Origin of the sequence: Microbispora sp. CL1-1 (genome assembly GCF_012034195.1) — a bacterium.
Lineage (GTDB): Bacteria > Actinomycetota > Actinomycetes > Streptosporangiales > Streptosporangiaceae > Microbispora.
In genome coordinates, this window is sequence record NZ_JAATEK010000004.1 from 1 (window position 1) to 57,671 (window position 57,671).

Annotated in this window: 48 protein-coding genes, 1 tRNA gene and 2 pseudogenes (1 of these 51 running past the window's edge); 17 read left to right on the forward strand and 34 right to left on the reverse strand. The window is 71.7% G+C overall.

Features of this window, described 5'->3' with window-relative positions:
- A pseudogene (locus tag HCK04_RS06005) lies at positions 1–934 on the forward strand (pectate lyase); the annotation flags it as partial.
- Between the two features lie 56 nt (positions 935–990).
- Here HCK04_RS06005 and HCK04_RS06010 read toward each other — a convergent pair.
- From HCK04_RS06010 to adh, 3 genes are all read right to left on the reverse strand, one after another.
- On the reverse strand, positions 991–1,698 hold the full coding sequence (locus tag HCK04_RS06010; RefSeq protein ID WP_142645886.1) for a hypothetical protein: 708 nt from the start codon (positions 1,696–1,698) through the stop codon (positions 991–993).
- A 129-nt stretch (positions 1,699–1,827) separates the two neighbouring features.
- The gene (locus HCK04_RS06015; RefSeq protein ID WP_142645887.1) at positions 1,828–2,208 is read right to left on the reverse strand and encodes a DUF779 domain-containing protein; all 381 of its coding nucleotides are present in this window, start codon (positions 2,206–2,208) and stop codon (positions 1,828–1,830) included.
- A complete protein-coding gene (gene adh / locus HCK04_RS06020; protein ID WP_142645888.1) occupies positions 2,208–3,731 on the reverse strand; it encodes an aldehyde dehydrogenase in 1,524 nt (507 codons plus the stop codon). Before adh ends, HCK04_RS06015 begins: the two co-directional genes overlap by 1 nt.
- Before the next feature lie 186 nt (positions 3,732–3,917).
- On the opposite strand from adh, the gene HCK04_RS06025 reads away from it, so the two are divergent.
- Entirely contained in the window at positions 3,918–5,183 is a 1,266-nt protein-coding gene (locus tag HCK04_RS06025; RefSeq protein ID WP_142645889.1) for a serine hydrolase domain-containing protein, read from the forward strand.
- 2 nt (positions 5,184–5,185) lie between these two features.
- Positions 5,186–6,343 (forward strand): geranylgeranyl reductase family protein, encoded by a 1,158-nt coding sequence (locus HCK04_RS06030; RefSeq protein ID WP_260617134.1) that lies wholly within the window; start codon positions 5,186–5,188, stop codon positions 6,341–6,343.
- 4 nt (positions 6,344–6,347) lie between these two features.
- Here HCK04_RS06030 and HCK04_RS06035 read toward each other — a convergent pair whose 3' ends face one another.
- The 5 genes and pseudogenes from HCK04_RS06035 to HCK04_RS06060 form a co-directional block, all read right to left on the reverse strand.
- Complete coding sequence (locus HCK04_RS06035) at positions 6,348–7,622, reverse strand: helix-turn-helix domain-containing protein (RefSeq protein WP_142645890.1); 1,275 nt, start codon at positions 7,620–7,622, stop codon at positions 6,348–6,350.
- A 253-nt stretch (positions 7,623–7,875) separates the two neighbouring features.
- Positions 7,876–8,016, reverse strand: a pseudogene (locus tag HCK04_RS43410) (FAD-dependent monooxygenase); the annotation flags it as partial.
- Between the two features lie 382 nt (positions 8,017–8,398).
- A complete protein-coding gene (locus HCK04_RS06050; RefSeq protein WP_142645892.1) occupies positions 8,399–9,685 on the reverse strand; it encodes a glycosyltransferase in 1,287 nt (428 codons plus the stop codon).
- 5 nt (positions 9,686–9,690) lie between these two features.
- Entirely contained in the window at positions 9,691–11,775 is a 2,085-nt protein-coding gene (locus tag HCK04_RS06055; protein WP_142645893.1) for an HAD-IIIC family phosphatase, read from the reverse strand.
- 27 nt (positions 11,776–11,802) lie between these two features.
- Positions 11,803–12,729: a TauD/TfdA family dioxygenase gene (locus tag HCK04_RS06060; RefSeq protein WP_142645894.1), complete on the reverse strand. Its 927-nt coding sequence runs from the start codon at positions 12,727–12,729 to the stop codon at positions 11,803–11,805.
- A 505-nt stretch (positions 12,730–13,234) separates the two neighbouring features.
- On the opposite strand from HCK04_RS06060, the gene HCK04_RS06065 reads away from it, so the two are divergent.
- Positions 13,235–18,733: a non-ribosomal peptide synthetase/MFS transporter gene (locus HCK04_RS06065; protein ID WP_142645895.1), complete on the forward strand. Its 5,499-nt coding sequence runs from the start codon at positions 13,235–13,237 to the stop codon at positions 18,731–18,733.
- Between the two features lie 17 nt (positions 18,734–18,750).
- Here the strand turns inward: HCK04_RS06065 and HCK04_RS06070 are convergent, their stop codons facing one another.
- The 4 genes from HCK04_RS06070 to HCK04_RS06085 form a co-directional block, all read right to left on the reverse strand.
- Positions 18,751–19,026: a hypothetical protein gene (locus HCK04_RS06070; protein ID WP_142645896.1), complete on the reverse strand. Its 276-nt coding sequence runs from the start codon at positions 19,024–19,026 to the stop codon at positions 18,751–18,753.
- 18 nt (positions 19,027–19,044) lie between these two features.
- The gene (locus HCK04_RS06075) at positions 19,045–19,629 is read right to left on the reverse strand and encodes a hypothetical protein (RefSeq protein ID WP_142645897.1); all 585 of its coding nucleotides are present in this window, start codon (positions 19,627–19,629) and stop codon (positions 19,045–19,047) included.
- Positions 19,630–19,790: 161 nt separating this feature from the next.
- Positions 19,791–20,162 (reverse strand): hypothetical protein, encoded by a 372-nt coding sequence (locus tag HCK04_RS06080; RefSeq protein ID WP_142645898.1) that lies wholly within the window; start codon positions 20,160–20,162, stop codon positions 19,791–19,793.
- Positions 20,163–20,280: 118 nt separating this feature from the next.
- Positions 20,281–21,252, reverse strand: a complete 972-nt coding sequence (locus tag HCK04_RS06085; RefSeq protein WP_142645899.1) for a DUF2332 domain-containing protein — start codon at positions 21,250–21,252, stop codon at positions 20,281–20,283.
- A 244-nt stretch (positions 21,253–21,496) separates the two neighbouring features.
- Here HCK04_RS06085 and HCK04_RS06090 point away from each other — a divergent pair, with 244 nt between their 5' ends.
- Entirely contained in the window at positions 21,497–22,960 is a 1,464-nt protein-coding gene (locus HCK04_RS06090) for an endonuclease/exonuclease/phosphatase family protein (RefSeq protein WP_142645900.1), read from the forward strand.
- A gap of 150 nt (positions 22,961–23,110) precedes the next feature.
- On the opposite strand, the gene HCK04_RS06095 is transcribed toward HCK04_RS06090, so the two are convergent.
- The 3 genes from HCK04_RS06095 to HCK04_RS06105 all read right to left on the reverse strand — a co-directional run bounded on the left by HCK04_RS06095 (position 23,111) and on the right by HCK04_RS06105 (position 25,638).
- Positions 23,111–23,611, reverse strand: a complete 501-nt coding sequence (locus HCK04_RS06095; protein ID WP_142645901.1) for a GNAT family N-acetyltransferase — start codon at positions 23,609–23,611, stop codon at positions 23,111–23,113.
- Positions 23,612–23,690: 79 nt separating this feature from the next.
- Positions 23,691–24,317 carry an RloB family protein gene (locus HCK04_RS06100; protein ID WP_240971070.1) on the reverse strand — a complete coding sequence of 209 codons (627 nt, stop codon included), beginning with the start codon at positions 24,315–24,317 and terminating at the stop codon, positions 23,691–23,693.
- A 10-nt stretch (positions 24,318–24,327) separates the two neighbouring features.
- Positions 24,328–25,638: an ATP-binding protein gene (locus HCK04_RS06105; protein ID WP_142645903.1), complete on the reverse strand. Its 1,311-nt coding sequence runs from the start codon at positions 25,636–25,638 to the stop codon at positions 24,328–24,330.
- Positions 25,639–25,790: 152 nt separating this feature from the next.
- Here HCK04_RS06105 and HCK04_RS06110 point away from each other — a divergent pair, with 152 nt between their 5' ends.
- Positions 25,791–26,669 carry an SMI1/KNR4 family protein gene (locus HCK04_RS06110; RefSeq protein WP_142645904.1) on the forward strand — a complete coding sequence of 293 codons (879 nt, stop codon included), beginning with the start codon at positions 25,791–25,793 and terminating at the stop codon, positions 26,667–26,669.
- 189 nt (positions 26,670–26,858) lie between these two features.
- Here HCK04_RS06110 and HCK04_RS06120 read toward each other — a convergent pair whose 3' ends face one another.
- On the reverse strand, positions 26,859–27,566 hold the full coding sequence (locus tag HCK04_RS06120; protein ID WP_142645906.1) for a TetR/AcrR family transcriptional regulator: 708 nt from the start codon (positions 27,564–27,566) through the stop codon (positions 26,859–26,861).
- Between the two features lie 56 nt (positions 27,567–27,622).
- On the opposite strand from HCK04_RS06120, the gene HCK04_RS06125 reads away from it, so the two are divergent.
- Complete coding sequence (locus tag HCK04_RS06125; protein ID WP_142645907.1) at positions 27,623–29,158, forward strand: hypothetical protein; 1,536 nt, start codon at positions 27,623–27,625, stop codon at positions 29,156–29,158.
- 127 nt (positions 29,159–29,285) lie between these two features.
- Positions 29,286–31,211, forward strand: coding sequence for a Xaa-Pro dipeptidyl-peptidase (locus HCK04_RS06130; RefSeq protein ID WP_260617135.1), 1,926 nt, complete (start codon positions 29,286–29,288; stop codon positions 31,209–31,211).
- A 109-nt stretch (positions 31,212–31,320) separates the two neighbouring features.
- Here HCK04_RS06130 and HCK04_RS06135 read toward each other — a convergent pair whose 3' ends face one another.
- A complete protein-coding gene (locus HCK04_RS06135) occupies positions 31,321–32,241 on the reverse strand; it encodes an oxidoreductase (RefSeq protein ID WP_142645909.1) in 921 nt (306 codons plus the stop codon).
- A gap of 101 nt (positions 32,242–32,342) precedes the next feature.
- On the opposite strand from HCK04_RS06135, the gene HCK04_RS06140 reads away from it, so the two are divergent.
- Positions 32,343–33,245: a helix-turn-helix transcriptional regulator gene (locus HCK04_RS06140; RefSeq protein WP_142645910.1), complete on the forward strand. Its 903-nt coding sequence runs from the start codon at positions 32,343–32,345 to the stop codon at positions 33,243–33,245.
- A gap of 106 nt (positions 33,246–33,351) precedes the next feature.
- Here HCK04_RS06140 and HCK04_RS06145 read toward each other — a convergent pair.
- Positions 33,352–33,428: transfer RNA gene (locus tag HCK04_RS06145), tRNA-Lys, on the reverse strand.
- A gap of 88 nt (positions 33,429–33,516) precedes the next feature.
- On the opposite strand from HCK04_RS06145, the gene HCK04_RS06150 reads away from it, so the two are divergent.
- Together HCK04_RS06150 and HCK04_RS06155 are read left to right on the forward strand one after the other, a co-directional pair.
- Positions 33,517–34,365: a MoxR family ATPase gene (locus tag HCK04_RS06150; protein WP_142645911.1), complete on the forward strand. Its 849-nt coding sequence runs from the start codon at positions 33,517–33,519 to the stop codon at positions 34,363–34,365.
- Complete coding sequence (locus tag HCK04_RS06155) at positions 34,362–35,717, forward strand: VWA domain-containing protein (protein WP_142645912.1); 1,356 nt, start codon at positions 34,362–34,364, stop codon at positions 35,715–35,717. Before HCK04_RS06150 ends, HCK04_RS06155 begins: the two co-directional genes overlap by 4 nt.
- Positions 35,718–35,835: 118 nt before the next feature.
- Here the strand turns inward: HCK04_RS06155 and HCK04_RS06160 are convergent, their stop codons facing one another.
- A complete protein-coding gene (locus HCK04_RS06160; RefSeq protein WP_142645913.1) occupies positions 35,836–36,603 on the reverse strand; it encodes a nuclease-related domain-containing protein in 768 nt (255 codons plus the stop codon).
- 277 nt (positions 36,604–36,880) lie between these two features.
- Here HCK04_RS06160 and HCK04_RS06165 point away from each other — a divergent pair, with 277 nt between their 5' ends.
- The gene (locus tag HCK04_RS06165; RefSeq protein WP_260617136.1) at positions 36,881–37,441 is read left to right on the forward strand and encodes a TetR/AcrR family transcriptional regulator; all 561 of its coding nucleotides are present in this window, start codon (positions 36,881–36,883) and stop codon (positions 37,439–37,441) included.
- A gap of 19 nt (positions 37,442–37,460) precedes the next feature.
- Here the strand turns inward: HCK04_RS06165 and HCK04_RS06170 are convergent, their stop codons facing one another.
- Genes HCK04_RS06170 through HCK04_RS06185 form a run of 4 tightly spaced genes read right to left on the reverse strand, consistent with a single transcriptional unit; the run spans position 37,461 to position 41,976 of the window.
- Positions 37,461–38,630: an acyl-CoA dehydrogenase family protein gene (locus HCK04_RS06170; RefSeq protein WP_142645915.1), complete on the reverse strand. Its 1,170-nt coding sequence runs from the start codon at positions 38,628–38,630 to the stop codon at positions 37,461–37,463.
- Positions 38,627–39,799: an acyl-CoA dehydrogenase family protein gene (locus HCK04_RS06175; protein WP_142645916.1), complete on the reverse strand. Its 1,173-nt coding sequence runs from the start codon at positions 39,797–39,799 to the stop codon at positions 38,627–38,629. Before HCK04_RS06175 ends, HCK04_RS06170 begins: the two co-directional genes overlap by 4 nt.
- A 6-nt stretch (positions 39,800–39,805) precedes the next feature.
- Positions 39,806–41,026 carry an acyl-CoA dehydrogenase family protein gene (locus HCK04_RS06180; RefSeq protein WP_142645917.1) on the reverse strand — a complete coding sequence of 407 codons (1,221 nt, stop codon included), beginning with the start codon at positions 41,024–41,026 and terminating at the stop codon, positions 39,806–39,808.
- On the reverse strand, positions 41,026–41,976 hold the full coding sequence (locus tag HCK04_RS06185) for a phosphotransferase family protein (RefSeq protein ID WP_142645918.1): 951 nt from the start codon (positions 41,974–41,976) through the stop codon (positions 41,026–41,028). Before HCK04_RS06185 ends, HCK04_RS06180 begins: the two co-directional genes overlap by 1 nt.
- A 119-nt stretch (positions 41,977–42,095) precedes the next feature.
- Here HCK04_RS06185 and HCK04_RS06190 point away from each other — a divergent pair, with 119 nt between their 5' ends.
- Together HCK04_RS06190 and HCK04_RS06195 are read left to right on the forward strand one after the other, a co-directional pair.
- Positions 42,096–42,677, forward strand: coding sequence for a GNAT family protein (locus tag HCK04_RS06190; protein WP_142645919.1), 582 nt, complete (start codon positions 42,096–42,098; stop codon positions 42,675–42,677).
- Positions 42,640–43,158: a dihydrofolate reductase family protein gene (locus HCK04_RS06195; RefSeq protein WP_205829955.1), complete on the forward strand. Its 519-nt coding sequence runs from the start codon at positions 42,640–42,642 to the stop codon at positions 43,156–43,158. The genes HCK04_RS06190 and HCK04_RS06195 overlap by 38 nt, the downstream gene beginning before the upstream one ends.
- A gap of 34 nt (positions 43,159–43,192) precedes the next feature.
- Here HCK04_RS06195 and HCK04_RS06200 read toward each other — a convergent pair whose 3' ends face one another.
- Positions 43,193–43,777, reverse strand: coding sequence for a TetR/AcrR family transcriptional regulator (locus HCK04_RS06200; RefSeq protein WP_142645921.1), 585 nt, complete (start codon positions 43,775–43,777; stop codon positions 43,193–43,195).
- A 68-nt stretch (positions 43,778–43,845) separates the two neighbouring features.
- Between HCK04_RS06200 and HCK04_RS06205 the strand changes: the two genes are divergently transcribed.
- On the forward strand, positions 43,846–45,057 hold the full coding sequence (locus HCK04_RS06205) for an FAD-dependent monooxygenase (protein ID WP_142645922.1): 1,212 nt from the start codon (positions 43,846–43,848) through the stop codon (positions 45,055–45,057).
- A gap of 107 nt (positions 45,058–45,164) precedes the next feature.
- Here HCK04_RS06205 and HCK04_RS06210 read toward each other — a convergent pair whose 3' ends face one another.
- Positions 45,165–46,052, reverse strand: a complete 888-nt coding sequence (locus HCK04_RS06210) for a DMT family transporter (RefSeq protein WP_142645923.1) — start codon at positions 46,050–46,052, stop codon at positions 45,165–45,167.
- A gap of 289 nt (positions 46,053–46,341) precedes the next feature.
- Positions 46,342–46,698, reverse strand: a complete 357-nt coding sequence (locus HCK04_RS06215; protein WP_142645924.1) for a VOC family protein — start codon at positions 46,696–46,698, stop codon at positions 46,342–46,344.
- Positions 46,699–46,826: 128 nt separating this feature from the next.
- On the opposite strand from HCK04_RS06215, the gene secA2 reads away from it, so the two are divergent.
- Complete coding sequence (gene secA2, locus HCK04_RS06220; RefSeq protein WP_260617137.1) at positions 46,827–49,094, forward strand: accessory Sec system translocase SecA2; 2,268 nt, start codon at positions 46,827–46,829, stop codon at positions 49,092–49,094.
- A 36-nt stretch (positions 49,095–49,130) separates the two neighbouring features.
- On the opposite strand, the gene HCK04_RS42030 is transcribed toward secA2, so the two are convergent.
- From HCK04_RS42030 to HCK04_RS06260, 8 genes are all read right to left on the reverse strand, one after another.
- Entirely contained in the window at positions 49,131–50,318 is a 1,188-nt protein-coding gene (locus HCK04_RS42030) for a hypothetical protein (protein WP_240971072.1), read from the reverse strand.
- Between the two features lie 205 nt (positions 50,319–50,523).
- Positions 50,524–52,104: a cellulose binding domain-containing protein gene (locus HCK04_RS06230; RefSeq protein ID WP_142645926.1), complete on the reverse strand. Its 1,581-nt coding sequence runs from the start codon at positions 52,102–52,104 to the stop codon at positions 50,524–50,526.
- A gap of 177 nt (positions 52,105–52,281) precedes the next feature.
- Positions 52,282–52,905, reverse strand: a complete 624-nt coding sequence (locus tag HCK04_RS06235; protein WP_142645927.1) for a YHS domain protein — start codon at positions 52,903–52,905, stop codon at positions 52,282–52,284.
- 226 nt (positions 52,906–53,131) lie between these two features.
- On the reverse strand, positions 53,132–54,457 hold the full coding sequence (locus tag HCK04_RS06240; RefSeq protein WP_142645928.1) for a lanthionine synthetase LanC family protein: 1,326 nt from the start codon (positions 54,455–54,457) through the stop codon (positions 53,132–53,134).
- 81 nt (positions 54,458–54,538) lie between these two features.
- Complete coding sequence (locus tag HCK04_RS06245) at positions 54,539–56,260, reverse strand: SulP family inorganic anion transporter (RefSeq protein ID WP_260617138.1); 1,722 nt, start codon at positions 56,258–56,260, stop codon at positions 54,539–54,541.
- The gene (locus HCK04_RS06250) at positions 56,257–56,592 is read right to left on the reverse strand and encodes a metalloregulator ArsR/SmtB family transcription factor (RefSeq protein ID WP_142645929.1); all 336 of its coding nucleotides are present in this window, start codon (positions 56,590–56,592) and stop codon (positions 56,257–56,259) included. Before HCK04_RS06250 ends, HCK04_RS06245 begins: the two co-directional genes overlap by 4 nt.
- Before the next feature lie 5 nt (positions 56,593–56,597).
- Positions 56,598–56,777, reverse strand: a complete 180-nt coding sequence (locus tag HCK04_RS06255) for a hypothetical protein (protein ID WP_142645930.1) — start codon at positions 56,775–56,777, stop codon at positions 56,598–56,600.
- 93 nt (positions 56,778–56,870) lie between these two features.
- Entirely contained in the window at positions 56,871–57,278 is a 408-nt protein-coding gene (locus HCK04_RS06260) for a VOC family protein (protein ID WP_142645931.1), read from the reverse strand.
- Between the two features lie 173 nt (positions 57,279–57,451).
- Here HCK04_RS06260 and HCK04_RS06265 point away from each other — a divergent pair, with 173 nt between their 5' ends.
- On the forward strand, positions 57,452–57,671 hold the 5' portion of the coding sequence (locus tag HCK04_RS06265; RefSeq protein ID WP_142645932.1) for a pyridoxamine 5'-phosphate oxidase family protein. Its footprint extends 209 nt past the window's final position; only the first 220 of its 429 coding nucleotides appear in the window; it begins with the start codon at positions 57,452–57,454; its stop codon lies beyond the right edge, outside the window.

Consider the following 57,671-nt stretch of genomic DNA (forward strand, 5'->3'; position numbering starts at 1 on the left):
CCCGCCCACCGGTGGCCCGACCACTCCGCCCACCACCGGGTTGATCGGCTGGGCGACCCAGGGCGGCGGCACCACCGGCGGCGCGGGCGGCGGCACGACGACGGTCACCTCCCTGACCGCGCTCACCGCCGCCGTCAAGGACAGCGCCGCGAAGATCGTCCAGGTGAACGGCAACTTCACCTGCTCGAAGGACGTGCGCGTGGGCGGCAACACCACCATCGTCGGCGTGGGCGCCGACTCCGGGCTGACCGGCTGCGGCCTGAACATCCGTGACGTCGACAACGTCATCGTGCGCAACATGAAGATCTCGAAGGTCCGGGCCGGGAACGGCAACGGCGACGCGATCCACCTCGACAACGCCAAGCGCGTGTGGCTCGACCACAACGACCTGTCGAGCGACACCAGCCACGGCACCGACTACTACGACGGCCTGCTGGACATCACGCACGGCTCCGACTACGTCACCGTCTCCTGGAACAAGCTGCACGACCACGTCAAGTGCTCGCTCGTCGGCCACAGCGACAACAACAGCTCCGAGGACACCGGGCACCTGCGCGTGACGTACCACCACAACGCGTTCCAGACCTGTGCCCAGCGCAACCCGCGGGTGCGCTTCGCCAACCCGGTGCACGTGTTCAACAACTACTACTACAAGGACCCGTCCTACACCGGCTACAGCTACGGCATCGCCTCCACCTGCGGCGCCGGGGTGCTCGTCGAGGGCAACTACTTCGAGAACATCGCCGAGCCCACCCACACCGCCGAAGGCTCGTCGCCGGGCGGGTCGATCGTCGCCCGCGACAACTACTTCGTGAACTCCGGCACGCCGCAGACCGCCGGCAGCGTCGCCTCCATCCCGTACTCGTACACGGTGGACAACCCGAGTGGCGTCAAGGCCAACGTCCTCGCCAACGCGGGCACCGGCAAGATCTGAGCCCAGGGAAGACCCCAGAGGCCGCGGCTCCCCACGCCGCGGCCTCCGCTCGCCCGTCAGTCGACCAGGCCGAGACACGCGAGCAGGTTGTCCTCGATCAGGGCTACCACCTGCGGCGGAAGCCGCCCCAGGTAGTCGCCGAGCTCTTCCTTGAGAAAGGGCTGCGCGCAAACGGTGCGCACCCAGCACTTGCTGGGCAGATTGGCGGTTCCCTGCGCGAGCTTGACGCAATACTCCGTTTTGAGCGTCGTCCTCGCTCGCGCGAGCAGCGCCTCGGCCTGCCTGCGCCGCCGCGCCCGGCTGAGGTCGAGCAGAACGCCGGACTCTCCGCCCGCCTGCGCCTCGATGACGGGCACGGTGGCGTCCACCACGCTCCGAAGAGCGGCTGTGTCCTTGCCGCCATGCAGAGCCACGACCGTACGGACGAAGTCCATGGCCTCACGATCGAGAGGATCGTCCACAACCAGGGTTAGGGACAGAACGCCCGCCCCCGCGTCGGCCGACTCGTCGTCGCCACGCTCCGCGAGTTCGCTTTCCACCACATAGTCCTGGGCCCGCGTCAGGGCGGGGTCGTAGGGGCCACGGCGCCCGAGGCGCCAGGTGGCCCCACTGATCGGCGCGTGTCCCGCCTCGACGGCGGCGACGTCGGTGAGATAAAGGAGCCCCACCAGGTGGGTCTCGGTCACCGACAGGTCCAGCTCCCGTGCCGCCAGGAGTATGGACAGCACGGACCCCGCCAGAGGATTCGGCATATCGATGGGCATGCTGATCACCGCTCCTCCCCGGATCAGCCGCATGCTCACCGTGCCCCTCCCGCTCCGTCCACCACCGCGCCCAACTACAGCGAAGTCATTACTTACCGTCACATTGCGACGTCAACGCGTAATCGACATTCAGCTGTCGAGGGCGGCGCGTTCGGCGTCGGTGAGCAGGCGGGAGCGGATCAGGAAGCGCACGCCCTCGGGCGCCTCCAGGGAGAAGCCGCTGCCCCGGCCGGGGACGACGTCCACGGTGAGATGGGTGTGCCGCCAGCGCTCGAACTGGCTTGCCGACATCCAGAACGTGACCGGCTCGTCGACGCCCTCGACGGCGAGTGAGGCGAGTAGCACGTCGGAGGAGCCGGTGCGGAACTCGCCCTCCAGGTAGCACATCGGCGCGCTGCCGTCGCAGCAGCCGCCGGACTGGTGGAACATCAGCGGGCCGTGGGCCGCCCGCAGCCGCCGGATGAGGTCGGCGGCCGCGGGGGTGAGGTCCACGCGGGACACCTCGGGCATCAGAAGAAGCCGAGCTTCGCGGGCGAGTAGCTGACCAGCAGGTTCTTGGTCTGCTGGTAGTGGTCGAGCATCATCTTGTGGGTCTCCCTGCCGATGCCCGACTGCTTGTAGCCGCCGAAGGCGGCGTGGGCGGGATAGGCGTGGTAGCAGTTCGTCCAGACCCGCCCGGCCTGGATGGCCCGGCCGGCCCGGTACGCCTTGTTGACGTCCCTGGTCCACACACCGGCCCCGAGGCCGTACAACGTGTCGTTGGCGATCTTGATGGCGTCGTCGAAGTCGGTGAACGAGGTCACCGAGACGACCGGTCCGAAGATCTCCTCCTGGAACACTCGCATGTGGTTGGCGCCCTCGAAGATCGTCGGCTCGACGTAGTAGCCGCCAGACAGCTCGCCACCGAGGTCGGCGCGCTGCCCGCCGGTGAGCACCTTGGCGCCCTCCTGCCGGCCGATGTCGAGGTAGGACAGGATCTTCTCCAGCTGGTCGTTGGACGCCTGGGCGCCGACCATCGTGGCCAGGTCCAGCGGGTGCCCGCGCACGATCTTCTCCGTACGCTCGACCGCGGCCTCCAGGAACCGCTGGTAGTGGCCCTGCTGGATGAGCGCCCGGGAGGGACAGGTGCACACCTCTCCTTGGTTGAGCGCGAACATCGTGAAGCCCTCCAGCGCCTTGTCGAAGAACTCGTCGTCGGCGGAGGACACGTCGTCGAAGAAGATGTTGGGGCTCTTGCCGCCGAGCTCCAGCGTGACCGGCTTGATGTTCTCGCTGGCGTACTGCATGATCAGCCGCCCGGTGGTGGTCTCCCCGGTGAAGGCCACCTTCGCGACCCGCGCGCTGGAGGCCAGCGGCTTGCCCGCCTCGACGCCGAACCCGTTGACGATGTTGAGGACACCCGGCGGGAGGAGGTCGGCGACCAGGCTCATCCAGTAGTGGATCGACGCGGGGGTCTGCTCGGCCGGCTTGAGGACCACGGCGTTGCCGGCGGCCAGCGCGGGCGCGAGCTTCCAGGCGGCCATCAGGATCGGGAAGTTCCAGGGGATGATCTGCGCGACGACGCCGAGCGGCTCGTGGAAGTGGTAGGCGACGGTGTCCGCGTCGATCTCCGACAGGCTGCCCTCCTGGGCCCTGATCGCCCCCGCGAAGTAGCGGAAGTGGTCGATGGCCAGCGGGATGTCGGCGGCCAGCGTCTCCCGGATCGGCTTGCCGTTCTCCCAGGTCTCGGCGACGGCGAGCCGCTCCAGGTTCTGCTCCATGCGGTCGGCGATCCGGTTGAGGATGTTCGCCCGCTCGGCCGCGGACGTGCGTCCCCAGGCGGGGGCGGCGCCGTGCGCGGCGTCCAGGGCGCGCTCGACGTCCTCGGCCGTGCCGCGCGCGATCTCGGTGAAGGTCTGACCGGTCACCGGCGTGGGGTTCTCGAAGTACCGCCCGCGCTGCGGCGGGACGTACTCCCCGCCGATCCAGTGGTCGTAACGCTGCTCGTACGCCATGAGGGCGTCCGGCTGTCCCGGCGCGGCGTAACGGGTCATGGGATGGACCTCCCGGACAGGGTGTGGGTCTGACGCCCCGGACCTTAGTCACGGGCACGTTGCCGACACGTTGCGTCCATGTTCCCGGCGCCTTTCCGGAAACAGCCTCTCACCGAGCCGAGCCTCCGATCCGGATCGTCACAAATAACGTTACGGCCGGTCAAGTCTGTCCTAAAATCACGCGTCATGATTTCGGAATCGTTTTCCGCCTCCCGTCGGGACGCGCTGCGCCTGCTGGCGGGCGGCGCCGCGGCCGGGCTCGCCGCCGGGCTGCCCGCGTCGCCCGCGAGCGCGGCGGCCCGCACGTGGCGTGTGACCGGCAGCGGCGCGACGTCGCTCAAGCCCTTCGACGACACGCTCAAGAGCTTCATGCAGGCGCGGACGATCCCGCACGCCTCCCTGGCCGTGGCCCGCAAGGGCAAGCTGGTGCTCGCCCGGGGCTACAACTGGACGGCGGACACCTCGTTCTCGGCCGGGCCCACCTCGTTGTTCCGCATCGCGAGCCTGAGCAAGCCGATCACCGCCGCGGCGGTGCTGAAGCTGGTGCAGGACGGCAAGCTCAGCCTCACGGCCAAGGTCGCGCCGCTGCTGGGGCTGAGCACGGCCGCCGACCCGCGCCTCGCCTCCGTCACCGTGACCCACCTGCTGCAGCACCTGGGCGGCTGGGACTCCGAGGTGTCGGGCGATCCGATGTTCAGCGACCGGACGATCGCGGCCAAGTTCGGCGTCCCGCTGCCGGTCACCCAGGCGCACATCATCCAGTACGTCACCGGCCGCAAGCTCGACCACGCGCCCGGGACGACGTACGCGTACTCGAACTACGAATACCTCCTCCTGCAGAAGGTCATCGAGAAGGCGAGCGGGGTCTCGTACGCGAGCTACGTTCAGAGCAAGATCCTGACGCCGCTCAAGATCAAGCGGATGACGCTCGGCAGGACGGCGAAGAGTCTCCGCAAATCGGGCGAGGTGCCGTACTTCTCGAAGTACACCGGCACGAGCGTGATCGACACCTCCGGCTCCGTGCTGCCCTACCCGTACGGCGGGTTCAACCTGGAGAACATGGCCGCCCACGGCGGCTGGCTCGCCACGGCCGTCGATCTGGCGAAGTTCACCACCCTCTTCGACGCGGCCGGCGTGCTGACCTCGGCGTCGATCTCCAAGGCGTTCGCCAAGCCGTCGATCGGGATCAACTCCAACGGCTGGTACTACGGCCCCGGCTGGCAGGTCCGCCCGGTCACCGGGGGCCGCAACACCTGGCACACGGGTTCCCTGGCCGGCACCTCCACCCTCATGGTGCGGCGCTACGACGGGCTGAGCTGGGTGGTGCTGTTCGACCAGCGCGACGACGCCTCGGGGCTCGGCTACGGGGACATCGACTCCCTTCTCCACACCGCCGCCAACTCGGTGAAGTCCTGGCCCACCACCGACCTCTTCTCCACGTACGGTCTGTAAATGTGGACGACGTCTGGGATCTGGTGGTCGTCGGCGCCGGGCCGGCGGGCTCTGCCGCCGCGCTGCGGGCCCGGCAGCTCGACCCCGGCTGCCGGGTGCTGCTGCTCGACCGGGCGGCCTTCCCGCGGGACAAGCCTTGCGGCGACGGCATCGCGGCGCACGCGCGGCAGGAGCTCGCGCTGCTCGGGCTGCCCGGCCTGCTCGACGACCACCGGCCGACGCCGCGCCTGTCGGTGACGTCGCCCGGCGGCGCCCACGTCTCGGCCGTCGTCGCGCGGCCCAACCACGTGGTGCCCCGCCGGGTCTTCGACGCCCGGCTGGTCGAGGCGGCGCGGGCGCGCGGCGTGGAGGTGCGCCGCCACCGGGTGCGCACGCTGACCGCCCGCGGCGGGCACGTCGTGGTCGACGGTCACCTGGTCGCCCGGACGGTCGTCGCCGCCGACGGCGCCAACTCGGCCGTACGGCGGCTGATCGGGGTGCCGCCGAGCCCGGAGCGGCACACCGCCATCGCGGTGCGCGGGTACGCCGACGTGCCCCCGGACGACGATGTGCAGGTCATCGTCATGCAGAGCGAGGCGTGGCCGGCCTACGGCTGGTCGTTCCCCGTGGGCGACGGCACGGCCAACGTCGGCTACGGCCTGCTGCTGCCCCGCATGCGGGAGACCGGGCTGCCGGGCCGCGAGGTGCTGCACGGCCGGCTGGCCCGGCTGCTTCCCGAGATGATGGAGAGCCCGCCCGGCGAGGTGCGCGACCTGCGGGCCCACCACCTGCCGCTGTCGAGCGGGCGGCCGGTGCCGGGCGCGGGCCGGGTGCTGCTGGCCGGTGACGCGGCGAGCCTGATCAACCCGCTGACCGGCGAGGGCATCTACTACGCGCTGGTGTCGGGACGGCTCGCCGCCGAGGCGGCGATCGGGTCACCGGACGCCCCGCTGCGGGCCTACCGGCGCGGGCTGCGCCGGGCGCTCGGACGGCACCTGCGCACCACCGACACGCTCGCCCTGGCCGCCCGCTCCCCCGGGTTCATCGACGCGGCGATCGACGTCGCCGCCCGCCGCACCGAGGTGTTCGACCTGCTCGTCGACGTCGGGCTCGGAGCGGGCACCGTGCCGCCCCGCCTGGCCGCGGCGGTCGCCGTCCGATGGCTCAGGAACCTCGCCTGAGCCTTCACAGCGACGGCAGGCCGTACTCCGCGTCGAGGTCCCGCACCCGCCGGGCGGCCCGCGCCCGCGCCGGGGATCCGGCGGGCAGCGCGGCCAGCAGCGCCTGCCAGGCGACGATGTCGTCCCTCCCCCACGGCGCGCGCGTCCACCGTTCGAGCAGCGCGGGGTCGCGCCGGGCCACCAGCAGGTCGCGTACGCCGTCGTCGAGCAGGCGGCGCTGCCAGACGACGCCGGGCGCGTCCGAGCCGGGCAGGAGCGGCCCGCGATAGGCCCGCAGCGCGGCGTCGGCGTCCGCGGCGGCCAGGTGCTCGGCCAGTTCCTGGAAGTCGGCCCGCACCGGCACCCGCAGCCGGTACGGACGGGAGTCGAGCAGCGGGCCGAGCCGGTGGCGCAGCCGGGACAGCTCCGCGCGGAGCGTGACGGGGTTCAGCGCGCGATCGCCGTACAGCTCCATGCTGAGCTGGTCGCTGCCCAGTCCCTCGGGGTGGCAGGCCAGCAGCACGACGATCTCGCTGTGCCGGGGGCCGAGCCTGATGCGGCGCGGGCCCTCGCCGAGCACGGCGTCGTCCCGGCCCAGGGCGGTGAGCGTCACGGCGGGCGCGAGATCCGGTGCCGGGAGGGTCGCCAGATGGGCCTCCGCCGCGCGGGCCGCCGCCTGCACGAGGGCCAGGCTGTACGGGCTGGCCAGGTTGTCGCCGCCGGTCACGTCGACCGCGCCGAGCAGGTGGCCGGTGTGCGGGTCGTGGATCGGCGCGGCGGCGCAGGTCCACGGCTGCACCGGCACGGCGAAGTGCTCGGCCGCGAAGATCTGCACTGGATGGTCGACCGTGATCGCGACGCCGGGGGCGTTGGTGCCCGCGTGGGACTCGTCCCACCGGGCCCCGGCGACGAAGTTCATCCGCTCGGCCCGCGCCCGCGCCCCGCGATGGCCCTCGACCCACAGCAGCCGCCCGGCCGCGTCGCACACCGCGAGCAGGTGCCGCCCGTCGTCGGCGATGCCGCCCAGCAGGTCGCGGAACAGCGGCAGCACCTGGGCCAGCGGGTGCGCGCGGCGATACTCCTCCAGCTCGGCGTCGCTGAGCTCCAGCGGCGCGAGCGCGTCCGGATCGACGGCCCGCGCCGAGCGCCGCCACGAGTCCGCGACGACGGAGCGCACCGGGCCGTCGATCGGGCCGTCGATCACCCCGGCCGACAGGAAGCGTTCATGGGCGCGGCGCAGCTCACCGGTGCGTTCCGCAGCGTCGGCCCCGGACTCAAGCGCGAGCCATGGATTGGTCACGGCGCCCTCACTCTCCGCGTCTTCAGGCGCCATCGTCACCCACGCCCGGGCCGCCCGACAAGGGCCCGGGTCCGCTCAGCGGAGCCAGGGCGCGAACGGGTCCGCGGGCGGCTCGCCGGTCCACGCCACGAGCCCGTCCGGCCGTACGAGCATGGCCGGCGCGCCCGGGAGCACGGTGAGACGGCCGGCGAAACCCTCGGCCCGTGCGGCGAGCCCCGGCCCGCCGGTGGAAGGCGTCGGCCGTCGGCGCGTTGAGCGACCGCGCGCCCATCGCCCCCGCCTTGTGCGCCGCCCCGGGCTCGGCCTCCCGCTCCAGGACCAGCACCGACACCCCGCCCAGCCGCAGCTCGCAGGCGAGCATCAGCCCGGCCGGGCCCGCACCCGCCACCACCACGTCAGGACGACCTCATCGACCTGATGGTGGACGCCGTGCTGCGCGAGAACGCGCCGCCGGAGCCCATCGGGGAATGGCGCGCGGACCTGCGCGAGCTCGCCGAGCGCACCCGCGCGCTCATGCTGCGCCGCCCCTGGTTCGCGCTCGCCACGGCGGCGCGGCCCGGGCTCGGCCCCGGCAGTCTGCCCTGGATGGAGGCGTGGCTGCGGGCGGTCGACGGGCTCGGCCTCGACGCCGCTGATCCGGATCATGGTGGAGGCCGAGGGGCCGCACCGCGCCGACCAGGGCGAGCGGATCTTCGCGTCCGGCCTGCGGCAGGTGCTCGACGGCCTGGCCGCCGCGCTCCCCGCCGGGTGACCGTGACGGCCTGTCACACGGTCCTCTACACGGCCCGGCGGGCGCGGGCCATGGCGGCCAGGCGCGTGCGCTGCTCCGGGGTGAGGCGCGCCAGCCGCTCACGCGGATCCGGCCGCGTCATGACCGCGTCGGTGCCGAGCAGCGCCTCGGCGTGGTCGGCCGCGACACGCACGGCGTTCTCCGACGCCGCGTCGGCGGCGAGCGGCGCGATCCGCTCCCGATATCCGCCGTCTTCCCCGCTGTCTTCAAGGGCCCGCGCCAGCAGATCGGCCGCCCGGTCCTCGGTCCAGTGCGTGACGGGCAGCCAGGTCGCCACCCCGGCACGCTCCAGCCGCTCGGCGTTGTCCGGACGGTCGACGCCGTGCGCCAGTAGCACCTGCGGGGTGGCCGACGACAGCGCCCGGGCGAGCGTGCCGATCCCGCCGTGGTGGACGACCGCGGCGACCCGGGGCATGAACGAGGCGAACGGCGCCGAGGGCATCCACTCCACCCCGTCGGGCAGCGACTCCGGCTGGAACGCCGGATGCCGGTTCACCAGCAGGGCCTTCCTGCCGATCCGCCGGCACGCCCGCGCCGCCACGTCGTAGAAGCGGTCGTGCAGCACCTGCCCGGTGCCGCCGGTGATCAGCACGGGCGGCTCGGCCCAGTCGGGCACCGGCCCCTCCGCGGTGTCACCGAGCACGAACCCGCAGCGGACGACACCCTCCGGAGCCGGCTGGCCCGCGGCGTCGAACCACTCCGGCCACAGCGCGAGCTGGGTCTTGGCGCTGTTGAGATAGGCGGACCAGTCGCGGACCGGTCGCAGGCCGAACTCCTGGAAGACCTCGTCGTACCCCTGCCCGAGCACGCGCCTGAAGAGGTTCGCGAGCACCGGCAGCGAGACGTACTGGTGGGGCGTGACGGACACCAGCGCCACCGGCACCCCGCGGCGCTCGGCGGCCATCAGCGCGGCGATGCCCGACGTGTGCCGGGCGACCACCACGGTCTCCCCCGGACGGTAGTGCGCCTCGATCATGCGGACCTCGTCGGCCAGCAGCTCGAACAGGCCGTTGCGCCGGTAGAGCGCGAGCACGCCCTCGGGGTCCTTCAGTGGATCGAGCATGTAGCGCCGGGCGTCGTCCAGGTGGCGGTCGTAGCCCTCGTCCGTGTCGATCGGCAGGTGCCGCAGGCCGGCGGCCGCGATCCGGTCGGCGAACCACGCGTGGGTCATCACGACGACGTCGTGGCCGCGCTCCGCCAGCTCGCGCCCGATCCGTACGAACGGGAGCACGTCGCCGTTGGTGCCGTGGGTGCTCAGCAGCATCGTGGCCATGCGGATCAGCCGTTCTCCGAGTCGAGCAGGGCGTCGATCTCCTCGTCCGACAGGCCCGCGAGCTCGTCGAGCAGCCCGGCCAGCTCCTCGTCGTCGGCGTCGGCGAGCTGCCGCTCCTCGATCGCCTTGGCGACCTCGGCGACGGTGAACGAGGTGGTGTAGAGCGTGTCGAAGGGCAGCTCGACGCCGAACTCGGCACGCACCCGCGCCATGAACTGCACCAGCCGCAGCGAGTGGCCGCCGAGCTGGAAGAAGCCGTCGCTCACGGAAGCAGGCGCCACGTCGAGCAGCTCGGCCCACATCCGCATGACGGCCGCCTCGACGGGGCTCGCCCCCGCCACCTCCGTCATGTGGCGGCCGGCCCGCATGGCGTCGAGGATCGCGTCGGCGCCGGTCAGCCGGGTCGCGATCCGTTCGACCGACGCCCATCCGGCGGGCCCGGCGGGTTCGACCGAGCCGGTGGTCCCGGCGGGCCCCGCTGCCCTCTCCTCAGCAGGGCCCGGCGTGTGGACGACGGCGGCCGCGTCGGCCGCGTCGAGGACATACCAGGCCGACTCCTCGCCGTACGGCTCGACCGTCGCGGGCAGCGCGGCGAGGAAGTCCCTGGCCGGCCGGTTGCGCTCGGTCTCCCGGAACGCCAGGGCCACCCGGGCCAGCCCGCGCTCCCGCGCGAGCGCCCCCAGGTGCGCGAGCATGCGGTGCTCCACCCCGCGCCCGAGCGCCCGGCAGCTCAGCAGGAACGCGCCCACGCGCAGCGTGTCGCCGTCCGTACGCATGTCGGTGAGGCCGACGACGCCGTAGTCGCCGAAGCGGTCGCGCACGTCCACGACGAACTTCTCGTCGCCGTCCAGGCGGCGCGTCCCCGAGAGGTTGAACTGGTTGGTCCGCTCGGCGAGCTGCGCGGCCCGCGCCTCGTGCTCGGGACCTGCCGGGGTGATGGTCACCCGCAGGTCGAGCGTGGCGAAGAAGTCGGCGAGGGACATCTCGCCCCTGGCCTGCTCGCGCTGCCGTTCCTCCTGGTAGCGCCGGGTGCGCTCGCGGTCGGCCTCGGTGACCGCGGCCAGGTCGAGCGGCCAGCAGTGCCGCAGGAAGGCCGCCGCCTCGGCGGCGTCCGCCGGGAGCCTGAGCGTCAGCACCTCGGGGCAGCCGGCCCGCACCTCGGCGCACTCGACCGGGCTGTCGTCGAGGAAGACGAAGGAGTCGAGCCCGAGGCCGAGCTCGGCGGCGACCGAGCGCAGCGAGACCGACTTGGCGTCCCACCCGACGCGCATCGCGGCGATGTCGTCCAGGCCGACCGGCAGCTCCGGATGCCGCGCGAACACCTCGCGGACGTCCTTCTCCTCGTTCTTGCTGCACAGGCACAGCAGCCTGCCCGCGGCGACCTGGCGGGCCAGCTCGCGCCAAATCTCCAGCCGCTCGGGGCCGATGACGACGCCGTCGGGGCCGTCCTCGCCGACCACGCCGTCCCAGAGCGTGCCGTCGCAGTCCACGGCGACGACCTTGGGACGCGGGGTGGTCATGGCGTGCAGGCGGCGGACGGCCGCGGCGGCCAGTGCGGCGAAATAGCGGTCGGTGTAGGGCACGTTGCCGGTCCGGTCGGCGAAGGCGTCGTGCACCTCGTCCGGCCCCGGCTCGTACGGCTCGGCGGAGGTGAGCACGGAGACGGCCCGGTCGTCCTCGAACGCCCGGACCAGCCGGGACGCGAGGCGCGCGTGCACCTCGGGCGAGCCGTGCTCGGGCGAGGGAGGGCAGACGACGAGCACGTGCGGACTGCCCGACCCGCGCGCCGAGGTGCGCAGCGCGGCGGCGAGGTCGGTGGCGACGGCCTCCGCCTCGTCGAGCCCGTCCTGCCCGGCGGACGGATCCTCGGCCACCAGGTCTTCCGCCCGGACCAGTACGACGGCGGCGCGGGCCCGGCCGAGCACGCTGCCCGAGTCGAGCAGCGAGGGGAAGACCTGGTCGTACGGCGCGAAGGCGACGGCCTCCTCGGCGTCCCCGTGGATGCCGAGTTCGGCGAGCCAGAACCGCAGGGCGTCCCCGAGCGGCTCGGCGGTGAAGGTCGCGGCGACCCCAAGCCCGATCTTGTTCACTTCGGTGTCCCTTCGAACGGCGCCTGATCAGTCGGACATGGCCACGAGGATGCGGCGGGAGCCGGTGAAGGGCCTGCGGCCGTGCCCGACCAGCACGTTGTCGATCAGCAGCAGGTCGCCCTCCCGCCAGTCGACGTCCACCGCGTTGTCCAGGCCCCGGTCGCGCACCTGGATCACGTACTCGCCGGGGATCGGGGCGCCGTCGGGGAACGTGACCGACTGGGGCAGCTCCTCCGGCGGCATGAGTTCGGCGAGCATGGCGGCGGCCTCGTCGCCGATCGAGGCGGGATGCCACTGGTCGGCCTGGTTGAACCACACCTCGGCGCCGGTCACGGGATGGCGGGTGGTGGCCGGCCTGACCTGGGAGATCCGCACGCCGCCGTCGGGCCGCCACTGCCAGTCCGCGCCGATGCCGTCGAGGAACTCGGCCACCTGGTCGCGGTCCTCGGTCTCGAACGTCTCCTGCCAGCTCTTGCCGAGCCCCCGGCCGGCGTGCAGGTTCTGGGTGTAGCGCACGCCCTTGGCGAAGGCGTCCCTGACCTCGTCGTCGAGCGACTCCAGCCAGCGCACGCCGTCCACGACGGGGGTGGCCCCACCGGTCTCCGCCGCCTTCTCGCAGTAGAACAGCAGCCGCGAGGGCCAGGTGGCGGAGTAGGACAGCTCGTTGTGCATGGAGATCGTGTATTCGGGCGGATACTCGGTCGAGGTGTAGACGTTGCCGCCGACCTTGGTGCGGGGCGAGTTGCCGTGCACGTACGCCAGGCGGTTGGGCAGCAGCATGTCCATGACGGGATCGAGGGTCTCGGGCGTGACGCCGAACCCCCGGAAGACGAGCGCCTTCTCGTGGACCAGCAGGTCGCCCACGTTCAGCTCGCGCAGCCGGTGCAGCAGCCCCTCGGGCGTGGCGGCGACGCCGTCCGGGGCTATTTCCAAGGGCTTCCAGAAGTCGTCCATGCGTCCTCCTTCTGCGCGCGATCCGGCCGCGGCCGAGCACGGGGAAAAGTCGAATTAAGGAGGCAGGCGGGCCCTCGAATAAGCGGCGCCCCTGCGGAAAGAGATTCCGGCGGCCAACATAGAACCCGGATCGGGTTACGCGCAAGAAACATGTTTCATCCGGTCCGCTCGACGGCGCCAGTCAAATTCTCCGACATATGCCTGTGTCCGTCGGCAATGCCGACGGCTGCTCATGTTCGGTCACCCGCAATCGCTGACGGAAGGTCGATTTCCCAATACTCTGCGCACGTGATCGCAGGTGAAAGTGAGGCTTGCGTTACCCAGCGTGCATCCCGTATCGTAAAATAATCACTTTCGTGGGAGCGCTCCCACGCATCTCGGCTCAACGCGGCGAGATACGCGGCGACGTCCTGCGGAATCGACGATCAAGCGTTTTCTGGTTCAACCACTTTTCTGCGTGGTCAGCTGGTCCTGCGCATTGTCTGCGCAGAGAGGAGAACGCTCGGTGACGATAACGCCGACGACTGACAACGAGCATTTAATAGCGTCGCTTTCCCCACGCAGGCAGGAGGCGCTGCGCCGGCTGCTTGCGGCCAGGGCCGCCAAGGCCGCCGCCGCCAACGCGATCACCCCGCGCGGCGAGGGACCCGCCCCCTGCTCCTACGAGCAGACCCAGATGTGGCTCGGCGCCCGCTTCGCCGAGGGCGCCCCGGCGCCCAACGCCACGATCGGCCTGCGGCTCACCGGCCCGCTCGACCTCCGGGCCCTGACCATCGCCCTGGACAGCCTGGTCGAACGCCACGAGATCCTGCGTACGGTCTACGAGGGCGACGGGCACGAGCCCCGGCAGGTCATCCTCGACCCCGGGCCCGCGCCGCTCGACGTCGTGGACCTGCGGGAGCTGCCGGAGGCCGAGCGGGAGGCCCGGGCCCGGGAGATCACGTGCAGGGCCGCCGTCGAACGCTTCGACCTCGAGGCCGGGCCGGTCCACCGTACGACGCTGGTGCGGCTGGCCGACGAGGACCACGTGCTGATGTTCGTCTGCCACCACATCGCGTGCGACGGGTGGTCGGTCGGCATCATCGTGGACGAGCTGACCAGCGTGTACGCGTCCGCCCACGAGGGCAGGCCCGCCGAGGTGACCGCGCCCCCGCTCCAGTACGCCGACTACGCGGCCTGGTCGCGGCGTGAGCTGACCGGCGAGCAGCGCGAGCGGCGGCTCGCCCACTGGCGCGACCGGCTCGACGGCGCGAGCGCGGTGGAGCTGCCCATCGCGCGGGACGGCCAGGCCGTCACCGAGGGCAACCGGAGCGACTGCCACCTGTTCACGCTGCCGGAGGAGGTCCTGCGGGCGCTGCGGGAGGCCGGCGGCCCCGGGACCACCCCGTTCGTGGCCCTGCTCACGGTCTTCTCGATGCTGCTCGCGCGATACACCGGGCAGGGCGACCTGACGATCGCCACGGTGGACGGCGGGCGGCGCCGCGTGGAGCTGGAGCCGGTGCTGGGCTGCTTCGTCAACGCCCTGCCGCTGCGCGCCGACCTGTCCGGCGACCCGTCGTTCCGGGAGGCGGCGGCCGGGATCCGGCGCAGGCTCGGCGAGGCGCTCGCCAACCACCTGCCGTTCTCGGAGCTGGCCGGGGCGCTGAGCGACCGGGACGCCCGCAACTTCTCGCTGTCGACCGTCGGCTTCTCGCTGCGCGTCTTCCGCGACCAGCGCGGGCGCTGGCCCGGGCTGGAGGCGTCGGTCTGGGAGCACGAGGTCGACGACTTCACCTACGACCTCGCGCTGCTGGTGCACCTGAACGGCGCCGGCGACCCCGAGCTCTACCTGACCTACCAGAAGGACCGGTTCGACGCCGACGCCGTCGCCCGGATGGCCGGGCACTACCGGGCGCTGGCCGAGCGCATCGCCGCCGCCCCGGACACCCCGCTGGCCGGCCTGGAGCTGCTCACCGACGCCGAGCGCGAGGTGGTGCTGGACGACTGGAACGACTCGGCCCGGCCCTACCCGGACGTCGCCCTGCCCGAGCTGCTGGAGCGCCACGCGGACTCCGACGCGGTCGCGGTCGCCTTCGAGGGCCGCACGACCACCTACGCCGAGCTGCACGCCCGCGCCAACCAGGTCGCTCACCTGCTGCGCGAGCGGGGCATCGGCCCGGAGGACACGGTGGGCGTGCTGCTCGACCGGAGCCCGGATCTCATCGCCTGCCTGCTTGGCGTGTGGAAGGCGGGCGCGGCCTACCTGCCGATGGATCCCAAGTTCCCCGCACAGCGCGTGCACGACATGCTGTCGATCGCCGCGACCCCGCTGGTCCTGACCTCAGCGGGTTACGCGCATCTGTTCGAGGGCGTCGAGGTGGTCGACGTGGGCGGCGGCCCGCTCGACGGGCAGCCGCGCGACCCGGTCGGCGTGCCGTACGACATCGACCGGCTGGCGTATGTGATCTTCACCTCGGGATCGACGGGCAAGCCGAAGGGCGTGCAGGTCACCCACCGCGGGCTGGTGAACCACGTGTGGTGGGCCGTGGAGGACCTGGCGTCCCAGGGCGACGGCGGCGCGCCGCTGTTCGGCTCGGTGGCGTTCGACCTCGTGGTGCCCAACCTGTGGGCGCCGCTCGTCACAGGCCACCGGGTCACCGTGCTGCCGCAGGACTTCGACATGGGCGAGCTGGGCTCGCTGCTGGTGGCGGGCGGGCCGTACGCCTTCATCAAGTGCACCCCCGGGCACCTGGAGGTGCTCGGTCACCAGATCGACGCCCGGCAGGCCGCCGCGCTCGCCGGGAAGATCGTCGTCGCGGGCGAGGCGCTGCCCGGCTCGATGGCCAACCGCTGGCTGGAGATGCTCGGCCCGGGCCGGCTGATCAACGAGTACGGCCCCACCGAGGCGTCGGTCGGCACGTGCATCTATCCCGTGCGGGACGCCCAGCTCGTGGAGGTCGTCCCGATCGGGCGCCCGCTGCCCAACATGCGGATGTACGTCCTGGACGCCAACCGCCGGCTGCAGCCGGTCGGCGTGCCGGGCGAGCTGTACGTCGGCGGCGTGGGCGTGACCCGCGGGTACATGAACCGGCCGGACCTCACCGAGGAACGGTTCCTGCCGGATCCCTTCAACCCGGGCGGCCGGATGTACCGCACCGGCGACCGGGTGGCCTGGACCCGCGACGGGAACGTGGCCTTCCTGGGCCGGTTCGACGACCAGGTGAAGATCCGCGGCTACCGCATCGAGCTGGACGAGGTGCGGGCGGCCGTCCTCGATCACCCCGGGGTGCGCGACGCGGTCGTCACCGTCCACGCGTTCACCTCCGAGGACAAGCGGCTCGTCGCCTACTACGTCCCCACCGGTCCGGAGCTGTCCGATCTGGCGGACCACTGCGCGGAACGGCTGCCGGACTACATGGTCCCGTCGGCGTTCGTGCCGCTTGCGACCATCCCGCTCAACGCCAACGGCAAGGTGGACCGCAAGGCGCTGCCCGATCCGGTGGTCCGGGTGGGCGACGACCTGGCCGAGCCGACGACCGAGACCGAGATCGTGGTGGCCGGGGTCTGGCGGGAGGTCCTCGGCATCGACGCCGTCTCGATCGACGCCGACTTCAACGCGCTCGGCGGCCACTCGCTGCTGCTCATCCGCATGGTCGCCAAGCTGCGCCAGGCGCTGCCCTCCGGCGGCTACCAGGTGACCGTGCTCGACGCGATCGCCAACCGCACCGTGCGCGAGCTGGCCGCGGTGATCGACGCCGCCAACGGCACCCCGGAGAGCACCGCCGAGGAGGGCCCGCGCGGCCTGCTGGTCGAGCTCACCCGGCCCATCAAGACGCCGGCGCTGTCGCTCGTCTGCATCCCGTACGGCGGGGCCAGCGCGATGGTCTACCAGCCGCTGGCCGACGCGCTGCCGGACGGCCACTCGCTGTTCGCGGTCGCCCTGCCCGGCCACGAGCTGGGCGTCGAGGAGAGCACGATTCCGTTCCACGAGGCCGCCCAGCGGGTCTGCGACGAGGTGGTCGAGCGCGTGCGCGGCCCGGTCGCGTTGTACGGCCACTGCGTCGGCAGCGCGCTGACCGCCGAGATCGCGCGGCGTCTTGAGGCCGCCGGGCGGCGCGTGGAGGCCGTCTACATGGGCGGCAGCTTCCCGTTCGCCACCCCCACCAAGGGCCTGAACGGCCTGCTCGGGCGCATCTTCCGCAGCAAGGCGCTGGACAACGCCAACGCGCACGCCAACTGGCTGCGCGCGATGGGCGCCGATCTCCAGGACCTCGAACCCGAGCAGGTCGACCACATCATCCGCACCATGCGCGTGGACGCGCGGGCCGGTGAGGACTACTTCAGCGAGCTCGTGGAGCGGCAGAGCCCGCAGCTGCGCGCCCCGGTGATCTCGATCGTCGGCGACCGCGACGCGCTGACCGACTTCTACCAGGAGCGCTACCGCGACTGGCACTGCGTCTCCGAGACCACGGCACTGGTCGTGATGGCCGAGGCAGGCCACTACTTCCTCCGCTATCGCACCGAGGAACTGGCCGCGATCGTCACGACCACCCACGCCGCCGTCGAACGCCCCGGAGAGTGGCGGCCACGCCCACCCGAGGACCCGGCGACGTGGTGGCGGCAGGCGCTGTCCACCGACCGGAAGGCCGACGTCGCCGGGCCGCAGCCCAGCCTGGGCCGGTTCTTCACGGTGGCGACCGGTCAGATCGTCTCCATGATCGGCGCCGTGATGACCGAGTTCGCCGTGCCGATCTGGGCGTACCTGAAGAGCGGCTCGCTGGTGCAGTTCGGCCTGTTCGCCATCATCGGGCTGGTGCCGGGGCTCGTCCTCGCGCCGCTGATCGGCGCGCTCGTCGACCGCTACGACCGCAAGCGGGCGATGCTGGCCGCCGACGGCCTGTCGCTGGCCGTGCAGGCCGCGCTGCTCGCCCTGATGGCCGGCGACGTGCTGAGCATGCCCCTGCTGTACGGCCTGCTGGTCGTGCTGTCGATATCGGTGACCCTGCAACGGGTGGCCTGGCAGTCGGCCGGTCCGCAGCTCGCGCCCAAGCACTATCTGCATCACGTCGGCGGCGTCGTCCAGCTCGGCAACGCCGTGGCCCAGCTCATGGTGCCGCTGTTCTCGGTCGCCGTGCTGGCGCTGATCGGCATCGAGGGCATCCTGACCGCCAACGTGGTCTGCTACGCGATCGCGTTCACCGTGACCCTGCTCGTGCGCTTCCCGGCCACGATGGCCTGGCGGCGCCGTGAGACGGTCTCCGCCGAGATCCGCAACGGCTTCCGCTATCTGCTGCGGCGGCGGGGCCTGCGGGCCATGGCCTTCACGATGTTCATCGTGAACTTCTTCCTGTTCACCGGGTTCATCATGATCTCGCCGCTGGTGCTGTCGGTCGGCGAACTGGCCGACACCGGGCGGGTGGCGCTGCTCGCCGGGATCGGGGCGGTCTGCGGCGGCCTGATCATCACGCTGTGGGGCGGCCCGCGCGACCGCCGGATGTTCGGCATGCTGGCGGCCGCCGGCGTGCTGGGGATCTTCTGCGCGATCGCCGGCCTGCGCCCGTCGCTCGTCCTCATCACGATCGGCGCCTTCGGCATGTCGCTGATGATGACGATCAGCGACGGCATCTGGCTGACGATCATCCACTCGAAGGTGCCCCAGCGCTACCACGCCCGGGTCATCGCGATCAACCGGATGCTCGCGCTGTCGACCCAGCCGGTCGGCCTCGCCGTACAGGCCTGGCTGGTGGGGCTGCTCTTCGAGCCGCTGATGCGGCCGGACGGCCCGCTGGCCGGCACGGTCGGCAAGGTGATCGGCGTCGGCGAGGGCCGCGGCATCGGCCTGCTGTACGTCGTGTGCGGCCTGGCCATCGCACTCACGATCACGCTGGCCCTGCGGCACCCGGCCCTGGCGAGGTTCGACCAGGAGACCCCGGACGCCGAGCCGGACGACCTGGTCGGCCTGGAGGCGCTGCGCAGCCGCCAGGAGGCGAGCGTCCCGCCGCCACGGGTCCCGGCCGAGCTGTGAGTACGGGCGACAGGTGATCAGGTGAAGCGGAAGGTGGGCCGGCCGCCGGGACCGGTCTCGGCGTCCAGCGTCTTGCCGCCGACGGCCTCGGCGACCTCCGGTTCGACGAAGACGCGCACGTCCGCCTTCTCGATCACCTCGTCGCCCGCGAACGGCGCGCTCGCCAGCGACAACTCCAGCGAGGCGGGCTCGCCCGGCTTGGCCGCGATGCGCAGGCCCGCCTCCTCGGGGAGATACTCCCCCACCATCAGATCGCGGATCGCCCGAACGGCATGGTCGGTCACTGTCAGCACGACGCGCCTCCTGTGTGCTTACGCGTCCTTGGGCTTGCGCCGCCGGTTCATCGCGAGCCATCCGGCGTCCCAGGCGGCGTACCTGTGGTGATCGAGACGGCGGCGCACAAGGGCGAGGCAGGCGAGCAGCATCGTCAGCGACAGCGCCGCCGTGGCCGTTCCGGACGCGACGGCGTCCGCGACCGTGTCGATCCGGCTGCGCGGGCCGTCGCCGGGCCTGCCCTCGTGGTCGAGCCAGATCCGCACGGGCGTGCCTGCCTTGGCCGCCGAGGGCACCGGCGCCTGCCCGGTCACCGTACGGCCGTCGGCGGTCGTCCAGGCGACGCCCGTGCGCAGCCGCGCGGCGGTGCCCTCCACGGCGACCCAGGTGGCCGCCGGCGCGTCACGCGTGACGGTCGCCGTCACCCACCGCCCGGAATGCTCCTCGGCCACGCCGCCGCGATAGACGGCGGCGCCCACGGCGTACGCCGCGCCCAGGCTCAGCACGGACAGGATCAGGAAGGCCAGGACGGCCAGGGACTCGACGCGGTCGGTGCCGCGCCGTAACGGATTGCCGTCGGGCAGGTAGCGTCGCACCCGCATCGTCACCGGGCCGGATCGCATCGCGTCACCCCTCCTCCTCGTGCGCCTTCTCGTGTGCCTTCCGGCGGCCTCACGCGCCTTCTGGCGGCATATGTCTCTGGGCGGCATATGTCTTTTGGGCGGCGCAGTCTTCTGGCAGCACCCGCTCTTGGCGGCACAGTCTTTTGGCGGCACAGTGCGTATCACTCGCCCGGCTCCCGGAACGGCGGCGCGTCCGGCGGAGGGCCGGAGGGCCCCTGGATCAGCGCGTTCAACGTGGTGTCGCCGATGATGGCGCGCTCGGCCTCGGCGGTGTCCTCCAGCGCGACGATCCGCTCGGGTCGCCGCGCCTCCCGCTCCGCCTCCTCCCGGTCCCTTACGGCCCCCTCGATGGCGTCCAGCATCTCCGCCCGGCTGTAGGAGCCCTCGGGGATCTCGTTCAGGAGGGCGAGGGTCTCGGCCGGCACGTGGATGTCCGCGGCGGCGGCGGAGTAGAGGTCGCGGCGCGTCACGCGGAGACGGTCGTGGAAGAGCTCGTCCACGACCTGGCGCAGCCGCTCCGTCTCCGCAGGCATGCCTTCTCCTTCCGGTCTCTCCTTACCCCCCGCGGTGCGGATCCCACTCCCGGCTCGAAGATCGGCCAGAAGATCGGCTGACAGATCGGCCCGGAGATCGGCCCGGAGATCGGCGCGCTCAGGCGAGCCAGTCGAGCCACTCGCCGTGCGGCCCGGCCATCGCGAGCGGTTCGCCGTCGAGCGCGGGCAGGAAGGCCAGCCGCCGCTCCGGCAGCTCGGCAGTCAGCTTCGGAAGGAGGGAGGGCAGCCGGGGCGAGCCCTCGTTGGAGATCCACCGCACCGGCAGACCGCGCACCCGAAGATCGCGTACGAGCGCCACGAAGCGGTCCCGCGCCTCGGCGTCCAGGTAGGGCATGAGCGCGCTGTGGTAGACGACGACCGTCGCCCCGGCGGGCGCGGCGGCGACGAGATCGGGCAGGGCCGCCGCGGCGTCCCCCCGCACCAGGCGGGGCGGGTCCTGCCGCGCCATCCGCACCGCCCCGCGCAGCCGGGCGAGCCGGTCCTGCTGCTCCGGCCACACCAGGCACTCCAGCCAGCGCACCGCCTCGTCGTCGCGTACGTCGACGGGGTCGAGGTCCAGCCCGGCCCGCCACACGACCTCGGGGGGACGCTCCGGCACCGGCACCTTCCCGTTCGTCCGGCAGGTGAGCAGCACCGGGCTTTCGGCCGGCCCGATCTCCGGCCCGTCGTCATAGCGGTAGCGGTAGCGGTCGGGGTAGAGGCACAGCCCCGCCGAGGCGCCCACCTCCACCAGGGCGAGCGGCTGCGGCAGCGCCGCCAGCACCGGCAGCAGGCTCGCGCACCGGCCCGTCTCGTTGGTCTGCGTCCGCCGGGCGAGCATCGTCTCCCGCACCTCGGGCCAGTGGCGCACGAGCCACTCCCGGAAGCGGCCGAACTCGTCGTACGGCCCGCCGAGGAAGCGGACGGCGGCCAGCAGCAGGTTCGGCTGCCGTTTCGGCTCCGGCAGGCCGTCGATCAGTTCGAGCAGCCCGGGGTCGGCCGCGATCCCGAGAGCGAGCGCCTCGTAGGCCGGGCTGCGCTCCCTGACCTCCTGCTCCGCGAAGTACCGATACCTCTGCGCCGTCTCCATGCCTGTCTCCCTATATCGACCTCGACATCCCATCAAACCAGGAGGAAAGAGCGCACGATAAGAGGGGCTCGGCAACCGACACCACATGCGCGCCCAAGGCAGTCGAAAGAAAAGGCGATGGCCGTTTACACGGTGAACGGAAAGGAAAGCCAAGGCGGCAGGGAACCATTCACGGCGGGTCACTAATACCGACATTCGCGATGAACGAGGCGATGTCGGGGAACCCGCGCATAGGAGAGCTCAATTGCCCAGAAGAATGAGCCTTGTCGCGCTTCTCACGGTCGGCGCACTGCTGACCGACGGCACCGTCGCCCACGCCGCCGCGGACGGCACGGCCGCTCCCATACCGGCGCGCGGCCTGGCCGGTCGCGCCGCCGCCGACCCCTTCTCCCCGCACCCCGGCGCGAACAAGAACAAGAGCAAGAACAAGAATGATCAGCGGCAGCGGGGCGACCAGGGCCAGGGCCAGAACCAGAAGCTGCTCCGTGATTTCACCCAGGTCCTGTCGCCGGTTCAGCAGTCCACGACGCAATCGAGGGCACTGCCGGACAACCGGCAACTCGCCCATTCGCGCACGATCACCTCGAACACCCAAAAGACCGATTCGCACGTACGGAATTCATCGGCACAGAAGACCAGGCAGAGCGCCAACGGCCGGCAGAACGCCGGCGACCAGCAGAACGCGGCGCAGTCCCGGAAAAACCCCAGGAACGAGCCGGCGCCGAAACCCTGCGATCCCAACATTCGCGTCATGACGCAGAACATGTACCTGGGCAGCAACTTCGCGCCGCTGATCGCCGCGCAGACGCTCCCGCAGTTCCTCGCGGGGGTCACGACCGTCTACCAGAACATCATCGCGAGCGCGCCCGCCGAACGCGCGGCCGCGGTCGCCCGCGAGATCGCCCGCAACGAGCCCGACCTGGTGGGCCTCCAGGAGGTCGACATCGTGCGCACCGGTTCGCGGCCGGCGGAGAACGTGCAGTCGGACCAGTTGAACGCCCTTCTGGCCGAGCTCGACCGGCTGGGGCACCACTACGAGACGGTCGGCATCATGCCCGGCACGGACATCGAGGTGCCCAGCACGCTCGGGATCGACGTGCGCCTCACCTATCGTGACGTGGTCATCGTCAGGGCGGACGCGGCCAGGAAGATCACGCTGTCCAACCGGCAGGTGCAGACCTACGTGATCAACTCGACGCAGCGCTCACCGGCGGGCACCATCACCGACATCCGCGGCTGGATCTCCGTGGACGCCACCGTCTGTGGGCGGACGTTCCGCTTCGTCAACACCCATCTGGACTCGACACCACCGTTGACCGTTCAGCGGGCGCAGGCGCAGGAGCTCGTGGCGAGTGCGGCGAACACGCGCCTGCCCGTCGTGTTCGTCGGCGACTTCAACGGCAACGCCAGTGACCCGGACGATCCGACGTTCGCCACCTACCGGTTCCTTCTCGACCAGGGCTTCTCCGACGCGTGGAGGTTCAGGCACTCCGGAGACCCCGGATTCACCTGCTGCCAGGCGCCCGACCTGCGCAATTCCGTCTCCTCGCTGTCGCGCCGCATCGACCTCGTCCTGTTCCGCGGGGCGTTCGGGGTCAAGAACATCAACGTGATCGGGAACAGGCAGACCGACCGTACGCCGCTGGGCCTGTGGCCGTCCGACCATGCGGGAGTCGTGGCGACGCTGCGGCTGCCCGGCCGCACGTAGGCCGCTCGTCCGCCCACAGACCGGCCCGTTCACGCGCGGACCGGCGGGAGGCCGGGCAGACCGACGCGAACCGGCGCAGACCGGGTAGACCGGCGCGGACCGGCAGGAGGACATGCAGACTGGCGCAGACCGGCGGGAGGCCGGGGCGTTTCAGGCCCCGGCCTCCCAGGCCCACAGGCGCTCGCCGTCCTCGACGTGATCGGTGGGCGCCAGGCCGACCCGGCCGGCCACCGCCATGGACGCGTGGTGATCGGGATGGATGTGGGCCTCGATGCGGGCGACGCCGCGCGCCCGCAGCCACCCGGCCAGGGCAGCCGCCGCCTCCGAGGCGTAGCCCTGGCCCTGCCACGTGGTTCCCACGACCCACGCGACCTCGGCCCGCCGCCCCTCGTCCGCCACGGTCGCCTGGACGTAGCCGACCGCCCGCCGGTCGGTGTCGCGGCGGATGATCCAGTTGAGCCACTCCTGCCGCCCGTCCGGTGAGCGGCGGGCTTCGAGCCTGGCGTACCTGGCGCGGAGCTCCTGCGGGGTGGGCGGGGCTCCGCCGATGAAGGCGTACAGCTCCTCTCCCGACAGCACCTCCGCCATCTCGTCCGCGTCCTGCACGGTCAGCGGCCACAGCGTGAGCCGCTCCGCCGCGATGATCCCCATGTGCCGAGTCTCCTCCGCCCCGGCCCGGTACGCCCAGTGGTTTTCCCGCACCCCGGAAAAGAAGATCAGCGTACGAGGCTCAGATGCCGACGGGTTCTCTCTTCCCGGACTGGGCGATCCCGTTCACGACGAGCCACACGTTCGTGGAGGGATTGCGCCCTTTCCGGTTAGGTGCCGAGTGATCGGGATCGGCCGATTTCGCACGGCGTTCGGCTCGAAGATAGTCGTGGTAGGGAAATGTCGCAGAGAGATGCTTGTCGTAGTTCGGCAGTTTCGTCGCGAGCTTCCGCTGGATCTCTTTGGCGGTCAGAGCGGCCGGACAATCCTGATAGTGCCACAGCAGCCAGATCTCGAAGCAGGGGCGGGAGATGACCAGATTGATCCCATCATCTCGCGCCACGCGGATCGCCTCATCCAGAGAGGCGTGATCGTCGACGTCCACCACCGCCCATATCTCGTCATAGGCGAGGAAGGCGTCCCGGTGCCGCCGCGCGGCGGAACGGGCCTTGTCCCGACGCCGGATCGCCTCCCTCACGACGCTCAGCGGATCCTTGCCGCAGCCGTCGACGTCGCAGTGGCCGACCTCTACGGGGACTGCTCGAAAGTGGTCTTTCACCCCGTTGAAGTATTGGACCTCGGTGACGACGCCCTCGCATATGACGAGGATGCGCTTCTTCGGATCTCTTTTCGCTGAAGGCCGTTCCAAGCGTGGGGGGCTACGCCGAGGGCTCATCCAGTCGGGGTTCCATTCCTCGGAAGATCTCGCGAACTTTGTCGAAGTTCAGGTACGGCACAGCACCATATCGACCCTGGAGGTAACCACGCTCGATGTTCTCGTCGGTTCGTGGCCGGAAATCGGCGAGCGGGAAAAGGGATGTGGCACCGTTCGCGTCCTTCTCCGTGAACCAGACCTCGTCCCGGCCCAGGGTGTCGTCGGCGAGCATGGTGCCGAGCAGTGTCGTGTCGTGGGACGCGAACAGCAACTGCGCCCCGGTCCGGTTGATCTCGGGGTCCTGGAACATCCGGATCAAGGTCGAGGAAAGCACGGGGTGAAGGCTGGAGTCGATTTCGTCGACCACCAGCAGGTGTCCGGCCAGAAGCGTCACCAGGGTGTAGCCCAGCATCGACAGCCAGACTCGGGTGCCCGCACTCTCCTCTCTGATGTCCAGGGTGACGTCCGTCCCGGCCCGGCGTAGGCGGATCTCTTTTCCGAACTGCTCCTCGTCGGTGGCGAAGTCGCCGCCACTCTCCCGTACGGCCTCTCGCAGACGCCGGAAACTCGTGAGCACCTCGGGCGGTATCTCGCGACGCACCACCTCGGCCGACTCCAGGCCGAGATCGGCCAGCCGCAGGAGTTCGTTGACGTCCCTGGCCGCTCGGGGATGCTCGAGAAGCGACATGGTCGCCGAGAGCCGAGCCTGTTCGTCGAAGTGATCCTGCTCGGCGAAGTGGACCTTCTCCGCCAACGTCTCGTATAGGGCACCCAGCAACGGGTGGTTGTTGGAAGCCGCCGAGGAGAGGTAAAGGGCGTTCCCTCTGGTGAGCTTCGCGATCCGGGCGGTCTCTCCGCCGAGCGAACGACCGAACCTGTAGTCCTCGGGCCCGTTCCGCTCGAACAGCGTCCTGGGCCGCCCGGCCGGAAAGGAGTACAACCACTCGCCGCGGACGTTCTCGTCGTCGATCTCGAAGCCATAGGAATACCGCACTCCCTCGTCGAGGAAGTCGACCTCATAGAAGGAGGGGGTTTTGCGGCCTGTCTCGTCGAGCAGGAACGGACGTCGCGGCACCCCTCCGCTCGGCGCCCACGTGGTATGCGAACTCTTCACCGCCCGGCTCATCCACCGCAGGGCGTCCAGCACGTTGGACTTGCCCGATGCGTTCGCACCGTAGATCCCCGCCGCTGACACGGTCCGAGGGATCACAGCACCCTTTCGCTTCTGTTCCCCCCGCCGTGGCGCGGCCACGAACGACAACGTCTGTTCATCGCGCAACGACCGATGGTTGGCCACCCGGAAGCGCAGAAGCATAGTGATCACCTCTTCACTTGAGCGCAAGAACCATACAGTTTCAGAGCGATGTACGGAGAGATTCCCCCGAAACCGCGTTTCAATTGCGATCAAAGATGCGTTTGCCTGCGAACGGCCTGAGGTCTGTCGGTCAAGATCGATACAGTGCGCCGGTGATCAGATCGCGGCGTGTCGTGTGGCCGGCGCTCGTGAGCGTGCTTGTGCTGGGAGGGCTCGCCGGCGAGCCGGATCTCACGGTGCATTCGGTGCTGTGCATCTCCACATCGATGGGCGCCGTCGCGTCGATGTCCTGCGGCGATCCCGAGTTCGAAGCCGAGATGAAGGCCAACGCCCTCACTCCCGAGGAGGCGAAGAGCATCGGGTGCCCGCCGGTGCAGTGGGACGACGAGGCGAAGCTCACCCCCGACATCCCGCAGGACCCCGGCTTCCCAAGCGACGAGCCCACCTACACCCCGCGTACGCCCGACCCGGCGGTCGCGGCGCGGGTGAACCAGGCGTGGGACCGCATCGAACGCTGGCCGGGCGCGCACGCCTCGGCCACGCTGCGGAAGCTCAAGTTCGGCGCCGACCCGCAGAACCTCGCCCGGTGGGAGGCGAACCACGGCCGCCGCCTGCCCGACGCCGACGGAGGAGCCGACCCCGGAGAAGCCGACGACCGAGGAGCTGCCGGTTCGTTGGGGTTCGGCCCCGCCCCCTTCTATGAGCTGATGCCCGCCAAGCAGATCCACAGCGAGTGGAAGATGCTCTGCGACATCGGCCCCGACGGGTATTGGTGGGACGGCCACCTGATCCCCTTCGCCTACGCCATCGACGGCGGCAACCTCTTCAACGACACGCGTACGGGGAAGACGGGCGAGTTCTTCAACGAGGAGGGTCTCACCCTGGAGGGCGACGTCGTGTGGCCGTCCTATCTGGCGCTGCTGAAGGCGACCACGAGGTCGCTGGAGACCGGCAGGCCGATCCGCGGCTGGCGGCCGAAGGTCGTCAAGGGTGCGCTGGAGTGGGAGAGCACCCGGTCACGTGCCCGGTGACGGTGAACGTGCCCGGGGCGGCGTACCGCTCGGGATCGGTCGCGTCCCAGGTCACCGCCACCCGGCTGTCCTTCGAGCCGTCGTTGCAGGTGGCGGCGACGGTGCCGGGTCGCCTTGGCAGCACAAATCAGAGCGGCGCGGAGCGTGCGAAAAGGTTTTCGTGATCTCGGTTTTCGGGCGCGGCCCCGATTACGGCAGCCTGCGCGCGATCCCGTCGAGGACGAAGTCGAGCCCGATCACGAAGCGTTCCTCCGGCGTGGGACCGGCCGGATGGGTGAGCCATTCCGTGAGGTGGGGCAGGCCGCCGTCGGCGGCGGCCAGGTCGCGCAGCGCCGCGACGGCGGCATAGAGCCGGGCGTCGTCGTCCAGGCCCTGGCACCGCTCCTGACGGGCCTCCTCGCTGTCCTGCAGCGCGCTGCCCAGCACGTGCCGATCGAGCAGCGCCGCGTAGGTCATCGCATCGCCGACGCTCGCGCCCTGCCGTACGAGGACGGTGAGCATGAACTCCAGCCGGCGCATCATGTGCGGGCCTGCCGGAGGGCGCGCGTGGACCAGCATGGCGAACCAGGGATGCCGTGACGTCATCCGCCGGGTCTCCAGGGCGAGCGTGCGCAGGTCGTCACGCCAGTCGTCGCCGGGCTCGGCGGGCAGCGGGATCTCGGCCGTGGCCGCGTCGAGCATGAGGTCGAACAGGCCCTCCTTGCTGTGCACGTGCCGATAGAGGGCCATCGGCGAGTAGGGCCCGAGCCGGGCGGCGACCGCCTTCATCGTCAGGCCGTCGAGCCCGGCCTCGTCGGCGACGCCGATCGCCGCCGCCACGACCTTCTCCCGGTCCAGCCCGCGCCTGCGCGGCTGCGGCCGGGTCCAGATCAGCGGGAACTCGTCCGTCTCTCCCATGCCGTAAGTTTACAACATACACTCTATGTGTACATCATAAACTTACGGAGGCACCGATGGCACAGGAGACGACCGACGCGTACGAACCCCAGGGGATCCGGCTGGGCGTGGTGAGGGGCGTCAGCTACGGCCTGTTCGGCCCGCCCGGCACGTTCATCCCCCAGGCCCGGTCGCTGGGGGCCGGGATCCTCCGGGCGTACGTCTACTGGAGCCAGGTCGAGCCCGAGCCGGGCCACTACCGCTGGGACGTGGTCGACGCGCTGCTCGGCCAGCTCGACGGCGACGAGGAGGTCTGGATCACGCTGTGCTCCAGCTCCCCCTGGGCGACCCGGACGCCGACCGACTTCCTGCCGCCCTCCCCCGCGCTCGACCTGGACGCGTACGCCGAGTTCGTCCGCCGGGTGGTGCGGCGCTGCGCCGGGCGGGTGCACTACTGGCAGTGCGACAACGAGCCGAGCAACACCGACCTGCTGTGGGCGGGCACCGCCGACGAGTACGTCGCGCAGCTCAAGGTCATGTACGCCGCGGTCAAGGAGGCCGACCCCGCGGCCGCCGTGGTGCTCGGCGGGTGCGGCTACGACGTGCTCGGCGGGGAGCCGGGAAGCGAGCCGTGGCGCTTCTTCGAGCAGGTGCTGCGCGGCGGCCGGGACGCCTTCGATCTGTTCGACGTGCACCTTTACGGTGATGCCGCCGCGGTCCCCGCCCACATCGAGGCCGTACGGGAGCTGATGCGGGCGCACGGCTGTCTCCGGCCGGTGGTGGCGGGCGAGTACGCCGCGCCCGTGCCGTTCGAGTTCCCCGAAGCGCAGGCCGTGATGTACGAGGTGTTCGCCAAGGCGTTCGCCGACGCGGGCGGGCAGGTGCAGAGCACGAGCCAGCCAGCCGTGCAGAGCACGAGCCAGCCAGCCGTGCAGAGCACGAGAGAGCTGGCCGCGAGGGCGCGGCAGGACACCCCGGAGCGGCGGGCCATGGCCGCGTTGTACGCCCGGATGCCGCAGCTCCCGCCCCGGCTGCAGATGTTCATGGAGGGGTGCCCGCCCGAGCTGGAGGCCCGGCGACACCGGATCAACTGCCGCCAACTGGTCGCGTGCACCCTGCAGGCGCTCGCCGCCGGGGTCCGCCGCACCCTCTACTGGAACCTCGCGCCCGAGGTGCCCGGCCCGGCCGATCCGCTGCAGATCATGCATCTGATGTTCGGCAAGCTCGCCATGCTCGGCTACCGGGACGGCGAGCTCGCCGTACGGCACCCGGCGGCGGACACCTTCGCCCTGCTCACGGCGCAGCTCGCGGACGCCCGGCGGGTGACCCGCGTCCCGTTCGCCGACGCGCCCGGCCTGTACGCGTTCGAGGTCGAGCGTGCCGGACAGGAGCCGCTGCTCGTGCTGTGGGACGGGCGGGGCGCGGTCGACGAGGAGGATCTGCCGCCCGTCGCCGTCTCCTGGCCCTGGCCGGCGTCCGCCGCGACCGCCGTGGACGCGTTCGGCGAGCCGCACCCCGTCGAGGTCCGCGACCGGCGGCTGTGCCTGGCCGTCTCCGGCACGCCGGTGTTCGTCAGCCCGATGAACCGGCCGCGATCTCACAACGCCCCCTGACCCCCGTGAACCACTTCTGTCACACAGCAGGATCAAGGTGATGTCGATCGCATAAAGGGATCTTGTCGGCAAACCGGCACGCATGGAGATTTGCGGGGGATTTCCACACCCCCTCTGGAGGCTCTCCGTGCTGTTACGAGCAGCCATCGCCGCGGTCGCCGTGGCCGCGATCGGCGCGGTCCCGGCCCACGCGGCCACCGGTCCGGCCATCACCGTCGACAAGGGACGCACCCAACCGGTCTTCTCCTACGCCGACGCCATCCGCGAGCACGTCTACGTCGAGTCGAGCGTCGACAGCGACTCCGACGGCCGCCTCGACCGGGTCAGGGTCGACATCATCCGGCCCAGGGAGTCGGGCCCCGGGCTCAAGGTGCCGACGATCATCGACGAGAGCCCCTACTACGACAACTCCGGGCGCGGCAACGAGTCCGAGCGCAAGGTGTACGACGCGGCGGGCGAGCCCGTGAAGTTCCCGCTGTTCTACGACAACTACTTCGTGCCGCGCGGATACGCCGTGCTCAACGTCGACATGGTCGGCACCACGAAGTCCGACGGCTGCCCGGACGTCGGCGGCAGGGCCGACGTGCTGGGCGGCAAGGCGGTCATCGACTGGCTGAACGGCCGCGCCCCCGCCTTCCACGACGACGGCTCCCCCGCCGTGGCCGACTGGAGCACCGGCAAGGCCGGCATGATCGGCAAGTCGTACGACGGCACGCTGGCCAACGCGGTCGCGGCGACCGGGGTCGAGGGCCTGGAGACGATCGTCCCGATCTCCGCCATCAGCTCCTGGTACAAGTACCAGCGCTCCAACGGCGTCATCTACAACTTCAACTACATGTCGTACCTGTCCCGGGCCGTCGACACCGACCCGGCCGCCAAGTGCGCGGCCAAGCGGGCCCAGCTCGACGTCGACGCCGACGACACCACGGGCAACTACAACGGCTTCTGGGCCGAGCGCGACTACGTCGCCGGGTCGCTCGGCGACGCCTCGAAGGTGCACGCCAGCGTCTTCGTCGTGCACACGGTCAACGACCTGAACGTCAAGCCCGACAACTTCTCGGTGTGGTGGCAGGCGCTCGCCGAGCGGAACGTGCCGCGCAAGATCTGGGTCGGCCAGTATCAGCACGTGGACCCCTTCGACTTCGAAGGGCGCCGCGACCTGTGGGTCGACACGCTGCACCGGTGGTTCGACTACTGGCTGCTCGGCGTGAACAACGGGATCATGCGGGAGCCGCGCGCCGACGTGCAGGTCGGCCCGGCCGATTGGGTCACCCAGAGCGACTGGCCGACGCCTGCCGCCTCGACCCACTTCTTCCGTCCGTCCGCCGACGGTTCGCTGAACCTCAAGCCCGGCAAGAACGGCGAGACCGCGAGCTTCACCGACGTCCGCCAGTCGGAGGACGCGATGGTCGCCGATGTCGGCACGGCCAAGGCCGGACGGATCGCCTTCACCACCGGCGAGCTGCCGCGCGACCTGCGTATGTCGGGCACGCCCGAGGTGGACCTGCGGGTCTCGCTCGACACGCCGGCCTCGAACCTGACCGCGCTTCTCGTCGACTTCGGCGAGGACACCCGGGTCGACTGGCGCCGTGGACAGGGCATCACCACCCTCGCCGAAGAGGACTGCCACGGCGACAGCACCGCCGACGACGACGCCTGCTACAAGAAGGTCGCCACCAACCTGGCCACGCGGCCGCTGGAGGTCGTGGCCCGCGGCTGGATCGACGCGCAGAACCGCGACTCGCTCTCCGAGTCCTCGCCGCTGACCCCCGGCACGTACGCGCAGGTCAAGTGGAAGACGCTGCCGCAGGAGTACGTCTTCAAGAAGGGCCACAGGATCGGGCTGGTGATCGCCGGCACCGACTCGAACTACAGCGGCGAGCGGGCCACCGGCACCACCGTCACCGTCGACCTGCACAAGAGCCGGGTGGAGATTCCGCTCGTGCTCGGCGTGGGCCACGCGCTGAACGGCGGCGACATTCCCAAGGACAAGGGCACCTGGCACGGTCCCCAGCAGATCGACCTGCCGGTGCCGGACAACAAGCTCTACTGATCCCCTGACCGTCTGGTGACGCGGCGCCGGGACCCCCGTCCCGGCGCCGCCGTACGAGCGGGTTCAGCGTAGATCCAGCGTCATGCCGACGGGAAGCCAGGACGCGGGGTCAGAGATAGGTGACGCCGGTCAGGGACTCGGCGGTGGTCCAGAGGCGGCGGCCGACGCTCGGGTCGGCCGCCTCCGCGCTGGGGCGGACCTCCACGACCCGGCCGCGCGTCTCCCAGGGGCCGGACGGTCCGAAGAACTGACCGCCGCGTACGCCGGGGGCGGTGGCGGCGAAGAGCTGGGGCAGCGCCCCCCGCTCGGCGGGCTGCGTCACCAGCAGCCCGGCTCGGGCAATGATCCGGCCGAGCCGGCCGCGATGCTCCCAGGCCCGGGGAGTGAGATTGCTTCTGGACAGCCCGGGGTGGGCGAGGACGCTGACGACCGGTGAGCCCGCGGCGCGCAGGCGGCGGTCGAGTTCGAGGCCGAAGACGGTGGTGGCGAGCTTGGAGCGGCCGTACGCGCGGCTCGCGCCGAAGTCGCGCCGCGACATCAGGTCGTCGAAGTCGAGGTGGGCGTTCTTGTGGGTGATCGAGCTGAGGCCGACCACCCGTGCCGCGTCCGCCCGGCCGAGGTTGCCGAGCAGCAGGCCGGTGAGGGCGAAGTGGCCCAGCATGTTGGTGCCGAGCTGGAGCTCGAACCCGTCGGCCGTCGTGCGGGCGGGGCCGAGGAGGACCACGCCCGCGTTGTTGACCAGCAGGTCGATCGCCGGGAAGTCGGCGGCGAGGTCCTTCGCGAACGCGTGCACCGACGCGAGCGAGGCCAGGTCGAGTTCCCGCACCTCGATCTCGGCCCCGGGCGCGGAGCGCCGGATCGTCTCGGCCTCCCGCTCGCCCGCGGCGGTGTTGCGTACGGCCATCACGACGTGGGCGCCGTGCCGGGCGAGCTCGGTCGCGGTGACCAGGCCGAGCCCCGAGTTCGCGCCGGTGACGACGGCGACCCGGCCCTGCTGGCCGGGGATGTGACTGGCGTTCCATTCGCTCATGGCGGCGACGCTAGGACGGGATCGCCGGGATTCGGTCGTACGCGGGTGCCTGGGAACCACAGACCTACCTTGGGCGCGGACCACGGCGGCAGACTGTCGGCATGGCCGTCAACCACCCGTACGCCCGTGAGCTCGGCGACTTCCTGCGTACCCGCCGCGGCCGGCTGCGCCCGCAGGACGTCGGCCTGGAGCCGGGGCCCCGGCGCAAGGTGACCGGGCTGCGGCGCGAGGAGGTCGCGCTGCTGGCCGGGCTGAGCACCGATTACTACCAGCGCATGGAGCAGGGCCGTGAAGTGCGGCCCTCCGACGACGTGCTCGACGCCATCGCCTCCGCGCTCGACCTCGACGACGAGGAACGGCGGCACCTGTTCACCCTCGCCCGGGCGGCGCGGCGGCCGGCTGCCGTCCGCACCCGCCGGGCGCCGGAACGCGTGCCGGACAGCACCCGGCGCCTGCTGCACGTCATTGCCACCCCGGCGGTCGTGCTCGGCCGGCACCTCGACGTGCTCGCGTGGAACACCCTCGCCGAGGCACTGCTCGGCGATCCGGACACCCTGCCGCCGGGGCGGCGGAACCTGCTCATGGCGTTGTTCGAGGACCCCGGGGCCCGTGGGCGCTGCCCCGACTGGGAGGCCACCGCCCTGCAGTACATCGGCATGCTGCGGGCCGCCGTCGCGACCGACCCGGACCATCCGCGCGCCCGGGAGGTCATCGGCGAGCTGAGCATCCGCAGCGCGGACTTCCGCCGGCTCTGGGCCCGTCACGAGGTGCGTGAGACCGTCCACGGGACGAAGCTGTTCCGGCACCCGCAGGTCGGCGACATCACCCTCGACTGGGACGTCTATCCCCTGCCCGGCGATCCCGGGCCGGTCCTGCTCGTCCACACCGCCGAGCCCGGCAGCGCGGACGCCGAACGCCTCCAGTTGCTCGCGTCCCTGTACGCCACCTCGGCGGCGGGGAAGGCCCGGGCCGAGGGAACCCCGCGGCCGTCAGCCGCTCGATAGCAAGGTGGCGGCGATCAGCAGCAGGAAGAGCCCCAGGAGGATCGCCAGGCCGCCGCCCGCGACAGCAGAAACCCCAGGCCGACGATGCCGACCTGGGGTTTCTCGCTGGTGCGCCGCCAGGGACTCGAACCCCGGACCCGCTGATTAAGAGTCAGCTGCTCTAACCAACTGAGCTAGCGGCGCGAAAGCTCTTAGAGGTTACCGCAGCGGCCAGATCAGACAAAATCCGGTTAGAGTAGAACAACATTCGGTTCAGCGGTTGGGAGCGCACATGTGGTTCGCCTCGCCTGACGAGGTCCGGGGGCGGCTGGCGGCCGTCGACTACCTTGCCGACGACGGCATCGCGACATCGGTGTTCCTGGCCGGGGCGCTGGGCAAGCCGCTGCTGGCCGAGGGACCGGCGGGGGTGGGCAAGACCCAGCTCGCCAAGGCCGTGGCGCAGGCCACCGGCGCGCGGCTCATCCGCCTGCAGTGCTACGAGGGCCTGGACGAGGCGCGTGCCCTGTACGAGTGGAACTACAAGAAGCAACTGCTGCGCATCCAGGCCGACGACGGCGCCTGGGACGACATCTTCTCCGAGGAGTTCCTGCTCGAACGCCCCCTGCTGCGGGCGATCAGGAGCGAGGAGCCCACCGTGCTGCTCATCGACGAGACCGACAAGGCCGACGTCGAGGTCGAGGGGCTGCTGCTGGAGATCCTGTCCGACTACCAGATCACGATCCCCGAGCTGGGCACGATCACCGCCGCGCGCCGGCCGTACGTCGTGCTGACCTCGAACGCGACCCGCGAGCTGTCGGAGGCGCTCAAGCGGCGCTGCCTCTATCTCCACCTCGGCTACCCCACGCCGGAACGAGAGCGCGACATCCTGCTCGCGCAGATCCCCGGGCTGCCCGCGAGCATCGCCGACCAGCTCGCCCGTACGGTGGCCACGCTGCGGGGGCTGGAGCTGAAGAAGTCGCCGTCGATCGCGGAGACCGTCGACTGGGCGCACACCCTGCTCGCGCTGGGCCGCACGGAGCTGGACGAGGCGCTGATCGGCGCGACGCTGGGCGTGGTGCTCAAGCACAACTCCGACCAGGTGCGGGCCGCCAAGGAGCTCGGCCTGCCGTCCCGGTCATGACGGCTCGGGCGTCCCTCGTGGACCGGCACGTGGGGTTCGTCCACGCCCTGCGGGAGGCCGGGCTGCCGGTCTCCCCGGCCGAGGGCCTGGACGCGGCCCACGCGCTCATGGTCATCGACCTGGCCGAGCGGGAGACGCTGCGCGAGGCGTACGCCGCGACGCTGGTGAAGCGGCCCGCCCACCGGCCGGGGTTCGACCTGCTCTTCGACCTGTGGTTCCCGCCGGTGACCGGTCCGGCCGCGAGCGCGGACGTCCCCGACGACGCCGCGCTGCCGGAGCTGCGTGAGCGGCTGGCGGAGCTGCTGATGGGCGACCCGGCCGACCCCGCGTTCCGGGAGTTCGCGCGGGCGATGGTCGGACGATTCGGGCAGGTCCAGGCGGCGCCCGGCAGGCAGTCGTGGTTCTCCTTCCCGGTGCTGCGCGCGCTGTCGCCGGAGACGCTGGTGGCCCGGATGCTGGCGGCCATGCTCGACGAGCGCGGTGGCCTGCCGGAGAAGGTCGCCAGACGACACATCTCTCGGACCATCGAAGCCTTCACCGAGGCGGTGGCCTCCGACGTACGCCGCAGGATCGCCGAGGAGTCGGGCGTCGAGAAGATCGCCAGGTCGACGGTCCGGCCGCCGATCGACCGGGTCGACTTCCTGCGCGCGACCAAGGAGGAGCTGGCCCGGCTGCGCCGAGAGGTCTATCCCCTCGCCCGCCGCCTGGCCACGCGGCTGTCGATCCGGCAGAAGCGGGGGCGGCGCGGGCGGCTCGACTTCCGGCGTACGGTGCGGGCCTCGCTGTCCACGGGCGGGGTGCCGCTCACCACGCACCTGCGCCCGCCCCGCCCGCACCGGCCCGAGCTGGTGGTGCTGTGCGACGCCAGCGACTCGGTCTCCACGTTCTCGCACTTCACTCTGCTGCTGACGTTCGCACTCCGGGAGCAGTTCACCAAGGTGCGGGCGTTCGCGTTCGTGGACACCGTGGACGAGATCACGGACCTGTTCGCCCCGGGCGCGGACGTGCTGGACGCCATCGGCCGCCTCACCGACGAGGCCGACATCGTCAGGTTCGGCCGCACCGACTATGGCCACGTCTTCGAGCGCTTCGCCGAACGCTTCCCCGACGCCGTCGGCCCCCGGACGTCGCTGCTGATCCTCGGCGACGCCAGGTCGAACTATCAGGTGCCGGCGCTGGGCACGCTGAAGCGGCTGGCCGGGCAGGCCAGGCACGCCTACTGGCTCAACCCGGAGCCCCGGGCCCAGTGGGACACCGGGGACTCCCTCGCCACGGCGTACGGCTCGGTCGTGCCCATGCACGAGTGCCGCAACGTCGCCCAGCTCGCCGCCTTCGTCGAGACACTGGCCTGAGAGACGCCGGCCTGACGGACACGGCCTGACGGACACGGCCTGAGAGACACCGGCCCGAGTCGATTCCCTTCGCCCGAATCGACACGGCCGCGGGCCGCCCGGCTCAGCTCGGCTCGGCTCAGCTCATGCGGCGCAGGATGCGGGCCGCCGTACGGGCCAGCAGTTCGATCTGCTCCTCGGTGAACGTCCCGGACCCGTGCGCGCGGATCCAGCGGGCGACCCTCCACGGGTAGGCGACGGTCAGCCCCTCGCCGTGCAGCACGCCGCCCCTGGCCTTGATCTTCCCGCCGTGTACGGCGAGCACCGGGTCGATGGAGACCTCGATGCCGGTCTCCTTGGTCAGCAGCCCGGCCATCGACCCGGCGGCGGAGATGAGCCCCTTGGCGACCGAGGTGCCGAACTTCTCGTCGAAGAACAGCCGCTCGCCGTAGCGCGCGATCAGGGTGTCGGGCGACCACGCCTCGTTGTCCACGATCCAGATGCCGCCCGGCCCGATGACGAGGTGGTCGATCGACGCCTCGCCGGGGACGGCCCGGCCGTCCATCACGCGATAGCCGTGCCGGCGCAGCGCGAACCGCAGCAGCCGCCCGGTGCGCACTTCGCCACGGCGCTTGCCCCGCCACACGGCCGTACGCTCGTGCAGGCGCCAGGCGATGAACAGGTCGGTGCCGCCCGCGAGGACGCCCAGGCCGACACCGGCGGCGAACATGTTCAGGCCGAACCGCGGGCCCACCAGGTTGCCGATGACGAACCCCGCGAAGGCGACGGCGGCCCGCACCCGGATGCGGTTCTTGCGTCCGGCGAACCAGAACGTCTCGTACAGGTTCTGCGGCGATGCGCCCGTGAACTTCTCATCCTTCGGGACGTAAATGGACCCACTGGGCACGCGAAACCCCCCACACTAGGCATGCGGCTTTCTCCGGGATACCCGAGCGGGAATCCCAACCCTCCTAAGGTGAGGGAAGTAGCGCAATTACGCCAGTGCCGACACTTGACCGACCAGTCGGTATGCTTGACTTGAGAGACAGAGGAGGTCGGCAATGGCCCGCCGCGCAGCCAGGGAGCACAGCGCAGCCCGACAACACAGCGCAGCCCGAGAGCGCAGCGCCGCCGGAGAACGCCGCGCAACGGGGGACCGCGCGAACGGGTCCCTGGAGGAGCCGGTGCGGCAGCGCCTGCTCGCCGAGGCCACCCGGCTGTTCGCCCAGCGGGGTTTCGAGAGCACGTCGGTGCAGGAGATCGTCGCGGCCGCCGGCGTCACCAAGGGCGCCATGTATCACTACTTCGATTCCAAGGACGACCTGCTCCACGAGATCTACGCCCGGGTGCTGCGCCTGCAGATGGAGCGCCTCAACCGGTTCGCCGACGCGGAGGGCCCGGTGGCCGAGCGGCTGCACGCCGCCGCGACGGACGTGGTGGTGACCACGGTCGACAACCTCGACGACTCCAAGATCTTCTTCAGGTCGATGCACCAGCTCGCGCCGGAGACGTACAAGAGCGTGCGGGCCGAGCGGCGGCGCTATCACGAGCGGTTCCGCGACCTCGTGGTCGAGGGGCAGCGCGACGGCGTCTTCCGCGACGACATCCCCGCCGAGATGGTGGTCGACTTCTTCTTCGGCTCGGTCCACCACCTCGGCACCTGGTATCACCCGGACGGCCCGCTGACCGGCCAGGAGGTCGGCCGCCACTTCGCCGACCTCCTGCTCAACTCGCTGCGACCCTGATCACGCCCGGCACCACGGCTCACATGGGCGCGGGGAGGTCCGCCGGGCCGGCGAGCGCGTCGCGGTGGTCGCCCGGCGTGCCCAGCCCGATCTGATCGGCCTTGGCCCGCTTGAGATAAAGATGCGCGGGGTGCTCCCAGGTCATCCCGATGCCGCCGTGAAGCTGCACGCACTCCTCCGCGGCGTGCACCGCGACCGCCCCGCAGTGGGCCTGCGCCACCGCGACCGCCACGGCCGCCTCGTCGCCGAGCGGTCCCGCGGCGGGCGCCTCCGCCAGCAGGGCCGCCGCGTTGCGGGCCGCCGCCCTGGCCCCCACGACCTCCAGCCACAGGTCGGCCAGCCGGTGCTTGACCGCCTGGAACGACCCCACGGGACGGGCGAACTGCCTGCGCTCCTTCACGTACGCGACCGTGGTGGTGAGGCACCACTCGGCGACGCCGAGCTGTTCGGAGGCGAGCAGGCCGGCGCCGCGCGCCAGGGCCTCCCACACCCACGGCAGCTCCAGCCCCTCCGCCCGCGCGACGATCCGCGCCGGGGCCGACGCGAACTCGACGGTCGCGATGGGCCGGGTCAGGTCGAGCGAGGTGACCGTCGTCACCCGGACGGCCTCCTCGGCGCTCCCCTGGACGGTGGGCGACGTCTCGACCGCGCACAGCCCCACGCCCTGCGCGAGCCGCACCGGGACGAGCAGGACGTCGGCGGCCTCCGCGCCGATCACCCCCGTGACCGTGCCGGTGACCGTGCCGTCCTCGCCGAGGGACGCCACCGGGGCCGGCGGCGCGTACGGCGAGGCGGCGAACGACACCGCGAGCGCGGCGGTCGCCTCACCGGTCGCCAGGCGTCCCAGCAGCTCACCGGCCACCTCTCCCCCCGCCACAAGCAATGCCTGGGTGGCGAGGACGGCGCTGCTGAGGAACGGCACGGGAGCGACGGCCCGGCCCAGCTCCTCCAGCACGACGGCCGCCTCCCGCGCCGAGGCGCCCGCGCCGCCGAGCTCCTCGGGGACCAGCAGCCCGGCCACGCCGATGTCGCGGGCGAGCGCCTTCCACAGCTCCGCGTCGTACGGCGTGCCGCCCGCGGCGGCCGAGCCGGCCCGGTCGAGCACGGCGGACGGCGGGCAGGTGTCGGTGAGCAGGTCGCGGACGGCGGCCCGCAGCTCCTCCTCCACCTCCGTGTACAGCAGCGTCATCGGGGGAGGTCCTTCCAGGCGACGTCCTTGTCGGCGCGCGGCTCGGCGGGCAGGCCGAGGACGCGTTCGGCGATGATGTTGCGCAGGATCTCGGAGGTGCCGCCCTCGATCGAGTTGCCCTTGGCGCGCAGGTAGCGGTAGCCCGCCTCGCGGCCGACGAAGTCGACCGTGTCGGGGCGGCGGAACGTCCAGTCGTCGTAGGCCAGGCCGTCCTCGCGCAGCAGCTCGACCTCCAGGCCCGACAGCTCCTGGTGCAGCCGGGCGAAGGCCAGCTTCATGCCCGATCCCTCCGGCCCCGGATGCCCGGCGGCGAGCTGCTCGCGCAGCCGTACGGCGGTCAGCCGCATGACCTCCGTGTCCACCCAGAGCTTGAGCAGCCGCTGGTGCAGGTCGTGGGTGCGCAGCTCGGGCCGGGAGCGCCAGGTCTCGGCGACGACGCCCATCATCGTGCGCCGGGTCGGCGTGCCGCCGATGGCGACCCGTTCGTTCATGAGGGTGGTCTGCGCGACCCGCCAGCCGTCGCCCACCTCGCCCAGCCGCAGCGAGTCGGGCAGCCGCACCCCGGTGAGGAAGACCTCGTTGAACTCGGCCTCTCCGGTGATCTGGCGCAACGGGCGCACCTCGACGCCGGGGGCGTGCATGTCGCACACGAAGTAGGTCAGCCCACGGTGCTTGGGCACGCCGGGGTCGGTGCGGGCCACGAGGATGGCCCAGCGCGCGGTGTGCGCGCTCGACGTCCACACCTTCTGGCCGTCCACCACCCACTCGTCGCCCTCGCGTACGGCGCGGGTGGCCAGCGTGGCGAGGTCGGAACCGGCCCCCGGCTCGCTGAAGAGCTGGCACCACACCTCCTCGCCCGTCCACAGCGGGCGCAGGAAGCGCTTCTTCTGCTCCTCGGTGCCGAAGGCGAGGATCGTCGGGGCGGCCATGCCGAGGCCGATGCCGATCCGGCCCGGCCGGTTGTCGGGCGTGCCCTTCAGCTCCCGCTCGACCACGGCCTGCAGGTCCCTGGACGCGCCGAGCCCGCCGAGGCCCTCCGGGAAGTGCACCCAGGCCAGCCCGGCGTCGAACCGGGCGCGCAGGAACTCCAGGCGGTCCATGGCCGCCGGGTCGTGCTCCGCGAGGAAGGCTCTGGCGCGCTCGGCGACCGACGCCTCATCCCATGCCACGAAATATCACCCCATGTATTTCTTGAGCTCGCGGTAGGCCAGCGACCGCTTGTGGACCTCGTCGGGGCCGTCGGCGAACCGCAGCGACCGCGCGCCCGCCCACAGCGCCGCCAGCGGGAAGTCCTGGCTGATCCCGCCGGCGCCGTGCGCCTGGATGGCCTTGTCGAGGATCCACTCCACCGTCGCCGGACCGGCGATCTTGATGGCCTGGATCTCCGTGTGCGCGCCCTTGTTGCCGACCGTGTCCATCAGCCAGGCCGTCTTCAGCACCAGCAGGCGCAGTTGCTCGATGCGCACCCGCGACTCGGCGATCCAGTCCTGGATCACGCCCTGCCGGGCCAGCGGCTTGCCGAACGCCTCGCGCTCCAGCACCCGGCGGCACATCAGCTCCACCGCCCGCTCGGCCATGCCGATGAGCCGCATGCAGTGGTGGATGCGGCCCGGCCCCAGCCGGGCCTGGGCGATGGCGAACCCGCCGCCCTCCTCGCCGATGAGGTTGTCCACCGGCACCCGTACGTCCTCGAACACCACCTCGGCGTGCCCGCCGTGGTCGGCGTCGTCGTAGCCGAAGACCGTCATGCCGCGCCGTACGGTGAGACCGGGGGTGTCGCGCGGGACGAGCACCATGCTCTGCTGGCGGTGCTTGGGCGCCTCGGGGTCGGTCTTGCCCATCACGATGAAGACCTTGCAGTTCGGGTTCATCGCGCCGGTGATGAACCACTTGCGCCCGTTGATGACGTACTCCCCGCCGTCCCTCCTGATGGAGGTCGCGATGTTCGTCGCGTCGGAGGAGGCGACGTCGGGCTCGGTCATCGCGAAGGCCGACCTGATCTCCCCGGCCAGCAGCGGCTCCAGGTATTCCTTGCGCTGCCACTCGCTGCCGAACTCCGCCAGCACCTCCATGTTGCCGGTGTCGGGCGCGGCGCAGTTGGTGGCCGGCGGCGCGATGCCGGGCGACCTGCCCATGATCTCCGCGAGCGGGGCGTACTGGAGGTTGGTCAGCCCGGCGCCGTGCTCGCCCCGGGTGTCGGACGGCGGGAGGAAGAGGTTCCACAGGCCGCGCGAGCGGGCCTCGGCCTTGAGGTCCTCCAGCATCGGCGGCGGGCTCCAGCCGCTTCCGGCCGCCTGCTCGTGGAAGGCGTGCTCGGACGGATAGACGCACTCGTCCATGAAGTCGAGCAGCCGATCGCGGTAGCGGTTCGTGGTCGCGTCGAACGCGAAGTCCATCAGACCTCCATCAGCCCGCGGGCGACGATCGGGGCGACCTGGTCGCCGACCTCGGCGAAGCCCTCCCCCACCGTGAGCCCCTGTGTGTATCGGAAATGGATGCCCTCGGCGATCACCGCGAGCTTGAAGCAGGCGAGGCCGACGTACCAGCCGAGCCGGGACAGGTCGCGGCCGGCCGCCTCCTCGTAGTGCATGCTCAGCTCGGCGCTGGGCGGCGCCTCCCCGGCCGCGCCCCGGTCGAGCGAGGCGAACTCGCCGTAGAGGAGGAACAGCGCCAGGTCGGTGAGCGGGTCGCCGAGCGTGGACATCTCCCAGTCGAGCACGGCCCGCACCTCGTCATCGGCGATGAGCGTGTTACCCAGCTTGAAGTCGCCGTGCACGATCGCCGGCGCGCCGGAGGCGGGCACGTCGCGGACGAGCCGCTCGTGGAGGTCGTCGATGCCGGGCACCTCGCGGCTGCGCGAGGCGTCGAGCTGCCGCTTCCACCGGGCGACCTGGCGCTCCAGGAAGCCGTCCGGCCTGCCGAAGTCGCCGAGGCCCACGCTCTCCGGGGTGATCGAGTGCAGCGCGGCCAGCACGTCCACCAGCCCGTGGGCGAGATCGGGGGTGAGCTGCGGCTGCCCGCCCTCCACGTATTCCATGACGTAGAAGGGCGCGCCGACGACCTCCGGGTCGCGGCAGAGATGGTAGGTGCGGGGCACCGGGACGCCGGTGTCCCTGAGCGCGCTCATGACCCGATATTCACGGCCCATGTCGTGCGCCGTCGCCAGCACGTGCCCGAGCGGCGGCCGCCGCACGACGTACGTGCTCGTGCCGTCCCCGACGACGTACGTCAGGTTGGACTTGCCGCCCACGATCAGCTCCGCGGTGAGCGGTCCTTCGGTCAGGCCCTCGCGCTGGAGGTGCTCGGCGAGGCGGGTGAGGTCGAGGCCCGGCGGGTCAGGAGTCACCCCGTCAGCGTACCGACCAGACGGTATGTATGTCGACACGGTCACGGTGAAGTGGTCCTCGCCGTTCCGCCCGAAGTGGCCATCCGCGCACCGCCGGGACCGGCGATAACGTCGGCCGCATGACCGCGAAGTTGCCCGCGCCCGTCGTGCTCGACGGCCGCGTCGTACGCCTTGAGCCGCTCGCCCCCGGCCACGTGCCCGACCTGTTCCTCGCGGCGTCCGACGAGGAGATCTGGCGGCACCGGCCGGAGCCCACACCGCGCACCGAGGACGACACGCGCCGCCTCGTGGACAAGCTGATCGCCGACCCGCGCACCACCCAGTTCGCGGTGGTCTTCAAGGAGACCGGCCAGGCGATCGGCTCGACCGGCTACTGGGAGGTCGACGGCTTCGACGAGAGCGTGGAGATCGGCTCCACCTGGTACGGCAGGGCCTACTGGCGCACCGCCGTCAACACCGAGTGCAAGGTCCTGCTGCTCGACCACGCCTTCGCCCTGGGGTTCGTCCGCGTGGTGCTGAAGACCGACATCCGCAACCTGCGGTCGCAGGCGGCCATCGAGCGCATCGGCGGCGTCCGCGAGGGCGTGCTCCGGCGGCAGTATCGCCGCGCGGACGGCACCTGGCGCGACAGCCCTCTCTATTCGATCCTCGACGACGAGTGGCCTGCCCACCGCGCCCGCCTGTTGGCCGCCCGGAAATAAGTCCCCCGGCGCGTGTCGATCCGGGGCCGGGCGGACGACCTACGAGCAGTTCGCGGGCTACTGGCCCAAGCAGCCGCCGAACCCATTCAGCGAGGCTCTCGCCCGCGCCCGGAAATACGTGGCGTCCACCACCCTGGCCGAACCCCTCGCCTGGGAGAACTCCGTGCTCCTCGGAGGTGACGCAGCCGACGCGGTGCGCCGCCTGAAGGAGGAGCTGCCGGAGAACCTGGTGGTGTTCGGCAGCGGGGTTCTGGTGCGGTCGCTGCTGCCGCTCGACCTCGTCGACACGCTGGTCCTTCTGGTCTACCCGCTCGTGCTCGGCTCCGGCCGCCGGCTGTTCCCTGGCGCTGGCTCGGACCTGGGCTCGGGCTCGGACCTGGGCTCGGGCTCGGACCTGGGCTCGGGCCTGCGGGACTTCCGGCTGGTCGAGTCGGCGGCGACCGGGACGGGAGTGGTCATCACCGTCTACCAGCCCGCCTGACGGCGAACGGACACTTCGACGGGGCGGCCGGGGTTCACCTGCCCGAGACGACGCGGAGCAGCTCCCGGAAGGCGGCGCCGAGCTCGTCGAGGGTCGGCACCTCCCCCGCCCCCACGATCGCGTCGAACAGCAGCCCTTCGATGTAGGCGACCATCTGCCGGCCGTGCCGCACCGGATCGGGCGAGCCGGCGGCGGCCAGCGCCGCGACGACCTGCTCCCGGATCCGGCGTCCCACGTCGTCGTATATCTTCCGCAGCTCGGGGCGCCGGGTCGCCTCCAGCGCAAGCTCGTATCGCGCGATCGTGGTCTCGCGGTGCACGGTGATCGCCGCGTGCATCGTCCGCGCCAGCAGATCCGCCAGCCGGGCCGCCTCGACCACGCCTTCGGGCATGTCCCCGGCGGGCGCCATCGCGGCGGCGAACACGGCCTCCTCGCGCTCGGTGAGCCGGGCCAGCGTGAGCTCCAGCAGCGCCGCCCGCGTACGCGCGTGGTTGGAGGTGGAGCCCGGCGGCAGCCCCGCGGCCTCGTCCACCGCCCGATGGGTGAGGCCGCGCATCCCCCGCTCGGCCAGGATCGCGATGGCCGCGTCCGCGACGACGACCGCACGCTGACTGCTCACCCCCACATCGTAGGGGCGGACTACAGGTGTAGTACATTCACTACATCTGTAGTGACAAGGAGGCGGGCATGGCACACGCGGTGGTGATCGGGGCGGGCATCGGCGGGCTGACGGCGGCCCTTGCACTGGCGCACAAGGGCTGGGAGGTGACGATCCTGGAACGGGCCCCCTCGATCGAGCCGGTGGGCGCGGGGCTGGCGGTCGCACCCAACGCGCTGCGGGCGCTCGACGTGATCGGGGTCGGCGACGAGGTGCGGAAGCTGTCCGCCATCCAGGGGCAGAGCGGCGTCCGGCTGCCGGACGGCCGATGGCTGGCACGGACCATCGCCGAGGACGCCGCCGCCCGATATGGCGACCCCATCGTGCTGCTCACCCGCTCGGCCCTGGTCGGCATCCTCGCCGGACGCCTGCCGCACCGCGCCCTGCGGGTGAACACCCCGGTCGAGTCCGTCGACCCCGCGACCGGCCGCGTCGTCGTGGCCGGAACGGCGGAGGCGTTCGAGGCCGACCTCGTCGTGGCGGCCGACGGGATCCGTTCCCGGATCCGTTCCGCTCTGTTCCCCGGGCATCCCGCACCGGTCTACGCGGGCGTGACGAGCTGGCGGGCGATCGTGCCGCTGCCCGGCGTGACGGGAGCCTCCGAAACCTGGGGACGCGGGCTCATCTTCGGGGTCATGCCGCTCGCGGGTGGCCAGGTGTACTGCTACGCGACCGCGACGGTGCCGCCGGGCCTGCGCGCGGCGGACGAGAGGGACGAGCTGCTCCGGTTGTTCGGCCGCTGGCACGACCCGATCCCGGCACTGCTGGAGGCGGCCGACCCCGCGGCCGTGCTCCGCCACGACATCCACAGCCTCGACGTCCCGCTGCCCGCCCTCCACAGGGGACGGATCGCGCTGCTGGGCGACGCCGCCCATCCCATGACCCCCAACCTCGGGCAGGGAGCCTGCCAGGCCATGGAGGACGCCGTCGTACTCGCCGATCGGGTCTCCCCCGGCGGCGACCCGGCCGCGGGGCCTGCCACGGGACTGCCCGCAGGGTTGTCCGCGGGGTTGGCCGCGGGGTTGTCCGCGGGATTGGCGGCGGGATTGGCCGCTTACAGCCGGGAACGGCTGGCGCGGACGACGCCGATCGTGCGGCGGTCGCGGGCGATCTGCCGGCTCACCCGGTGGCGCAACCCGCTGGCCGTGGCCCTGCGCGACGGCGCGATGCGGGCGGCGGGCTGGTTGGGGCCCAACGTCGCGCTGCGTCAGGGCGACGAGATCTTCGCCTGGACGCCCTGAGGTCGCGGAGACCGGCCACCCAAGAAACCGGTGGACCAAGGAGACAGGCCGCCCAGGAAACCGGCCGCCCAGGAGACCGGCCGCCCGGGAGACCGGCGGCCGGGCGGTCAGGCGGCCTCGGACGCGACCACCGGGTCGCCGACCCTGTCCGGCTCGGCCGGTGCGGCGACGGGCTTGGAATGGTCGGGAGTGAGACGGCCGAGCGTGATCGTCCCGGCGATCAGCAGCCCGGCCGCGAGCAGCGCGGGGATCGCCTTGCTCATTTCCGTGGGCAGCGACTCGCCCAGCAGCACCGCTCCGGCGGTCACCGAGGTGATGGGGTCGACGACCTGGACCCCCGCGTAGGCGATGCCGAAGTAGCCCACGGCGTACGACTTCTGGAGCAGCACCACGGCGCAGACCAGCAGCACCGGGATGGCCAGGGTGAACCAGTGGAGCAGGTGACCGAGGTCTCCTTGGAGCCCTCCGCCGACGACCCGCACGAAGGTGGACACGGTGGCGGTGACCGCTCCCGCGCCGACCGCCATCAGCAGCGCCTTGGCCGGGCCCTTGAGCCGGCGGGCCACGGTGAACGCGACGGCGACCACCAGGGCGACGCAGCCGATCAGCTCCAGGGCGTGCGCGTCGGACAGGACCGGCGTCACGTTGTGCGCCGGGACCAGCAGCATCAGCCCGAGCAGGCCGACCGCCACCGCGATCGACCCGGCGATCTCGGCCCGGCGCGGGCGTCTGCCGTGCAGCGTCGCGGCGAGCGGCACCGCGAAGACGAGGGTCGCCACGCTCACGGGCTGGACGACGACCAGCGGAGCGACGCTGAGCGCCACCGCGTGCAGGGACGCCCCGGCGAAACCGATGACCCCGCCGATCCACCAGCGGGGCCTTCTGACGAGGGCGAGGGTCGCCCCCTCGCTCACCGCTTCGAACTGCTGCAGCGCCGCGCCCAGGGCGTATCCCAGCGCGCCGACGAGGGCGATCACCACTCCCACCCAGGTCATACGCGCCCGCCGGTGTGTCGAGAAATCACTACGCAAGCTTAGTGGGACGCGGCACGCGCCTCAGGATCCCGCGACACAAGTGGGGCTTTACGGGCACCCCACCGAGCATCCGTTGACCGCCACGCCCTCGCCGACGTGCCCGGGGCCGGGTGACGGCGGACCGACCGCTCACCGCCGCCGCGTCGTCACATCGATCCCAGGACGGCCCGAGCTCAGCCGGCGCCCAGCCCGGCCGGCAGCAGGACCGCCGCAGCGGGCGAGTCCCGAGGTCACCTACACTGTGCCTGCTTCAGGACCTCTCGGGGCACACGCAGAAAAGGTGGCCCTCCGGGTCGGCGAGCACCACCCAGTCACCCGGCTGGAACTCCGGCTTGGTCGCTCCGAGAGCGATGTACTCCTCCACCGCCTTGGCGACGTCGGGCACCCGGAAGTCGAGATGGAACTGCTTGTCCGGCCCGGGCCAGGAGGGTGCCTTCCGGTCGGGCACGCGCTGGAAGAAGATGCTCGTCGCGCCGTCGCCGATCCCGGCGTACTCGTCCTCGGCGTACTGCACGGGGAATCCGGTGATCTGCGAGTAGAACTCGGCGAGCTTCTTCGGCTCGGCGCAGTCGAGGGTCACGGCGATGAGCTTCGCTTTCGTTGTCATGGCCCTCATCCTGTCGCGTATACCTGTCAGGGAGTGTCAGGTAGCCGGGCCGCGGAATTCGGCACCAGTAGTGGGACCATGAACCGGGCATGTGGAACCAGTCCGGCAAGCGAGTCGTTGGAGCGGATGTGGCACGGGTAGGCGAATGGATCAGGCGGTTTCTGGACAAACCAGGAAGCGTCGATCTGGCCCCCTTCCAGCGGATCGTGGCCGAGGCGGGCGAGCTGGAGAGCGAGGTCGCCCGGCGCGCCGACCTTCGCCCCGCCACCGCCGATCCCGGCTGGGTCGGCTCCGCCGACTTCTGCGCGGTGATGCGCGAGGCCGCCCGCCGGTCGCTCGGCCAGCGGCCGTACGACGTGCAGCTCGTGGGCATGCTCGCCATGCTCGACGGCCATGTCGTGCAGATGGCCACCGGCGAGGGCAAGACGCTCGTCGGCGCGCTGACGGCGGCCGGGTTCGCGCTGCGTGGCGTCCGGGTCCACGCGGTCTCGGTCAACGACTACCTCGCCGGCCGCGACGCCGAGTGGATGGGCCCGCTCTACGAGACGCTCGGCCTCACGGCCGGGTGGATCGCCGAGACCTCCTCTCCCGAGGAGCGCAGGGCGGCCTACGCCTGCGACGTCACGTACGGCGCCGTCAGCGAGCTGGGGTTCGACGTGCTGCGCGACCGCCTGCGCACCGACCCGGCCGAGCTGGTCGTGCCCGCCCCCGAGGTCGCCCTGGTCGACGAGGCCGACTCGGTGCTGGTGGACGAGGCCCGCGTGCCGCTCGTGCTGGCCGGCGCGGCCGACCCCGGCACGGCGCTGCCCGAGATGGCGGCGCTCGTACGGCGGCTGTCGCGCGGCTACCACTACACGATCGACGAGGAGGGGCGCAGCGTCTTCCTCACCCCCAAGGGCACCGACACGGTCGAGAAGGCCCTCGGGATCGATCTCTACGAGCATCCCGGCGTCGTGACGCAGGTCAACCTCGCCCTGCACGCCCACGCGCTGCTGACCAGGGACGTCGACTACATCGTGAGGGACGGCCGGGTCCACCTGATCAACACCTCGCGCGGCCGGGTCGCGGTGCTGCAGCGCTGGCCGGACGGGCTGCAGGCGGCCGTCGAGGCCAAGGAGCACCTGCCGGCGTCGGAGACGGGCGAGATCCTCGACTCGCTCACCGTGCAGAGCCTCATCCGCCGCTACCCGCGCGTGTGCGGCATGACCGGCACCGCCATCGCCGTCGCCGAGCAGCTGCGCGAGTTCTACGACCTCAGGGTCGCGGTCATCCCGCCCAACAAGCCGTGCGTACGGGTGGACGAGCCCGACCGGATCTTCGCCACGCTGGAGGACAAGGAGCGGGCGCTGCTGGAGGAGATCGAGACCCGGCACGCCACCGGGCAGCCGATCCTCGTCGGCACGCTCGACGTCGCCGAGTCCGAGCGCCTGGCCGAGGCGCTGAAGGCCAAGGGGCTGGACGCGGCCGTGCTCAACGCGAAGAACGACGCCGAGGAGGCGCAGATCATCGCGAAGGCCGGCCGGCGCGACGCGATCACGGTCTCCACGCAGATGGCCGGGCGCGGCACCGACATCCGGCTCGGCGCGGGCGACCCGGACGAGGAGCGGGAGGTCGCCGCGCTCGGCGGGCTCTACGTCATCGGCACCGGCAGACACGAGAGCAGCAGGCTGGACGACCAGTTGCGGGGCCGCGCCGGACGGCAGGGCGATCCCGGCGGCTCGGTGTTCTTCGTCAGCGGGGAGGACACGCTCCTCACCGCGTACGCGCCGGACCAGGCGCTGCCCGCGGCCGGTCGCGACGGCCTGGTGCGGGACCCGAACGCCGCCGCCCTGGTGGCGCACGCCCAGCGCGTGGCGGAGGGCGTCAACCTGGAGATCCACCGCAACACCTGGCGCTACACGCGGCTGCAGGAGCGCCAGCGGGCGGAGGTGCTGGAGCGGCGCGACCGCGTCCTGTACGGCGACACCGGGGCGCGGGCCCTGGAGCAGGCCCGCCCGGAGCGCTACCGCGAGCTGTGCGAGGCGGCGGGCGAGGAGGCGGTCGAGCGGGCGGCCCGGCAGATCGTGCTGTATCACCTCGACCGCTGCTGGACCGAGCACCTCGGCTTCCTCGCCGACCTCCGCGAGGGCATCCACCTGCGGGCCCTCGGGCGATTGAACCCGCTCGACGAGTTCAACCGCGAGGCCGTTCCGGCCTACCGGGAGATGCTCGACGAGGTCGAGCGGCGGTCCACGGAGACCTTCGAGAAGGCCGACGTCACCCGGGACCTCGCGGAGCAGGGTCTCAAGCGGCCCACGGCCACCTGGACCTATCTGGTGCAGGACAATCCGTTCGGCTCGGAGTGGGACCGCGTGCTCAAGCGCGTGGCCGGAGCGCTCAAGCGCCGCAAGCGGTGAACGCCCGCGGGCCGGGGCCCGCGGCGCACCCCGTTCCTACCGCTTGCGGTGGCGGCCCGGGTGGTGCGCGGCGGCGTGGGCGGGACGGCTCAGCACGGCCTTGGCGCCCACGGCGACGAGCGCGCACACCACGATCGCGACCGAGAAGGCGGGAACGGCCTCATCCGCCTGCCCGTCCACGGCCGACGCCGGGATGAACGCCGGGGAGGCCATCCCCCCGCCGTACCTCGCCCCCTTCACGGTCTCCGTGACCGTCTTCGTGACGGGCTTCGAGGCGACCTGCTGGAGGGTTGCCGGAGTGGTCCCGGCGTTCGCCGCCGCCCCGCCGGAGAGCGGGAACATCTGGGCTGCGGCGGCCTCGGCCTGCGTGCCCGGCGAGTCGGCCGCGGGAGGCGGAGCCGACGGCGCGGATGGTGCGGGCGGGGCGGGCGGCGCGGCCGCGGCAGGCGCGGCGGATTCGGCGGGCGCGTCCGGCACGGCAGGCGCCGACGAGGACGAGGCCACGGGGGCCGGGCTCTCCTTGACCCCGGGCGCGGGAGCGGAGTCCTGCGCGGCCTGCGCGTCCTGCGTCGCGGAGGGGGCGGGAGCCGCGGTGGGGCAGGGCGGCGGGGGCTTCGGGTGGTCCTTGACCCCGTACGCGCCCGACGAGAACGGCCTGGGCGCGCCGGTCTTGCCGAGGCCGTCGCCCCACTCGGTGATCACGTACGTCACGGGGATGTGGCCGAGCCCGCCCGCGTCGTCGACGGTGTACGAGCCGGTGTCCCAGGTGCCGCCGGTCAGGTCGGCGAACGTCTTGCCGTCGAGGTCGAGCATGACCCCGCTGCTTGAGGGAATGCCGGGGCCGCGGTCGCCGATGAAGAAGTCGGCCTTCTTCCCCTGGTAGATCACGTAGCCCTTGGTTCCCATCGGCCAGCTGGGGCTGGCGGCCAGGCCCTTCTGCATCGGCTCGCCCGACGCGGGGGCGCCGGTGTCGCCGTTGACGCCCGACCCGTCGTCCCAGAAGTACGACGCGGTCGTCTTGCCGACGTACAGGACGGTCTTGCCTCCGGCGGTCGGGCAGCCGACCGGGGGAACGGCGGGCCTGGCGCCCGCGTCGGCGGCGGTGTACGAGGAGCCCGCCTCAGGGGCGAGGTGGGCGGGGGCGTCCTGCCGATGCTGGGGCACGGTGGCCGCGTGGTGCGTCTCGCCCTTCGCCAGGCTTGCCTGGTCCCGCAGGGCGTTCATGGGGTCCGCGTAGCTGGAAATGGGGGATCTCCTGACTGGTCACGGCTGGGTAACCGGACACTAAGCCAAGAACACCCCAAATCTCGACATCTCGGACGAAAATTTTACTTTCTGGACTAACTGCCCATCAGGTGGCAAAGTCGGATGTGACGCGCCCCCCTCCCCCGGGGGGCCGCGAGGAAGGAGGGCACGCCGTGTATCGGGATCAGGACGACAGCAGGCGAGCCCGCAGCCCGGCTCCGAAGCCTGTCGGAGTGCCGTTGTAGTCGCTGATCAGGGACGGCCCGGTGGAGCAGTCCCAGGTGTTCCAGGTCCAGCCCAGATAGGACGCACCCTTCGCGTCGAACCAGTTCATGACCTGGTCGATGAAGCCGTGCGAGCAGGTGTTCTCACCGATCTCCCCCGCCACCAGCGGGACCTGGGCGGCCACCGGAGCGAGCTGACCGTCCCAGCACGAGGTGCTCACGCAGGAGTTGAAGTTGTACACGTGCCACGCGGCGGCCAGGTTGCCCTGCGGGTCCGTGGGCTTGTACTGCAGCCATTGGGACAGGTCGTTGGAGTAGGCCAGGCCGCCGAGCATGATGATGTTGGTCGCGCCGGTGGCCCGCACCGCGTTCACCAGCGACTGGAAGCCCGCCACCTGGTAGGGGATGCCGGAGCAGGTGCCGCCGTCGCGCCAGCAGGCCCACCCGGAGGAGGCGCTGCCGGTCGCACGCTCCGGATAGGGCTCGTTGAACAGGTCGAACACGACCTCGTCACGCCCCTTGAACGCGTTCGCCACCCCCGTCCAGAACTGCGGGGCGTACTGCGCGTCCGGCATCGGCTTCTGGCAGGAGGCGTGGACGTCGGAGCAGCCCGAGGAGTTGCCGGTGTACTGCCCGTAGTTCCAGTGCATCTCGACGATCGGGGTGATGCCCTTGGCGACCAGCCGGTCGACGTACGACTTGACCTCGTTCTGGTAGGCGGCGCCGCCGTACGCGGACGGGATGTTGCTCAGGCCGAGCCAGCACTCCTCGTTCAGCGGGACGCGGACCGCCCGGACGTTCCACGCCTTCATCGCGTCGATCGCCGCGTTGTCGACCGGGCCGTCCCAGATGCCGCGGGCCTGCACGCACATGAACTCGCCGCCCGACCGGTTGACGCCCAGCAGCCGGTACGGCGTGCCGGTCGCGGCGTTCACGATCCTGTTGCCCGACACCTTCAGCTTCGGCGCCGCTCCCGTGGAGGGGCTGGGCGACGTCGACGGCGAGGGCGACGGGGACGGGGACGGGCTCGGCGGGCGCGAGGGCGACGGCGAGGGCGACGGCGAGGGGGAGGGCGACGGCGAGGGGGAGGGCGGCGCGGACGGCGACAGCGACGGTGAGGGCGAGGGCGACTGCGGGGTTCCGTTGCAGGCGACGCCGTTGATCTTGAAGTCGGTCGGCGCCGGGTTGCTCCCGGACCAGGATCCGTTGAATCCGATGCTCGCCGAGCCGCCGGTGGGCAGGGACCTGTTCCAGTCCATGGCCCTCGCGGTCACCTTGCCGCCGGACTGGGTCCAGTCGGCCGACCAGCCCTGGGTGACCCTCTGGCCGCTGTCGGGGAACGTGAACGTGAGCGTCCAGTCGCTCAGGGCGTCGCCCAGGTTCTGGATGCTCAGGTTGGCGGACATGCCGCCCGGCCACTGATTGGCCGTGTAGGTGACCTCGCACGCCACGGCGGCCTGGGCCGCCGGCGGGTTGCCGAAGGTGAGTCCGCCTGCGGCCAGCAGCCCCAGTGCGGTGAGGATCGCGCCTCTCCGTCGCATGCTCCGTCCTTCCATAGAAGAGCGGCCATAGAAGACCGGAGCGAAGCGTCGTTAACTTGACCGGTTAAGTCAACAACGTGGCCCGCGTCACCTCGCCGAGCTGGGCGTATCCGCCGCGAACAGGTGAAATTTTCAGTCCGGCTCCGGCCCGGCGCCTCGTCCGGGGCGAACCGCCAGTCAGGACGCCCCCGCGGCGCTCGACTCCCTGACGAAGTGCCCGCGGCAATGAGGACAGCAGAAGCCGTAGGTCCGCCCGTCGCGCTCCAGGATGACCGCCTCGTCCAGCGGCAGCGTGGCGCCGCAGACCGGGTCGACGACCATGCCGTCCGGCGCGTCCGTGGCGGGCCCGGTCTTCGAGTCCTCGATCAGCGCGAGGAAGTCCGAGGAGCGCCACACCCGCCCGCGCAGGCCGTAGCCGCCCTCCGGGAGGCTGATCACGTTCACCACGACGTTCGGCTCGGGGCGGCCCTCCGCCTCCGCGAGTTCGGCGGTTATCCGGGAGACGAGGTGCTCGCTCATCTCCTTGCCCCACAGCCCGACGATGACGTTCACCACATAACAAGGGGCCCGAGAGCCGTCGAGCGGGCTGTCGAGCGCGGTTCCGCCCGCGACCCAGACCTCCTCCTCGCGGACCACCACATGGGAGAGCGAGTCGAGCAGATCCATCACGCCGGGGTCCGCGGCCGCCGTCGTGCCGTCCCCGGCCGACAGCAGACGCCGCGCGGTGAGCCGCCCGGCGAGCACCCGGCGCTCCCAGTCGTCGAACATGCCCTTGGGCACCAGCAACTCGACAAACAACATCGTCGCTCCATCCTTCCCGAGAGGGGTCTCTCGGTGGACAGCCTGCCGCGACGAGTCCTCCGCGTCGTCGCCCCGGGGAGGGCTCTTCCCGCTACCGCGCCGGGCGCAGCGGGCGGACGCGCTTACGCCGTACGGAGTAGCCCGGCCGCCTTCGTGCCTGGTCGCCTTGATGCCCGGCCGCCTTCACGCCTGGTCGCCTTCACGCCTGGTCGCCCGAAGCTCCGGGCTATGCCTGGTCGCCGCGCAGGACGGCGGCCGGGATCGGGATGGCCGGGAAGGGGTTGTCCGGCAGCAGGATCAGCCGGCGCGGCGTGGCGGCGCGCTCCGTGGCGTCCAGGTGCAGCAGGGCGGTGCCGATGCCCGCGGCTCCCACCATGTAACCGGTGTCGGCCGTGACCTCTCCGGGCCGCAGCCGCCGATATGCCTGATACCAGCGGAAACCGGCCTCGTCGCCCGCGGTCGCGCGCCCGATCAGGTCGATCGCGAGCGTGCGCGCGAAGCCGAGGTACGGCTCGTGCCCCGTGGCGGCGTACAGGCCGACGAAACACTCGATCAGCCCGGCGGTGCCGCAGCACAGGCAGGCGACGTCCCAGTGCCCCGGGGGCCGGGCCCCGGGCACGCCGCTCTGCATGATCCCGTGCGCGAGCCGCTCCACCCAGTCGAGATCGCCCGGGTCTCCGGTGACCCGGTGCAGCTCGTAGAACATGCGGGCCACCCCGGCGGAGCCGGAGCAGAAGCCGAGGTAGTGGAGCCGCCGCCCCTGCGGGATGTGGTGCGGCACGAGCGCGCATCTGTCGGTGACCACGCTGACCGCGCGGACGAATCCTGCCCCCCTCCGGGCCGCCTCGAGGAAGCGCTCGTCGCGGGTCACGCCGTACAGGCGGGCGAGCAGGAAAGCGGTGCCCGCCGTGCCGGACAGGAACCCGGGCGTGACGGCGTCCACGGGCAGGTCGGGGATGGCGTCGCCGCCGAAGCGGTGCCCCGGGACGGCGAGCGCCGCGATGCGGTGCCCCGCCTCGATCGCCACCTCCTCGTAGGCCGGGACGCCGAGGATGCCGGCCGCGTGCAGCAGCGCGAGCACGATCCCGCCGTCGCCGCGCTGCGCCGGGTCACCGGTCCAGCCGATGCCGTCGCCGAGCGGGCGGGCGTCGCGGACGAGGCGGTCGGCGGCGGCGCGGGCCGCCCCGAAGACCTCCTCGTCGCCCGTCGCCCACCCCGTCTCCGCCATGGCGAAGACCAGACCGGCGAGCCCGTGGTAGAAGGTCGGGTCGCGCTGCTCCGGCCAGGTGACGGCCAGCCTGCGGGCGCCCGCGAGCGCGTCCTCCAGGTAGGCCTCGTGACCGGTGGCGGCGGCGAGTTCGAGGAAGAACAGCACGACGCCGGCCGCGCCGGCGTAGAGAGACGAGGCGTCACCGGCTCCGGCCGACCGCCCCCGGGGATCGGGGTTGGCCCGCCAGCGCCGTCCGAGGTCGTCGTCCACCGCCGCCGACCGCACCCAGCGCGCGGCCGTGACGGCGGCGGTGACCGGTGTCTCGCGGGGCCAGGCGCTCATCACCCCAGTCTCCCACAAAGCTGGTAGGAAATTAAGGCTTACATGCTTCTATTGGGAAGCCTACGGGCAGTCGCGCACCGATCACACCGTCCGCGCGGGAACGTCCGGGTGACGTGCCTCGGGGACCGGGGCCGGTGACGGCGCCGGCCGGAGTCCCAGCAGCGTCCTGGCGTGGGCGATCGCGGCCGGCGTGTCCGGGAAGACGAGCCCGTCGCGGCGGAGGTGGCCTGCCACTCCCAGGCCGTCGAGCACCTCGTCGTGGCCGGGCCGGATGCCCGACAGCAGCACGGTGATGCCCCTCCCCTCCAGCCGGGTGATCGCGTCGCCGAGGACGCCCGCGCCGGTGGCGTCGATCGTGGACACGCGCGACATCCGCAGGATGACCACCCGCACGTCGGCGACCTCCGACAGCTCCAGCAGGAAGCGGTGGGCCGCGCCGAAGAACAGCGGGCCGTCGAACCGGTAGGCCACGATGTGCTCGGCGAGCAGGCGCCGTTCCTCGTCGCTGTGGTCGCCGGTCTCCAGCGGGACCTGCTCGATCTGCGCGCTGCGCGCGACGGCCCGCAGCGCGAGCACGATCGCGACGCCGACGCCGACCGCGACCGCGGTGACGAGGTCGAAGGCGACGGTGACGGCGAAGGTGAGGATCATCACCGCGGCGTCGCCCCGGGTGGAGCGGGCGATGGCGCGCAGCGAGCCGACCTCGACCATGCGGACCGTCGTGGCCAGCAGCACGCCGGCCAGCGCGGCCAGCGGGATCCGCCCGACGAGGCCGCTCGCGCCGAACACGATGACGGCCAGCACGACGGCGTGCGTGAGGGAGGCCAGGCGCGAGCGCGCGCCCGAGCGGACGTTGACCGCCGTACGGGCGATCGCGGCGGTGGCGGGGATGCCGCCGAAGAGCGGGGAGACGATGTTCGCCAGGCCCTGCCCGAACAGCTCGCGGTCGGGGTCGTGCCGCTCCCCCACGCTCATGCCGTCGGCGACGGAGGCGCACAGCAGGCTTTCCAGCGCGCCGAGGGCGGCCACGGCGAGGGCCGCGGGGAGCAGCGAGGTGACGGAGCCCAGGTCGAGGAAGCTCACCGTCGGCGCGGGCAGCCCGGCCGGCAGGGTTCCGATGCGGGCGACGTCAAGCCCGGTGAGCTCGGCCACGATCGTGGCGGCCACGACCGTGAGGAACGAGAACGGCACCGCGGGCCGCCACCGCGCGCCCAGCAGCATGATCGCGGCGACCACGAGCGCCATCACGATCGGCGCCGGGTGCGGGGTGCGCACGAAGTTCGCCACCGCGTCGCCGGCCGCCTGCCACACGCGTTCGCCCTCGCCGGTCACGCCGAGCGCGGCGGGCACCTGCTGGAGCGCGATGACGACGGCGATGCCCGCCGTGAAGCCCTCGATGACGGGGGTCGGCATGTAGCGGGCGTACCTGCCGACCCTGGCCAGCGCCAGGACGACGAGCACGATCCCGGCGAGCAGGCCGACCGCGAGCACCCCGCCCGGGCCGTGGCTGTGCACGATCGGCACGAGGACGACGGTCATGGCCCCCGTGGGGCCCGACACCTGGAGGTTGCTGCCGCCGAAGACGGCGGCGACCGCGCCCGCGACGACGGCGGTCGCGAGGCCGGCCTGCGCGCCAAGCCCGGAGCCGACCCCGAAGGCCAGCGCGAGTGGCAGGGCCACCACCGCCACCGTGAGCCCGGCGATCAGGTCCCGGCCGGGACTGCGGCGGGCCGGTCGCCAGTCGGCGGGCGAGGGCAGCAGGCCCACGACCCGGTCGTACAACTGCTTGGCCGTGCTGGTCACTCGGCCGCCTCCGCCTGGAGCTCGGCCAGCAGCTCACCCTGGCCGGTGATCATGTCGGTGAGGATCCGCCGGGCCGCCGCGAGCAGGTCCACGATGTCGGGGGTGGCGAGGGAGTAGACCACCGAGCCGCCCTCCCTGACCGCGCCGACCAGGCCGGTACGGCGCAGCACGGCGAGCTGCTGGGACAGGTTCGACGCCTCCACCTCGATCTCGGCGAGCAGTTCGCGGACCGGGCGGGGGCCGTCCCGCAGCAGTTCGAGCACGCGGATGCGCACCGGATGTCCCAGGGTGCGGAAGAAGTCGGCCTTGGCCTGATAAAGCGGAACGGGCATTGGGCTCACTCGGTCTCCCCCGCCGTCTCCACGCTGATGCCGTGGTCGGCGGCCAGACGATTCAGGTTGTCCAGACGGCCCGAGGCGACCTGGACACCGTGCTCGTCGCCGTTCTCCCGCGCCCGCCGCAGGTCCTCGCGCGCCTCCGCGAGCCGGGCACGCAACTCCGCCGTGAACTCCTGCATGTGGTCCTCTCCTCCGTCGGCGGAGTTAAGCATATGCAATATGAAGAATTCTTCAATTCAACAGCCCCGCACCCCGAGGGGCCGGTGCCCGGCTCAGGCGGGATGCGGCGCGAAGGAGCGAAGGTCGCGCCGCAGCGGGTGGCCCGCGGGCACCTCGACCAGCACGATCGGCATGCCGTCGGGATCCTCGATCCACATCTCCACCAGCCCCCACGGCTCAAGCCGGGGCGGCCGGGACACCCGCACCCCCGCCTCCACCAGCCGGTCGTGCTCCTTCTGGACGTCGCGCACCTGCAACCAGAGCGTCGCGTTCTCCCGCACCGCGCCGGAGGCACGCGCGGAGACCTCCAGGAGCCCCTGCCCCAGGAAGAACACCACCCCGGGGTCCTCGGCCGGCCCGAACTCCCGGTTCACGGCCAGGCCCAGGACGTCGCGGTAGAAGCGGCGGCTCTCGGCCCGGTCGGCCGATCGCACGAGTATGCGGCTGCTCAGCACTTCCATGTGACGTGCGTGCCCATCCGGGGCATGCGGTTAAAGGATGAATTGCGGCAAACGACGGCCAAGGCTTCCCGGGCACTTCGTCCCTCCGTCGTACGACGGAGGTCCGTGCCGCCGCGGAGCCGGGAACGGCAGAGTGGTCGCCGACGCCCTTGAGGATCATTGTGGAGGTCCGAATGACCGAAGACACGGCTCCCGCCGGCCTGCCGCGCCTGGACAAGCTCGACCGCGAGGAGTGCCTGCGGCTGATCTCTCCGGGCGGCGTGGGCAGGGTGGCCTTCAACAACCCGACCGGGCCCGTGATCCTGCCGGTCAACTACACGATCGAGCAGGGCTCCGTCCTGTTCCGCACCGCTCTCGGCGGGCCGATGGACGCCGACCTGCGTACGGGGATCG

Coding starts and splice junctions, on each gene's coding strand:
- HCK04_RS06010 (WP_142645886.1), bottom strand. CDS start 1,698: ATGCCCATCGATATGCCGAATCCTCTGGCGGGGTCCGTGCTGTCCATA.
- HCK04_RS06015 (WP_142645887.1), bottom strand. CDS start 2,208: ATGCCCGAGGTGTCCCGCGTGGACCTCACCCCCGCGGCCGCCGACCTC.
- adh (WP_142645888.1), bottom strand. CDS start 3,731: ATGACCCGTTACGCCGCGCCGGGACAGCCGGACGCCCTCATGGCGTAC.
- HCK04_RS06025 (WP_142645889.1), top strand. CDS start 3,918: ATGATTTCGGAATCGTTTTCCGCCTCCCGTCGGGACGCGCTGCGCCTG.
- HCK04_RS06050 (WP_142645892.1), bottom strand. CDS start 9,685: ATGGCCACGATGCTGCTGAGCACCCACGGCACCAACGGCGACGTGCTC.
- HCK04_RS06060 (WP_142645894.1), bottom strand. CDS start 12,729: ATGGACGACTTCTGGAAGCCCTTGGAAATAGCCCCGGACGGCGTCGCC.
- HCK04_RS06075 (WP_142645897.1), bottom strand. CDS start 19,629: ATGCGATCCGGCCCGGTGACGATGCGGGTGCGACGCTACCTGCCCGAC.
- HCK04_RS06080 (WP_142645898.1), bottom strand. CDS start 20,162: ATGCCTGCGGAGACGGAGCGGCTGCGCCAGGTCGTGGACGAGCTCTTC.
- HCK04_RS06085 (WP_142645899.1), bottom strand. CDS start 21,252: ATGGAGACGGCGCAGAGGTATCGGTACTTCGCGGAGCAGGAGGTCAGG.
- HCK04_RS06095 (WP_142645901.1), bottom strand. CDS start 23,611: ATGGGGATCATCGCGGCGGAGCGGCTCACGCTGTGGCCGCTGACCGTG.
- HCK04_RS06105 (WP_142645903.1), bottom strand. CDS start 25,638: ATGCTTCTGCGCTTCCGGGTGGCCAACCATCGGTCGTTGCGCGATGAA.
- HCK04_RS06120 (WP_142645906.1), bottom strand. CDS start 27,566: ATGGGAGAGACGGACGAGTTCCCGCTGATCTGGACCCGGCCGCAGCCG.
- HCK04_RS06125 (WP_142645907.1), top strand. CDS start 27,623: ATGGCACAGGAGACGACCGACGCGTACGAACCCCAGGGGATCCGGCTG.
- HCK04_RS06135 (WP_142645909.1), bottom strand. CDS start 32,241: ATGAGCGAATGGAACGCCAGTCACATCCCCGGCCAGCAGGGCCGGGTC.
- HCK04_RS06140 (WP_142645910.1), top strand. CDS start 32,343: ATGGCCGTCAACCACCCGTACGCCCGTGAGCTCGGCGACTTCCTGCGT.
- HCK04_RS06150 (WP_142645911.1), top strand. CDS start 33,517: ATGTGGTTCGCCTCGCCTGACGAGGTCCGGGGGCGGCTGGCGGCCGTC.
- HCK04_RS06155 (WP_142645912.1), top strand. CDS start 34,362: ATGACGGCTCGGGCGTCCCTCGTGGACCGGCACGTGGGGTTCGTCCAC.
- HCK04_RS06170 (WP_142645915.1), bottom strand. CDS start 38,630: ATGACGCTGCTGTACACGGAGGTGGAGGAGGAGCTGCGGGCCGCCGTC.
- HCK04_RS06180 (WP_142645917.1), bottom strand. CDS start 41,026: ATGGACTTCGCGTTCGACGCGACCACGAACCGCTACCGCGATCGGCTG.
- HCK04_RS06190 (WP_142645919.1), top strand. CDS start 42,096: ATGACCGCGAAGTTGCCCGCGCCCGTCGTGCTCGACGGCCGCGTCGTA.
- HCK04_RS06205 (WP_142645922.1), top strand. CDS start 43,846: ATGGCACACGCGGTGGTGATCGGGGCGGGCATCGGCGGGCTGACGGCG.
- HCK04_RS06210 (WP_142645923.1), bottom strand. CDS start 46,052: ATGACCTGGGTGGGAGTGGTGATCGCCCTCGTCGGCGCGCTGGGATAC.
- HCK04_RS06215 (WP_142645924.1), bottom strand. CDS start 46,698: ATGACAACGAAAGCGAAGCTCATCGCCGTGACCCTCGACTGCGCCGAG.
- HCK04_RS42030 (WP_240971072.1), bottom strand. CDS start 50,318: ATGAACGCCCTGCGGGACCAGGCAAGCCTGGCGAAGGGCGAGACGCAC.
- HCK04_RS06230 (WP_142645926.1), bottom strand. CDS start 52,104: ATGCGACGGAGAGGCGCGATCCTCACCGCACTGGGGCTGCTGGCCGCA.
- HCK04_RS06235 (WP_142645927.1), bottom strand. CDS start 52,905: ATGTTGTTTGTCGAGTTGCTGGTGCCCAAGGGCATGTTCGACGACTGG.
- HCK04_RS06240 (WP_142645928.1), bottom strand. CDS start 54,457: ATGAGCGCCTGGCCCCGCGAGACACCGGTCACCGCCGCCGTCACGGCC.
- HCK04_RS06250 (WP_142645929.1), bottom strand. CDS start 56,592: ATGCCCGTTCCGCTTTATCAGGCCAAGGCCGACTTCTTCCGCACCCTG.
- HCK04_RS06255 (WP_142645930.1), bottom strand. CDS start 56,777: ATGCAGGAGTTCACGGCGGAGTTGCGTGCCCGGCTCGCGGAGGCGCGC.
- HCK04_RS06260 (WP_142645931.1), bottom strand. CDS start 57,278: ATGGAAGTGCTGAGCAGCCGCATACTCGTGCGATCGGCCGACCGGGCC.